Source organism: Cohnella sp. (genome assembly GCF_041641335.1).
Lineage (GTDB): Bacteria > Bacillota > Bacilli > Paenibacillales > Paenibacillaceae > Cohnella.
This window is the reverse complement of record NZ_JBEPYQ010000044.1, coordinates 1-51,334: the sequence shown is the minus strand read 5'-3', so window position 1 is coordinate 51,334 and position 51,334 is coordinate 1. Positions and strand designations below refer to the sequence as shown.

At 59.1% G+C, this 51,334-nt stretch carries 45 protein-coding genes and 1 tRNA gene; 11 read left to right on the top strand and 35 right to left on the bottom strand.

All coding sequences use genetic code 11. From position 1 onward, the window contains the following. The coding region (locus ACESLM_RS15840; protein ID WP_372632548.1) for a valine--tRNA ligase at positions 1-1,290 on the bottom strand (1,290 nt) is incomplete at its 3' end. Between the two features lie 936 nt (positions 1,291-2,226). Here ACESLM_RS15840 and ACESLM_RS15835 point away from each other — a divergent pair. Then, positions 2,227-2,472: a hypothetical protein gene (locus tag ACESLM_RS15835; RefSeq protein ID WP_372632547.1), complete on the top strand. Its 246-nt coding sequence runs from the start codon at positions 2,227-2,229 to the stop codon at positions 2,470-2,472. Positions 2,473-2,686: 214 nt separating this feature from the next. On the opposite strand, the gene ACESLM_RS15830 is transcribed toward ACESLM_RS15835, so the two are convergent. The 20 genes from ACESLM_RS15830 to ACESLM_RS15735 all read right to left on the bottom strand — a co-directional run bounded on the left by ACESLM_RS15830 (position 2,687) and on the right by ACESLM_RS15735 (position 28,781). Further along, positions 2,687-3,970: a LysM peptidoglycan-binding domain-containing protein gene (locus tag ACESLM_RS15830; protein WP_372632546.1), complete on the bottom strand. Its 1,284-nt coding sequence runs from the start codon at positions 3,968-3,970 to the stop codon at positions 2,687-2,689. Positions 3,971-4,128: 158 nt separating this feature from the next. Beyond that, positions 4,129-5,430 (bottom strand): glutamate-1-semialdehyde 2,1-aminomutase, encoded by a 1,302-nt coding sequence (gene hemL / locus ACESLM_RS15825; protein WP_372632545.1) that lies wholly within the window; start codon positions 5,428-5,430, stop codon positions 4,129-4,131. Positions 5,431-5,475: 45 nt separating this feature from the next. Continuing rightward, positions 5,476-6,465 (bottom strand): porphobilinogen synthase, encoded by a 990-nt coding sequence (hemB, locus tag ACESLM_RS15820; RefSeq protein WP_372632544.1) that lies wholly within the window; start codon positions 6,463-6,465, stop codon positions 5,476-5,478. 6 nt (positions 6,466-6,471) lie between these two features. Then, positions 6,472-8,016, bottom strand: coding sequence for a uroporphyrinogen-III C-methyltransferase (gene cobA, locus ACESLM_RS15815; protein ID WP_372632543.1), 1,545 nt, complete (start codon positions 8,014-8,016; stop codon positions 6,472-6,474). A 6-nt stretch (positions 8,017-8,022) separates the two neighbouring features. After that, entirely contained in the window at positions 8,023-8,961 is a 939-nt protein-coding gene (hemC, locus tag ACESLM_RS15810) for a hydroxymethylbilane synthase (RefSeq protein ID WP_372632542.1), read from the bottom strand. Continuing rightward, positions 8,961-9,623 (bottom strand): precorrin-2 dehydrogenase/sirohydrochlorin ferrochelatase family protein, encoded by a 663-nt coding sequence (locus ACESLM_RS15805; RefSeq protein WP_372632541.1) that lies wholly within the window; start codon positions 9,621-9,623, stop codon positions 8,961-8,963. Before ACESLM_RS15805 ends, hemC begins: the two co-directional genes overlap by 1 nt. 42 nt (positions 9,624-9,665) lie before the next feature. Further along, positions 9,666-10,487, bottom strand: a complete 822-nt coding sequence (gene ccsA / locus ACESLM_RS15800; RefSeq protein WP_372632540.1) for a cytochrome c biogenesis protein CcsA — start codon at positions 10,485-10,487, stop codon at positions 9,666-9,668. Between the two features lie 30 nt (positions 10,488-10,517). Continuing rightward, positions 10,518-11,897: a glutamyl-tRNA reductase gene (gene hemA, locus ACESLM_RS15795; protein ID WP_372632551.1), complete on the bottom strand. Its 1,380-nt coding sequence runs from the start codon at positions 11,895-11,897 to the stop codon at positions 10,518-10,520. A gap of 454 nt (positions 11,898-12,351) precedes the next feature. Then, positions 12,352-12,753: an adenosylmethionine decarboxylase gene (gene speD, locus ACESLM_RS15790; RefSeq protein ID WP_372632538.1), complete on the bottom strand. Its 402-nt coding sequence runs from the start codon at positions 12,751-12,753 to the stop codon at positions 12,352-12,354. A 427-nt stretch (positions 12,754-13,180) separates the two neighbouring features. Next, a complete protein-coding gene (locus ACESLM_RS15785) occupies positions 13,181-13,771 on the bottom strand; it encodes a non-ribosomal peptide synthetase module (RefSeq protein ID WP_372632537.1) in 591 nt (196 codons plus the stop codon). 152 nt (positions 13,772-13,923) lie between these two features. Then, positions 13,924-14,568, bottom strand: coding sequence for a ribosome biogenesis GTP-binding protein YihA/YsxC (gene yihA / locus ACESLM_RS15780; RefSeq protein ID WP_372632536.1), 645 nt, complete (start codon positions 14,566-14,568; stop codon positions 13,924-13,926). Positions 14,569-14,600: 32 nt separating this feature from the next. Continuing rightward, positions 14,601-17,048 (bottom strand): endopeptidase La, encoded by a 2,448-nt coding sequence (gene lon, locus ACESLM_RS15775; RefSeq protein WP_372632535.1) that lies wholly within the window; start codon positions 17,046-17,048, stop codon positions 14,601-14,603. Between the two features lie 389 nt (positions 17,049-17,437). Further along, a complete protein-coding gene (gene lonB, locus ACESLM_RS15770) occupies positions 17,438-19,210 on the bottom strand; it encodes an ATP-dependent protease LonB (RefSeq protein ID WP_372632534.1) in 1,773 nt (590 codons plus the stop codon). Positions 19,211-19,328: 118 nt separating this feature from the next. Then, positions 19,329-22,601 carry a DEAD/DEAH box helicase gene (locus tag ACESLM_RS15765; protein WP_372632533.1) on the bottom strand — a complete coding sequence of 1,091 codons (3,273 nt, stop codon included), beginning with the start codon at positions 22,599-22,601 and terminating at the stop codon, positions 19,329-19,331. Positions 22,602-22,639: 38 nt separating this feature from the next. After that, positions 22,640-23,134: a PCYCGC motif-containing (lipo)protein gene (locus ACESLM_RS15760; RefSeq protein WP_372632550.1), complete on the bottom strand. Its 495-nt coding sequence runs from the start codon at positions 23,132-23,134 to the stop codon at positions 22,640-22,642. A 1-nt stretch (position 23,135) separates the two neighbouring features. Then, complete coding sequence (gene ispG, locus ACESLM_RS15755) at positions 23,136-24,236, bottom strand: flavodoxin-dependent (E)-4-hydroxy-3-methylbut-2-enyl-diphosphate synthase (RefSeq protein WP_372632532.1); 1,101 nt, start codon at positions 24,234-24,236, stop codon at positions 23,136-23,138. A gap of 119 nt (positions 24,237-24,355) precedes the next feature. Next, positions 24,356-25,612 (bottom strand): ATP-dependent protease ATP-binding subunit ClpX, encoded by a 1,257-nt coding sequence (clpX, locus tag ACESLM_RS15750; protein WP_372632531.1) that lies wholly within the window; start codon positions 25,610-25,612, stop codon positions 24,356-24,358. Positions 25,613-25,684: 72 nt separating this feature from the next. Beyond that, a complete protein-coding gene (gene clpP, locus ACESLM_RS15745) occupies positions 25,685-26,287 on the bottom strand; it encodes an ATP-dependent Clp endopeptidase proteolytic subunit ClpP (protein ID WP_094045618.1) in 603 nt (200 codons plus the stop codon). Positions 26,288-26,463: 176 nt separating this feature from the next. Further along, a complete protein-coding gene (gene tig / locus ACESLM_RS15740) occupies positions 26,464-27,753 on the bottom strand; it encodes a trigger factor (protein WP_372632530.1) in 1,290 nt (429 codons plus the stop codon). A 98-nt stretch (positions 27,754-27,851) separates the two neighbouring features. Continuing rightward, the gene (locus tag ACESLM_RS15735; RefSeq protein ID WP_372632529.1) at positions 27,852-28,781 is read right to left on the bottom strand and encodes a hypothetical protein; all 930 of its coding nucleotides are present in this window, start codon (positions 28,779-28,781) and stop codon (positions 27,852-27,854) included. A gap of 278 nt (positions 28,782-29,059) precedes the next feature. On the opposite strand from ACESLM_RS15735, the gene ACESLM_RS15730 reads away from it, so the two are divergent. Continuing rightward, a complete protein-coding gene (locus ACESLM_RS15730; protein ID WP_094045614.1) occupies positions 29,060-29,191 on the top strand; it encodes a sporulation protein YjcZ in 132 nt (43 codons plus the stop codon). Positions 29,192-29,283: 92 nt separating this feature from the next. On the opposite strand, the gene ACESLM_RS15725 is transcribed toward ACESLM_RS15730, so the two are convergent. Together ACESLM_RS15725 and ACESLM_RS15720 are read right to left on the bottom strand one after the other, a co-directional pair. Further along, positions 29,284-29,511 carry a hypothetical protein gene (locus ACESLM_RS15725; protein WP_372632528.1) on the bottom strand — a complete coding sequence of 76 codons (228 nt, stop codon included), beginning with the start codon at positions 29,509-29,511 and terminating at the stop codon, positions 29,284-29,286. A gap of 147 nt (positions 29,512-29,658) precedes the next feature. Beyond that, positions 29,659-29,735, bottom strand: a tRNA-Arg gene (locus ACESLM_RS15720). A 192-nt stretch (positions 29,736-29,927) separates the two neighbouring features. Here ACESLM_RS15720 and ACESLM_RS15715 point away from each other — a divergent pair. Continuing rightward, complete coding sequence (locus ACESLM_RS15715) at positions 29,928-30,491, top strand: GNAT family N-acetyltransferase (protein WP_372632527.1); 564 nt, start codon at positions 29,928-29,930, stop codon at positions 30,489-30,491. 16 nt (positions 30,492-30,507) lie between these two features. Here the strand turns inward: ACESLM_RS15715 and ACESLM_RS15710 are convergent, their stop codons facing one another. From ACESLM_RS15710 to ACESLM_RS15700, 3 genes are all read right to left on the bottom strand, one after another. Beyond that, the gene (locus ACESLM_RS15710; RefSeq protein ID WP_372632526.1) at positions 30,508-31,293 is read right to left on the bottom strand and encodes a DeoR/GlpR family DNA-binding transcription regulator; all 786 of its coding nucleotides are present in this window, start codon (positions 31,291-31,293) and stop codon (positions 30,508-30,510) included. Positions 31,294-31,431: 138 nt separating this feature from the next. Further along, positions 31,432-31,572: a hypothetical protein gene (locus ACESLM_RS15705; RefSeq protein ID WP_372632525.1), complete on the bottom strand. Its 141-nt coding sequence runs from the start codon at positions 31,570-31,572 to the stop codon at positions 31,432-31,434. Positions 31,573-31,580: 8 nt separating this feature from the next. Beyond that, positions 31,581-31,919, bottom strand: coding sequence for a hypothetical protein (locus ACESLM_RS15700; protein ID WP_372632524.1), 339 nt, complete (start codon positions 31,917-31,919; stop codon positions 31,581-31,583). Positions 31,920-32,098: 179 nt separating this feature from the next. On the opposite strand from ACESLM_RS15700, the gene asnB reads away from it, so the two are divergent. Then, a complete protein-coding gene (gene asnB, locus ACESLM_RS15695) occupies positions 32,099-33,955 on the top strand; it encodes an asparagine synthase (glutamine-hydrolyzing) (RefSeq protein ID WP_372632523.1) in 1,857 nt (618 codons plus the stop codon). Positions 33,956-33,997: 42 nt separating this feature from the next. On the opposite strand, the gene ACESLM_RS15690 is transcribed toward asnB, so the two are convergent. The 3 genes from ACESLM_RS15690 to ACESLM_RS15680 all read right to left on the bottom strand — a co-directional run bounded on the left by ACESLM_RS15690 (position 33,998) and on the right by ACESLM_RS15680 (position 36,654). Continuing rightward, the gene (locus ACESLM_RS15690; RefSeq protein WP_372632522.1) at positions 33,998-34,645 is read right to left on the bottom strand and encodes an XTP/dITP diphosphatase; all 648 of its coding nucleotides are present in this window, start codon (positions 34,643-34,645) and stop codon (positions 33,998-34,000) included. Beyond that, a complete protein-coding gene (gene rph / locus ACESLM_RS15685; protein WP_372632521.1) occupies positions 34,642-35,388 on the bottom strand; it encodes a ribonuclease PH in 747 nt (248 codons plus the stop codon). The genes ACESLM_RS15690 and rph overlap by 4 nt, the downstream gene beginning before the upstream one ends. Before the next feature lie 177 nt (positions 35,389-35,565). Continuing rightward, positions 35,566-36,654, bottom strand: coding sequence for a GerMN domain-containing protein (locus tag ACESLM_RS15680; RefSeq protein ID WP_372632520.1), 1,089 nt, complete (start codon positions 36,652-36,654; stop codon positions 35,566-35,568). Positions 36,655-36,812: 158 nt separating this feature from the next. On the opposite strand from ACESLM_RS15680, the gene ACESLM_RS15675 reads away from it, so the two are divergent. Further along, positions 36,813-37,352 carry a phosphatidylglycerophosphatase A family protein gene (locus tag ACESLM_RS15675; RefSeq protein WP_372632519.1) on the top strand — a complete coding sequence of 180 codons (540 nt, stop codon included), beginning with the start codon at positions 36,813-36,815 and terminating at the stop codon, positions 37,350-37,352. Positions 37,353-37,425: 73 nt separating this feature from the next. Here the strand turns inward: ACESLM_RS15675 and ACESLM_RS15670 are convergent, their stop codons facing one another. Further along, positions 37,426-38,436 carry an MBL fold metallo-hydrolase gene (locus ACESLM_RS15670; RefSeq protein WP_372632518.1) on the bottom strand — a complete coding sequence of 337 codons (1,011 nt, stop codon included), beginning with the start codon at positions 38,434-38,436 and terminating at the stop codon, positions 37,426-37,428. Positions 38,437-38,466: 30 nt separating this feature from the next. After that, the gene (locus ACESLM_RS15665) at positions 38,467-38,715 is read right to left on the bottom strand and encodes an SAM-dependent methyltransferase (protein WP_372632517.1); all 249 of its coding nucleotides are present in this window, start codon (positions 38,713-38,715) and stop codon (positions 38,467-38,469) included. A 300-nt stretch (positions 38,716-39,015) separates the two neighbouring features. Between ACESLM_RS15665 and ACESLM_RS15660 the strand changes: the two genes are divergently transcribed. The 6 genes from ACESLM_RS15660 (at position 39,016) to ACESLM_RS15635 (ending at position 46,807) form a co-directional block, all read left to right on the top strand. Beyond that, positions 39,016-40,383: a YheC/YheD family endospore coat-associated protein gene (locus ACESLM_RS15660; protein ID WP_372632516.1), complete on the top strand. Its 1,368-nt coding sequence runs from the start codon at positions 39,016-39,018 to the stop codon at positions 40,381-40,383. Then, positions 40,358-41,578 (top strand): YheC/YheD family endospore coat-associated protein, encoded by a 1,221-nt coding sequence (locus tag ACESLM_RS15655; protein ID WP_372632515.1) that lies wholly within the window; start codon positions 40,358-40,360, stop codon positions 41,576-41,578. The genes ACESLM_RS15660 and ACESLM_RS15655 overlap by 26 nt, the downstream gene beginning before the upstream one ends. Further along, positions 41,559-42,935, top strand: coding sequence for a YheC/YheD family protein (locus ACESLM_RS15650; RefSeq protein ID WP_372632514.1), 1,377 nt, complete (start codon positions 41,559-41,561; stop codon positions 42,933-42,935). The genes ACESLM_RS15655 and ACESLM_RS15650 overlap by 20 nt, the downstream gene beginning before the upstream one ends. After that, positions 42,932-44,104, top strand: coding sequence for a YheC/YheD family endospore coat-associated protein (locus tag ACESLM_RS15645; RefSeq protein ID WP_369827064.1), 1,173 nt, complete (start codon positions 42,932-42,934; stop codon positions 44,102-44,104). The genes ACESLM_RS15650 and ACESLM_RS15645 overlap by 4 nt, the downstream gene beginning before the upstream one ends. A gap of 79 nt (positions 44,105-44,183) precedes the next feature. Then, a complete protein-coding gene (locus ACESLM_RS15640) occupies positions 44,184-45,395 on the top strand; it encodes a YheC/YheD family endospore coat-associated protein (protein ID WP_372632513.1) in 1,212 nt (403 codons plus the stop codon). 317 nt (positions 45,396-45,712) lie between these two features. Continuing rightward, positions 45,713-46,807, top strand: a complete 1,095-nt coding sequence (locus ACESLM_RS15635; protein WP_372632512.1) for a glycosyltransferase family 4 protein — start codon at positions 45,713-45,715, stop codon at positions 46,805-46,807. Positions 46,808-46,915: 108 nt separating this feature from the next. Here the strand turns inward: ACESLM_RS15635 and ACESLM_RS15630 are convergent, their stop codons facing one another. The 4 genes from ACESLM_RS15630 to ACESLM_RS15615 form a co-directional block, all read right to left on the bottom strand. After that, positions 46,916-47,659 carry a YheC/YheD family protein gene (locus ACESLM_RS15630; protein WP_372632511.1) on the bottom strand — a complete coding sequence of 248 codons (744 nt, stop codon included), beginning with the start codon at positions 47,657-47,659 and terminating at the stop codon, positions 46,916-46,918. A gap of 149 nt (positions 47,660-47,808) precedes the next feature. Then, positions 47,809-49,398: a sensor domain-containing diguanylate cyclase gene (locus ACESLM_RS15625; RefSeq protein ID WP_372632510.1), complete on the bottom strand. Its 1,590-nt coding sequence runs from the start codon at positions 49,396-49,398 to the stop codon at positions 47,809-47,811. Positions 49,399-49,594: 196 nt separating this feature from the next. Further along, on the bottom strand, positions 49,595-51,022 hold the full coding sequence (locus ACESLM_RS15620) for a flotillin family protein (RefSeq protein WP_372632509.1): 1,428 nt from the start codon (positions 51,020-51,022) through the stop codon (positions 49,595-49,597). 44 nt (positions 51,023-51,066) lie between these two features. Further along, positions 51,067-51,334, bottom strand: a 268-nt coding sequence (locus ACESLM_RS15615; RefSeq protein ID WP_372632508.1) for a hypothetical protein, incomplete at its 5' end; no start/stop codon positions are given.

Below are 51,334 nucleotides of genomic sequence, written 5' to 3'. Positions count from 1 at the left end.
GGTCGTCTCGTGGTACCAAGCCGGAATACGGTGGCCCCACCAAAGCTGGCGAGAAATGCACCAGTCGCGCACGTTCTCGATCCAGTGCAGGTAGATTTTCTCAAACCTGTCAGGCACGAAGTTGACGCCCTCACCCGACTTCTGAGAGGCGATCGCTTTCTCGGCCAGCGGCTTCATGCTGACGAACCATTGCGTCGACAAATACGGCTCGACGACAGCGCCGGAGCGCTCGCTGTGGCCGACTTGGTGCACGTGGTCCTCGATGTTGATGCAGACGCCCTGCTCCTGCAGGTCCTTGACGATCGCCTTGCGGCATTCGGCGCGGTCCATGCCTTCATACGGACCGGCGAACTCGTTCATCTTGCCGCCTTCGTCCATGACCGTAATTTGCGGCAAGTCGTGCCTTGAGCCGACCTCGAAGTCGTTCGGATCGTGCGCCGGCGTAATCTTGACCGCGCCGCTGCCGAACTCCTTGTCGACGTATTCGTCTCCGATAATCGGAATTTCGCGATTCACGATCGGCAGCAAAATCGTGCGGCCGATCAGGTGCTTATAGCGCTCGTCTTCCGGATGAACGGCGACGGCGGTATCCCCGAGCATCGTCTCCGGACGCGTCGTGGCGACCGTGATCGATCCGCTTCCGTCGGAGAGCGGATAACGGAGGTGATACAGATGCCCGTTCACTTCCTTATATTCGACCTCGATGTCGGACAGCGCGGTGCGCGCCGCCGGATCCCAGTTGATGATCCTCTTGCCGCGGTAGATCAAACCTTTGTCGTACAGTCGCACGAACACTTCGCGCACGGCCTTCGACAGGCCTTCGTCCAGCGTGAACCGCTCGCGGGAGTAATCGAGGCTAAGTCCCATTTTCGACCATTGGTCGCGGATCGTTCCCGCGTAGAGTTCTTTCCACTCCCATACCTTCTCGAGGAACGCCTCTCGTCCCAGGTCGTAGCGGCTCTTGCCTTCTTCGCGGAGCTTCTGCTCCACCTTCGTCTGGGTTGCGATGCCGGCATGGTCGGTGCCCGGCAGCCACAAGGCGTCGAAGCCCTGCATCCGCTTAAAGCGAATCAAGATATCCTGCAGCGTAAAATCGAGCGCATGCCCGATATGCAGCATGCCGGTGACGTTCGGCGGCGGGATGACTATCGTGTATTTGGGCGCGTCGGGGCGACGTCCGGCTTGAAAATACCCGCTCTTCAGCCAATGGTCGTACCATTTGCGCTCTGCGCTCGTCGGGTCGTAGGTCGTCGGCAATTCGACGTTCGGGCTTTTCGTGGATTCGGACATGTGTGGCACTACCTCCATAGAAACATCGATTAGCGGTTTGCTTGCGGTCCGGCCTCGGCTTAGCATCTCAACAGCCTCGACGAGCCGCCAAAAAATACAAAAACCTCCCGTCGCAAAGGACGAAAGGTCAACTTCCGTGGTACCACCTTCGTTCCGTACGGACCGGACAAACGGACCGTAACGGCACTCGACGCAAAGTAACGGTTGCGACCGTCCCGTTCTACTCGCCTCCGGCTAACGCGCCGAATTTCGAACCGGGAAACTCCAGGGCGACTCGCAGCAGCTCGTTTCCCGCGGAACCTCTCAGCGCTGCATGGCAGCGGTCCCGCTCTCTGACGGACGATCTGACTACTCTTCCCTATCCTCGTTATTGTAACTTATTTTACCTCCCCCCCGTTAGAGAGTCAATACAGGCGCTTCGGAGGGGCAGGGCTAACGCCGCTGCGATTATTCGCCAGGGATTCAACAAGTCTATTGCGTCAATTCGGCAGGCTCGCTTTCCGCTCCACTTTCCACTCCTTTTATCGATATCCCCTTCCGTCAGTTCTCCCCGGCAATACGCCTCTTTTTCATCCTTTTTGCCGCTATCCCTTCCGTTCAGTTCACGCCATACCTGTCCTACCGCTTTTTCACCCCTTTGCCGGTGATCCGCTCCTTTTCGAACGAAACGCAGCCAATCTCCCACACTCCATGATCCTGTTCTTTTTCAAAATCGGGTCTCAAACTAAGTCAATGGGACACCTTAGAAGCTGCTGAACGCTGATTCACAGCCGTGAGGATGATCAACTGACTAAACGGGATCGCTTATCGCTAAATAACCAGACTCCCAAGCTGTCGGGATAAAGACAAATGGAGGATAGCCATGGCCGATCCGCAGGAAGCGTACGATCAACCTGATTGGACGGGATACCGGCAAAAGGAGGGAAAAGGAACTACGTGCAGATTCAGATTGTGGCGCAGAAAAACGGAGTGGACGGGATACCAGCAAAAGGAGGGAAAAGGAACTACATGCAGATTCAGATTGTGGCGCAGAAAAACGGATTGGACGGAATACCGGTAAAAGGAGGGAAAAGGAACTACGTGCAGATTCAGATTGTGGCGCAGAAAAACGGAGTGGACGGGATATCGGCAAAAAAGAAAGCATCTATCTCCTGGAGACTGCCTCATACGGTCCTGAAATGACCCTGTTACCGGTCTATCCAGTCAAAATTTCAGGATCACGCTCTTGAGGCCCCCGCAAAGTAATCGGAGTAAGCATGGAGGCTTCACGTCACTTTGCGGGGGACCAAGCACTCGGAAGGAGATAGATGCACCTGGCACCCATACATCCAACCATCGATAATCGTTCGATACGGCTGTGTTTACTTATGGAACAGCTTCCGATCGCACGCTCATCTTACGGAATGTACAGCACCTGACCTTCCGATAAGTAAGGCTCCTGCAGGCGGTTGTAGAGCTGAAGCTCGCGCGTCTGAAGGTTGTAACGGCTGGCGATCGCTTCGAGCGTCTCTTCGCGCTGGACGATGCACATTCTGACCTTGCGGAACGATTGCGCCTCCGAGCCGCTGTTGAGGAACAGCCGCGTCCACTCGATTTCGTCGCCCGTGCTGGCGTTCTGCGCGGCCGCGTTCGCCGCCTGCGCCTCCAGCTCCGCCTGTTCCGCCTCCTGGGTGCGAAGCAGCGCTTCCCGCTTCGCGCCCTTCTCTCCGAGCTGGGAGAGCAGGCCGACCCCCGACGACTGGGACGACGACGCCACCGAATCCAAAGGCTTGCCCCCCAAGGCAACGCGGACATCCGGCTTCTCTTCGGCCGCCGGAAGCTGGGGCTCGGCCTCCTGGAACGCCTCGGCTTCGCCCTTAACCTCCGCCGGAGCCTCGGCGTCGGCATCCGCCTGCTGCTCCGTTGCCGGTCTCTCCTTCGACAGATCGCCCCACAGAACGGGCTCTGCGGCTTCCTGCGCTTCCTCGGCTATTTTCTCCTGCGCGGCTTGGGCCTGATCGCTTCTCGATTCCTCCAGATGCTGGAACATCGACAGCCAGCTGCTTTCTTTGGCTTCCTTGGCTTCCTTGGACGCCTCGTAAGCAAGCGCCGCGTCCGTCTCCTGCTGCAAGCCCCACTCGTCGACGCGTTCCTGTTCGACCAGCTCTCCGCCCAGAAGCGGGACTTCTTCGGCGGCTTCGGCCTCTCTGGCGATCCCGGAGTCGAACGAAGCTTCCTCCGCCGCCGTTTCTAGCTGCGAATCGTCCTGAGCGTCCTCCGGCTGCGCCTGATGCACGACCGTGAAGCTGTCGTTCCGCCAGATCGGGCTCTGGACGGATTGAATTTGCAGTCCCCGCAGCGCGAGCACGCCCGTTACGTTGAGGGAGCGGGTCGTCAGCAGATCCACGTCGAAGTTGTCGATCTCCACCGCCAGTTCCTCCACGCTTTGAATCCGGTTAAGCGGCAAGGCGATCTCCACGGGAATCCAGTGCTCAAGCTGGGACAAGCCCGCGCTGCCCTGAGACCGGTAAACCCCCGACAACAGCAAATGCCCCCTTAACAGCACTTGGTCGTCTTGAGGCAAAGCTTGCATATGAGGTACCAATTCGATTTCTTCCAGCTCTTCGATTGCGGCTACATCGTCAGGCAGATGCACGCGCTCGTAAATGTCGAATCGCAACCCGTTCAACTGGTCCGTCACGACGAAGTCCTCCTTTCGGCATTAGCGTCCGGCCGATACGACCGGTACCTATGCAATTCATTAATTATCTATATGCCGGGGATGGGCGGGCATGACTGAAAATGCAAACAACCTCTGCCGTCCGGGCAGAGGTTGCAGCCGCATCTATCGAGTTGCGATCAAAGGTTGGACAGCGCGGCCCGATGCGCTTCGATCGTCAGATCGATGTCGCTTTCGGAATGCGCCGTGGAGACGAACCAGCCTTCGAAAGGAGAAGGAGCGATATTGACTCCGTTGTCCAGAAGCCTGCGGAACACGGTGCGGAACCGCTCCGTATTCGACGTCTTCGCGATGTCGTAATTGATGACGTGCTTGTCCGTAAAAAACGGGCACACCATGGACCCGACGCGGTTGATTGTCATCGGAACCCCGAACTGTTCGGCATTGCGCTCAAGACCGACCTGCAGACGGCCGGACAGCCGCTCCAGAAGCTGGTACGCTTCCTCTGTCATTAACTTCAGCGTCGTGTAGCCGGCCGCCATCGCCAGAGGATTGCCGGACAGCGTCCCCGCCTGGTAGATCGGGCCGACCGGAGCCATGCGCTCCATGATCTCCCGCTTGCCGCCGTACGCGCCGACCGGAAGGCCGCCGCCGATGACTTTGCCCAGGCAGGTCAAATCCGGAGTCACTCCGTACAGCCCTTGCGCGCAGTTGAGATGCACCCGGAAGCCAGTCATCACCTCGTCGAAAATAAGCAGGCTGCCATAGCGTTCGGTCACTTCCCGCAGGCCCGCCAGGAAGCCCGGCAGCGGAGGAACGACGCCCATATTGCCCGCGATCGGCTCCACGATAACCGCCGCGATATCTTCGCCGTATCGTTCGAAGGCGAGCTTTACGGACTCAATATCGTTGTAAGGAACGGTCAATGTATGGGAAGCCACGCTCTCCGGCACGCCCGGGCTGTCGGGAAGTCCCAGAGTCGCTACGCCGGACCCCGCCTTGATCAGAAGGCTGTCCGCGTGTCCGTGATACGAGCCTTCGAACTTCAAGATCTTGCTTCTCTTCGTATAGCCGCGCGCCAGCCGCAGAGCGCTCATCGTCGCCTCCGTACCGGAGTTGACCATGCGCACGACTTCGACGGACGGCACCCGCTCGCAGACGAGCTCGGCCATCAGCGTCTCCAGTTCGGTCGGCGCGCCGAAGCTCGTTCCTTTCTCCGCGGTGCGCTTGATCGCTTCGACGACTTCCGGATGCGCGTGGCCCGCGATCAGCGGCCCCCAGCTCAGCACGTAATCGATATACGTCTGCCCGTCGATGTCGGTAATCCGGCTTCCTGCGCCCTTATCGATGACAAGCGGGGTCAGCCCCACCGATTTGAAGGCGCGCACCGGACTGTTCACCCCGCCCGGAATGAAGCGCTTCGCGCGTTCGAACTCCGCCTTGGAGCGGGAATCGACGCGAATTCGCTCTTTTTCGCTCATATTCGTCACGTCCTACTATCAGAATTGGAAAAGGTCCAAGCCGTCTTAATTTCTCCGCAGCCAGCGCGCGGCATCCTTGGCGTGATACGTAATGATGAGATCCGCGCCCGCGCGCTTCATGCCCATCAACGTCTCCAGCACGATCGCTTTCTCGTCGATCCAGCCTTGCTTTGCCGCTGCCTTGACCATCGAATATTCCGCGCTTACGTTGTAAGCCACGATCGGGAGCGCGAATCTGTCCCTGAGCATCCGGATGATATCCAAATAGGCAAGCGCCGGCTTGACCATCAGGAAATCCGCTCCCTCGTCGACGTCGCTTTGCGCTTCGCGCAGCGCCTCGCGGGAGTTCGCCGGGTCCATCTGATACGTCTTGCGGTCCCCGAACTGCGGCGCGGAGTGCGCGGCTTCGCGGAACGGACCGTAGAAGGCGGACGAGTACTTCACCGAATACGACATGATCGGAACGTTCTCGTATCCGGCTTCGTCCAGCGCCCTGCGGATCGCCCAGACGAAGCCGTCCATCATGTTGGACGGCGCGATAATGTCCGCGCCCGCGCGCGCCTGGGATACCGCCGTACGCGCCAGCAGCTCCAGCGATTCGTCGTTGTCGATCTCCGCGCCGCATTCCGTCTCGTGAACGACGCCGCAATGCCCGTGATCCGTGTATTGGCACAGGCAATTGTCCGCGGCGACGACGAGTTCCGGATACAGTGCCTTCATTTTGCGAATCGCTCTCTGAGTAATGCCGTTATCGTCGTAAGCGGTCGTCCCCTGCGCGTCCTTGTGAGCGGGCACGCCGAACACCATAACCGACCGGACTCCCGAGTCGACGATGTCGGCCAGCTCCCGCTCCATCGTATCGAGCGACCAGTGATAGACGCCCGGCATCGAGGAGATCTCCTCCTGCACGCCTTCTCCTTCCGTGATGAAGATCGGCATAATGAAATCGTTAGCCTCCAGGCTCGTCTCCCTGACGAGACTGCGCAGTCCGGCCGAATTTCTCAATCTGCGATTTCGAACAATCGGATAGGCCATAACAGCTCAATCTCCCTTCCTGCCGCGCTCTACGAGCGCCTGAACCAAACCTTCTATCGTATAGTCGTCCGGCATAATCGACACCTTCAGACCGTGCTCTTCGGCCGTCTTGGCCGTGACCGGACCTATGCAGGCGATCTCGCTCCTCGCGAGCGACTTCCGCGGATCTTCGATGCCCAAGCGGCGAAGCGCCTCGAGCAGATTAACTACGGTCGAAGAGCTCGTGAACGTGACGGTGTGGATCTCGCCGTTCTCCAGCATCTCCGGCAGCCAGATGTCCCGGGGAACGGACAGCTCCGTGTCATAGACGTCGATCTCGACCGTCCGAACGCCCTTCGCCCTAAGCTCCTCCGGCAAAATCTTCCGCGCCAGGTCTCCCCGCGGCAAGAGCGCGATCTGCCCTTCCGCGACCTGATCGGCCAATCTGTCCAGCAATCCCTCGGCGCGAAAGCTCTCGGGGAGCACATCGGCCCGGATGCCACGCAGCGCCAGCGCATCGGCCGTCTTCGGGCCTACCGCCGCGAACTTGGCCCGGTGAAACCGGCGCACGTCGACGCCGAACCGGTCGAGCCAGCGGAAGAAATAATCGACGCCGTTCACGCTCGTCAGCATCACCCAATCGTATTCCTCCGCGCGACCGAGCGCGTTCCCGATTGATTCCTCGGCTTCCTTGCCCTCCGGCAGCTTCGTCTCGATGACGGGAAATTCGTACGCTTCCCCGCCCAATTCGTCGATTCTCGCCACCAGCTCGCTCGCTTGGGAACGCGCCCGCGTGACGAGAACGCGCCGGCCGAACAAAGGCTTGCTCTCCACCCAAGCCAGCGTCTCGCGCTGCTTGACCACCTCGCCGACGACGATGACGGCGGGAGGCTGCAAGTTCGCCGCCTTCGCCTTCTCCTCGATGTCCCCGAGCGTTCCGACGACCGTGCGCTGTTCCGCCCTTGTTCCCCATCGCACGAGCGCTACCGGCGTCTCCCGCGGTCTGCCGTGCCGGATCAATTGTTCGCTGATGTATCCGATCTTGGCGACGCCCATCAGGAAGACGAGCGTTCCCGTCGCGTTCGTCACTTTATCCCAGTAGATCGAATGGTCGAGCTTGTCCGGGCTCTCATGGCCCGTAATGACGGAAAAGGAAGAGGCGAGATCGCGATGGGTAACGGGAATGCCCGCGTACGCCGGAACCGCGATGGCCGAAGTAATGCCCGGTATGATCTCATAGATAATGCCGTTTCGCCTGAGCAGCTCGGCTTCTTCGCCGACGCGCCCGAATACGGTCGGATCCCCGCCCTTCAGCCGGACGACCGTTTTCCCCTGCAGCGCCAAGTCAACCAACAGCCGATTGATCTCCTCCTGCTTCATCGTATGGCGGTCCGGCAGCTTGCCGACGTAAATTCTCTCCGCGTCGGACCTCGCATGATTGATTAGATGAGGACCCGCCAACCGGTCGAAAACGACGACGTCGGCGCGCTTCAGCGCCTCCAGACCTCGGACGGTGATCAACTTCGGATCTCCGGGGCCGGCCCCTACCAAGTACACTTTTCCTTTTTCCATCCGCGTCTATTCCCTCGCTTCCGCCAATAAACTGCCCGCACCCCGGCTCAACAGCGCTTCCGCCGCATGAGAGCCGACTTGAAGCGGATCGGGGCCCGAAGCGGATTCCCGAAGCAGCCGTCTTCCGTCCGGCGAAGCGACCAGCCCTTCCAGCGACAGATCGCCGTCCGCATTGTCCGTCTCCAGGCGGGCGTAAGCCCCGATAGGCACCTGGCAGCCCCCGTTGAGCAATCCGAGCAACCGCCGCTCGGCCTCGACGGCCCGTGCGGTCGCTTGATCGTTCAAGCGGCCCAGCAAATCCAGCAGTTCGCCGTCTCCGCCTCTGCACTCGATCGCCAGCGCTCCTTGCCCGACGGCAGGAAGACAGATTTCGGGGGACAAGTACTCGGTAATCCGATCTTTCCAGCCCATCCGGTGCAGCCCCGCGGCCGCAAGCAAAATGGCGTCGAAGCCCTCCTCTTCCAGCTTGCGAAGCCGGGTATCGATATTGCCGCGAATCGATTCGATCTTAAAGTCCGGCCGATACGCCTGCAGCTGCGCCGAACGGCGGAGACTGCTCGTCCCGATCCGCGCTCCTTGAGGAAGCTCGGCGAGCGACTTGCCCCCTCTGCTTACGATGCAGTCCCGCGGATCTTCGCGGCGGGGGATCGCGCCGATGACCAGACCTTCCGGCAGCTCGAACGGCATGTCCTTCATGCTGTGGATCGCCATGTCGATCTGCCCGTTCAGCAGCGCTTCTTCGATTTCTTTCACGAACAGCCCTTTGCCGCCTACCTTGGACAACGTAACGTCCAAAATCCGGTCGCCTCTCGTGACGATCGGTTTGACTTCGAACGTAACCGGCAGGTTATCCTTTTCGCACAGTTCCTTGAGCAATTGAATCGTTTGGTTCGTCTGCGTCAGCGCTAGAGCGCTCTGCCTGGATCCGACGATGATGTTCCGCATTAAGTATCTGTCCCTTCCGTTCGTTTCGCGAGTTGCCGCAGCCGCGCGATAAGCTTATCCTCATCGTCCAGCCAGGAAGCCGCCCGCCACTCGGCGAGCGCTTCGCCCGTGACGGCCGCGCCGAGCAGAGCCCGGCGTTCCGACGGATCGGCGACATGCGCCTTGACGATGCGGCGAATCGTTCTCAAATCCTCGACGTTCTCATTGTAGTTCTGCCCGTATCTTTCGGCAAGCTCTCCGATAATGCGAACCGGCAGCGCAGGTCCGGCTCCGGAAGCGCTCGCCGTCAGGATGAGATCGCCTCTGCGCAGCACGGCCGGCACGATGAAGTCGCCGCTCTCCCCGTCGTCCGCCACGTTCGCGGGGATTCCCCGCTCGGCCGCCGCCTCGGCCAGCCGGCGATTCAGATCGGGGCGGTCCGTCGCGGCGAAGACGAGAATCGCCCCGTCCATGTCGCGCTCCTCTGCCTCCTTCGCCGTCCAGCGAAGCGTGCCGACTTGTGACCATTCGAGCAGCGCCGGCGTAACCTTCGGACTTACGATATGGACGTCCGCGTTCGCCTCCAGCAGTCCCCCCGCTTTACGCTGCGCGACCGCTCCGCCTCCGAACACGACGCATTTGCGCCCGTCGAGCCTGAGCAGCACAGGATACCAGCCCGCCATCGGCATCCCCTCCCCCATTCTTATGCTCTTCCCAGTTCCGGCTCAGACGATTTGATGGAACGAAGACGCCGAGCCGACGAAAAATCCGACGACAAGCAAGGCGTAACCGAGCAGATTCCAGATGGCCAGCTTGGTCCCGTCGTCCCTGGACCTGATTTTCCGTATCAGATAGAAGATATACGCCAGTCCGGCCATAAAAGACAGCACCACCCGGCCGTCGAACAGCTTGCCCGGATCGTGGTCGATAATGAGCGCGGCCGTTCCCGTGGACAGGGACAGCAGCAGCAGCGGAACGCCGATCGCCCCGAGCCGGAACGCGTAGCGGTCTATCGACTCCAGGCTCGGCATTTTGCTCATGACGTGCGTCCACTTCTTGGCCTTCAGCTTTCGGTGAAGGAACAGGTACATCGCTCCCAGCAGCGCCGCGATCGTGAGCAGCGCGAACGACAGCGTGATCAGGCTGACGTGCATGATCAGCAGCCTTCTCGCCACCTCCCACGGCTCCAGGGCCGCGGTATGCTTAGGGCGCTGGATCAGGTTAAGCGCCAGCACCGCGAAGCCGGCGACGTTCACGAGCAGCACCAGCAATTCCGCCCGCAGCAGACGATTGAGAATAAAGGAGACCGACACGAGCATCCACGATACGAAAAACAAATAATCTTTAGTCGTCAGCTGCGGAACGGAAAATCTCTCGATCAGGAAACCGAGCAGGAACGCCCCTTGCAGAATCCACACAAAAACAAGCAGCCCTGTTCCTACCTTTTTCGCCTTCGGGTTGCCGGATGCGGCATCGGAGACGTAAAAAAGCAGACTCAGGGCGTAAATATAGAGTACGGCATCGGTTAACCAATCCTGCGTGATCATGAGGGCAGCGCCTCCAGCCTCCGCTTGCGTTTATTGCAGCGCTCCCGCCAGCTGCGTCAGCAGCTTGTCGACGTCCAGTACGGGCGCGGAGCTCGTCTTGCGGGATTTCTCCTCGGCCTTCTCTTCCGCTTTCAGCCGGGCTACTTCCTCTTCGAGCGCGAACAGCTGCATGAACAGCTTCATCGCTTCGTCGCTGCGTTTCTCCGCGGCCAGCTCTTTAATGCGCAATATCGGATCGTGAATGACCTGATTGACAATGCTCTTCGTAAGCTTGCGAATGACTTTCAACTGCCGTTCGTCCAGCTCCGGAAGCTTGCGGACCAAGCTGTCCAAGGTGCTGTCGTGAATAGCGGCGGCTTTCTCCTGCAGCGCGCGGATCAGAGGGCTGACTCCAAGCGTTGCGTACCACTGGCGGTACGCCTCGCTCTCCAGCTCGATCATCTCTTCGATGATCTCGGCCTCTTGACGTCTCTTCGCCAAGTTCGTCTCCACGATCCCTTCCAGATCGTCGATATCGTACAGAAATACGTTCGGCAGATCTCCGCTGGCCGGTTCGATATCTCTGGGTACCGCGATGTCGATCAGGAACAGCGGCCTCTTCTTGCGAGAGGCCATAGCCGCCTCCACGTGCTTGCGGGTGAGGACGAACTGGTCGGCGCCCGTGCTGCTGATGACGATATCCATATCGGCAAGCCGTTCGATCGCGCGTTCCAGCTCCATCGCCGCGCCTTGGAATTTGCCCGCCAGCTCGCGGGCTTTCTCCACCGTGCGGTTAACGACGAATACTTCCTTCGCGCCGTTGGCGTGCAGATGCTGAGCGGTCAACTCGCTCATCTTGCCCGCTCCGACGATCATAACCTTCTTATCGTCGAACCGTCCGAAAATGCGCTTGCCCAGCTCTACCGCCGCATAGCTGACGGATACCGCATTTTCCCCGATGGAGGTGCTGGAATGGGCCCGCTTGGCGAGCGTGACCGCTTGTTTGAACAGACGGTTAAACAGCGTCCCTGTAGCGCGCTCCTCTTGCGCCAGCAGGAAAGCGTCGCGAACCTGGCCCAGAATCTGGGTTTCGCCGATAATCATCGAATCGAGTCCGCTCGCGACGCGGAACAGATGCTCGACCGCGCGATCGTCCTCGTACATATACAGATGGCTGTTGAATTGCTGTCTCGGGATGCTGAACCATTGCTCCATGAACGAACGGATATAATGTCCGCACAGCTGCAATCGGTCTACGACCGCATAGATTTCCGTCCGGTTGCAGGTCGCCACGATAACTCCTTCGAGAATGCTGGTCGTCTGCCGAAGAGCTTGCAGGGCAAGCGGCATCTCCCGATCGGACAACGCGAACCTCTCGCGGATTTCCACGGGAGCGGTACGATAATTCAATCCGACGACGATCAGATGCATGGCATTCACCCGGCTTTCTCTGTAGAGGTTGTTCAAAAAGTCCGCTTTTGATCACGAAGCATCACAGGAAGCAGACTCGACATCGAATCTTGAATTCAGCCGGTCTTTCCGGTACTCATGTAGGCTCTCCTACACTCCGTTCCTCATTCCCTAGCTTCATCCAACCTTCTCGGTGCTGAAAACCGAACTTTTTGAACTTTTATTTTAAGATAAAGTGGACTGGCCTGTAATATCAACGATTATTATAGCATAGTTGCAGAGGCGCTCACCCGTCAAATATGAAAACTTTATGAAAACCTCTGAATTCAAGGTTCCATGTCGAAATTCGCTTCCCGAACCGCTCCGCGAACAAAATCGGACTTTTGGTACAACCTTTCCTATTGTCGTCGAAACGGCCCCGTCGTATGCGACGGAAAAGAAAAAGCCACGAGCGGGCCGCCCATGGCTTGAAGGCTTATTTTACGAGTTCCGCCTGCTGGATGGCCGGCTCCTCGACCTGAAGTTCGCCGAGTCCCCGAATCAGCTTCTTGGCGTACGTCTTCGCCGGCTTCAGAACGCTGACGAGATAATCGATTGCGAGCTGCGGATCCACGGTTTCGCCGCATGTATAACAATCGATCGCGGCAAAGCCTTTCTCAGGATACGTGTGAATGGAAATGTGGCTCTCCGAGAGCATGACCAATACAGTTGCGCCTTGAGGCTCGAACTGCTTCGCTTGAACCGAGAGTACGGTCGCGCCGCAAGCTTCCGCCGCTTCCACCATGTGCGATTGGAGAAGTTCCGCGCTGTTCAGTAAATCGAGGTTGCCTCCCCATGTGTCAACCGCAACGTGCCGTCCGAAAGTCGAATATTCCATCTTTCGGTTCCCCCTTCCTAGGAATAAAATTGTGAAACTGATTTCATCCGCTAGGACCTACGTCATTCACTTGGAGGGAATTTGCTCTCACCGCATTCCTTGAGTGAATCCTGGTTCCTAATGTATTGAGTTGTCAACGAATCTAAAAATAACATCTAATCTGGGTAAATGCAATAGTTTTTTTTCGCAGGGAGGAAGGATGACTTTCACTATAGCCCGTAAGGGATTTCAAGCTTTTCGCAGGGGAGCTCGCAAGGCATTTTTTCCCGTCCGTTACCGCGGCTCCCGTTAGGCTGCAACTCCAGTGTATGCGCCGCTCCGGTTAACGTGCATTCGCCTCTCTCGCGGCGGCGATCGCCCCTGGTCCGCCTATGCAAAAAGAGAGCCGGGAGGCTCTCTTCGACGTACCGTGCGGTTCTGGCGCCCGTCAAGCTTCGAGCGCGAACAGCATGCGGCTATGGGATGTCAGGCTGTTATCGATCTCGCGAATCCACTCGGCGTCTTGCGTCTGGTTGCGCAGATCCAGCAGGTCGTTGACCGAGCCGCGCAGACGTTTGATCTCCTCTTCGACGGACGCCAGATGGAACAGCGATTCCAGACGTCCGACCGTGTCGCGATGCTCGAACACGGTGCGCAGGGTCGTTCCCTTGCACTCCGCGATGCGGGCGACTTTGCCTTGAATATAGTGATAAATCATCGTAAAACCTTCATAAATCCGATTAACGACCGCATCTCCCTTGAAGGTCGACACGAGCTTGCGCAGCGCATTGGTCAGCTTCGGATGAACGACCCGGCACGTCAGCTCGCAGCGGAACTGTCCGTCCGCGCGTTCGAACGTGAGGCGAATCGACTCTCCGACGCTCTCGTCCTCCAGCACGACTTCGTGATTGCCGTTGTCCAGGACGAACACTTGCAGACGAAGCTGTTGCTGCTCGCACATCGAAATCAATTGCCGCATTTCGGCTTCCGTCAACTGCAGGTTGGCATTGACATACTCCGTGGCTACGCGTTGAGCCATAAAATCTCCTCAATTCCCTTGTCTTGCGATTGGATTACGCGCTATCTATGTTTAATTATACGCGAAATCGCAAGCCGTTTCCTCCCGTCCGAACGCGATAATCACGGAAAAATCGGTTAAAAATCGATTCCTCGCGCGATCCAGACGATTTATTACTCGTTATTCTCCGTTTCCTGCGCTATGTTCGCGGGTTCAGAGGGGGAATTAGGCGCTATTCCTGCCGCTTGCGCGATCATGCTCCATAATTCATCCCTTCCTTGCCCCGTCTCGGACGAGAAAAGAACGAGCGGAACATGCCCGGGCATTCCGAGGCTTTGCCTGATTATCTTCAAATGCTTCGGCCATTGCGAGCGCGATACTTTATCCGCCTTGGTCGCCACCACGGTCATCGGAATGCCGTAATGGGACAGCCATTCGTACATGCGCACGTCGTCAGCCGAAGGCGGGTGCCTCACGTCGACGAGCTGCAGCACGAGCTTCAGCGGTTCCCTCTCGCGCAAATAGCGCTCGATCATTTTGCCCCAGGCTTCGCGCTCCGACTTGGACACGCGGGCATAGCCGTAACCGGGAAAATCAACGAAGAACAGCTCTTCGTTGATCAGGTAATAGTTCAGAGTCTGCGTCTTCCCCGGCTGCTGGCTCGTGCGGGCGAGATTGCGCCGCAGCAGCATCTTGTTGATCAGCGAGGACTTGCCCACGTTGGAGCGGCCGGCCAGAGCCACTTCCGGAAGATCGCCTTCCGGATATTGACTCGGACCTACCGCGCTGATCACGAATTCGGTCGTCTTGATTTTCATGGAAATAAAGTTCTCCTATCCTGTCCGTCCTGTCAGTGCGTGCTCAGAGGCGGCGTTTCTTCCGGCTTGTCGTCCACTGGCGGCTGCAGCCCCGCCGCCGGCTCCATCCCTTCGCCGCGCTCTTCTCCCGTCCCCGGTTCCCCGACGACCGCCCAAGGCTCCGTCAGAGCCTCCCTCAGTACTTCGTCGATGTGGGAGACGGGAACGAACGTCATGCTCTCCCGCACGCTGTCCGGGATATCGCGCAAATCCCGCTCGTTGTCCTTGGGCATCAGCACCTTCGTAATGCCCGCGCGGTGAGCGGCCAGCGACTTCTCCTTCAGGCCGCCGATCGGAAGCACGCGACCGCGCAGCGTGATCTCCCCGGTCATCGCCACTTCGCGGGACACTTTGCGCCCGGTCAGCGCCGAGACGAGCGCGGTCGCCAGCGTAATGCCCGCGGAAGGGCCGTCCTTCGGAATGGCGCCCTCCGGAATATGAATGTGAATATCGTTCTTCTCGTGGAACTGGGGATCGATGCCGAACTCCTTGGCCCGGCTGCGGGTGTAGCTGAACGCCGCCTGCGCCGACTCCTTCATGACGTCGCCCAGCTGCCCGGTCAACGTCAGTTTGCCCGAGCCGGGCATGATCGTCACCTCGATGACGAGCGTATCGCCGCCGACTTCGGTCCATGCGAGCCCGGTAACGGCGCCGATCTGATCCTCCTGCTCCGCCATGCCGAATCTGAACTTCGGCGGGCCGAGCAGCTCCTTGAGCTTCTTCCCGTCGATGACGATCGGCGCGGACGACGGATCGTAGACGAGCGTCTTGGCCGCCTTGCGGCACAAGGAAGCGAGCTGCTGCTCCATGTTCCGCACGCCCGACTCCCGGGTATAGTGCCGAATCAGCGACAGCAGAGCTTCCTTCTCCACGACGAGCTGATCCTCTTCCAGACCGTGGTCCCGCTTCTGCTTGGGCAGCAGATGGCGCTCGGCGATCTGCTCCTTCTCCAGCTCGGTGTAGCCCGGAACTTGCAGCAGCTCCATCCGATCCAGCAGCGGGCGGGGAATATTGTGCACGACGTTGGCCGTCGTCACGAACATGACGTTCGACAAATCGAACGGCACTTCGACGTAGTGGTCGCTGAACGTCGTGTTCTGCTCCGGATCGAGCACCTCGAGCAGCGCGGAAGCCGGATCGCCGCGAAAGTCCATCGCCATCTTGTCGATCTCGTCCAGCAGGAATACCGGATTGGCCGAGCCCGCATTGCGCATCCCTTGCAGAATGCGACCCGGCATCGCGCCGACATAGGTCCGGCGATGGCCGCGGATTTCCGCCTCGTCGCGAACGCCGCCCAGCGAGATGCGAACGAATTCGCGACCGAGCGATTTGGCGATCGACTTGGCGAGCGACGTCTTGCCGACGCCCGGAGGACCTACGAGACAGAGAATCGGTCCCTTCAGCTTCTTGACCAGCTTCTGCACGGCCAAGTACTCCAGCACGCGCTCCTTCGGCTTGTCGAGGCCGTAATGCTCGTCGTTCAAAATCTGCTCGGCTTTGGCAATATCCAGGTCGTCTTCCGTCATCTGCGACCACGGCAGCGCGAGCAGCCATTCCACGTAAGTGCGGATGACCGCCCCTTCCGCGGAGGACGCAGGCATTTTCTCCAGACGGTCGATCTCCTTCGCCGCCTTGGCCGCGGCTTTCTCGGGCAGGTCCGCCTCGGCGAGCTGGGCTCTCAGCTCCTCGATTTCGCCGGCCCGGCCTTCCTTGTCGCCCAGCTCCTTCTGAATCGCCTTCATCTGCTCGCGAAGGTAATACTCCTTCTGCGTCTTCTCCATCTGCTTCTTGACGCGCTGGCTGATTTTGCGTTCCAGCTCGAGCACTTCCCGCTCGTTGCCGAGAAAATCAAGCAGCTTCTCCAGACGGGGACGAATCTCGACGGTTTCGAGAATGTCCTGTTTGTCTTTTATCTTGAGCGACAAGTGACTCGTGATGACGTCGGCCAGGCGGCCCGGCTGATCGATGTCGGACACGGAGGCGAGCGTCTCGGGAGTCACTTTCTTGGACAGGTTGATGTAGTGCTCGAACTGGCTGAGCACGGCGCGCATGAGCGCGTCCAACTCCGAGTCGTTGGTCTGGGATTCGTGAAGCTCGTGGGCCAGCACCTCGTAGAACTCGTCGTTCGGCAAGTACTGTTCGATCTCCGCCCGGCTAACGCCTTCTACCAGCACGCGGATCGTTCCGTTGGGCAGCTTCAGCATCTGACGGACTTTGGCAATGGTTCCGACCCGGTAAATATCCTCTTGCGTGGGCTCCTCGATGTTGACTTCCGATTGGGAACACAGCAGGATCATATGATCGTCGATCATGCATTGCTCCAGCGCCTTGACGGATTTCTCCCGTCCGACGTCCAGATGGAGCACCATGCTCGGATATACGAGTAGCCCTCTTAAGGGCAGCAGGGGTATGGAACGGCTCTTCTGTTTGCTCGAACCCATAATTGACGCACCTCGCTGTTCAGGAACGATTTCAAAACCTTTCGTCATTGTATCAAATGTAGTCGCTCGCCGCAAAAAAACGGACCTTTAAGCCTAAACAAATGCCCCCCTGCGTCATAAAAGACGACTGGGGGGCGTCCCTTCATATTATTAGCGCGAAGAGGCTGTTCCATAAGCAAGTTGCTTGAGATGATCGAAAGACAAAGAAGGGGGATGTACCTCCTGGAGACTGCCTCATACGCTCCTGAAATCACCTTGTCACGGGTTTACCCATTCAGATTTTGGGACCGTATAGCATCGGAAGGAGGTACATACCCCTTGCGCCTTTATCGTAGATCATCTTTCAGGGCAACTTAAAGCGCTTATGGAACAGCCTCTCCAACTGTACACTAACGCTCGATCGTACGCTTCGCGCCCTCGGCGGGCCGCTGGGCTTCGGACGGCAGCGGCAGCTTCCCGGCGTGCAGCACCGAACCCGCCGGAGCCGCCGCGAAAGACTCGGCGGCCACGGGCAGCTCGACGTTCTGCTGCTTCTCCGCCATCCAGTCCGTCGCCTCGCCGAACACATGCCGGAACACGTCCTCCATGCGATCGACGGGAATGACTTTGACGCCTTCGAGCCCCTCGAAGATGGCTTGCCAGTTTTCCTTCGGAATGAGCACCGTGTCGGCTCCGGACTGGAACGCGGCTTCGACTTTGGCGACGACGCCGCCCACCGGTTTGACCGCGCCGTGAATGCTGATCTCCCCCGTCATCGCAAGCTTGTTGTCGACCGGCTGTCGGGTCATCGCGGAGGCGATCGCCACCGCCATCGCTACGCCGGCGGAAGGACCGTCCACCGGAGTTCCTCCGGGGAAGTTGACGTGCAGATCGTAATTTTCCGGCTGGAACCCGTGACTTCTGAGCACGGTCAGCACGTTGTCGAGCGAACCCTTTGCCATGCTTTTGCGCCGAAGCGTCCGCTGGCCGCCGCCCAGCTCTTCTTCTTCCACGACGCCGGTAATGTTGAACTGCCCTTTGCCCCGCTGCGCGGGAATGGCGGACACTTCGATCTCCAGCAGGGCTCCCATGCTCGGCCCGTAGACGGCCAGGCCGTTGACGAGGCCGATTTGCGGCTTGGAAGGCACTTTGCGGTCGGGCCGCGGAGGAAGCTGGCTGCTGTTGACGACCCACTCGATGTCCGCCCCGGTCAATTGCTCGCGGTTCTCGGACAAGGCGAGGCCGGCGGCCAGTTGAACGATGTTGACCGCTTCCCGGCCGTTCGTCGCGTATCTCTTGACGACTTCAAGCGCATCGGGAAGCGGCGCGAATCCGATCTTCTGAATGGCGTTCTCGGCGATCTCTGCGATCTCGTCCGGCAGCAGCGGGCGAAAATACACCTCCATGCACCGGCTGCGCAGCGCCGGAGGAAGCTCGCTCGGCGATCTTGTCGTCGCCCCGACGAGCCGGAAGTCCGCGGGAAGGCCGTTCTGGAAAATATCGTGGATGTACAGAGGAATGTTCGTATCCTCCGCATGGTAGTACGCGCTCTCCAAATACACTTTGCGGTCCTCCAGCACCTTAAGCAGCTTGTTCAGCTGGATCGGATGAAGCTCGCCGATCTCGTCGATGAACAGAATGCCGCCGTGGGCTTTCGTCACCGCGCCCGGCTTCGGCTGCGGGATACCCGCCACGCCCATCGCTCCGGCGCCCTGATAGATCGGATCGTGAACCGATCCGATGAGCGGATCCGCAATGCCGCGTTCGTCGAAGCGGGCCGTCGTCGCGTCGATCTCGGTGAACTTCGCGTCCAGCCGGAACGGTGACAGCTTGTTTTTCTTCGCTTCCTCGAGAATGACGCGAGCCGCCGCCGTCTTGCCGACCCCCGGAGGCCCATAGACGAGCACGTGCTGCGGATTGCCGCTGCACAGCGCGGCCTTAAGCGCGCGCAGCCCTTCCTTCTGTCCGACGATGTCGTCGATCGACACCGGCCTCGTTCTCTCCGCCAGCGGCTTCGTCAGAGAGATGGAGCGAAGCTTCCTCAGCTTGTCCATCTCCTTCCGCGATTCGCGGTCCACTGCGCTGCGGTTGCTCTTCTGATTGCGCAGCAAGTTCCAAAAATAAATGCCGATCACAACGGCAAAAAAAACTTGAATCAGCATCAGAATCATGCTTAAGTTCATCTGCGATCATCCTCCCCGATCCTTGCTTCCGGACGTGCCGGCCGGCAGGCGGCCATACACAAAAAAACCGACGCCCGGGCTATACTTGGTAGTATTGCCCGAATGTCGGTCCCTATAGTCATGTGATCTCCAGCAGTTCGCGGATATCGTCTTCCGTAAGCGCGGACAGCGTCGTCTCGCCCGGCCGGACGATCTCTTCGATCAGATCCTTCTTGCGCTGCTGGAGCTGAAGCATTTTCTCCTCGATCGTGCCTTGCGCCACCAGCTTGAACACTTGGACGACCTTCTTCTGCCCGATGCGGTGCGCCCGGTCCGCCGCCTGCTGCTCCACCGCCGGATTCCACCACAGGTCGAACAGCACGACCGTATCCGCTCCGGTCAGATTCAATCCCGTTCCGCCCGCCTTCAGCGAGATCAGGAAAAGCTCCCTCTCCCCACCGTTAAAGGCGTCGCACATCTCGACCCTTCTGGCGGAAGGCGTGGAACCGTCCAGATAGAAATAGGATACGTCCCGGGAGTCCAGCTCTTGCCGGATAATGTCCAGCATCGAAGTGAATTGCGAGAAGACGAGCATCCGCTTGCCGCCGGAACGGCACTCTTCGATCAGCTCGAGGAGCTGCTCCAGCTTGCCCGAGCTTCCCTCGTAGCCTTCGAGGAACATCGAAGGATGGCAGCAGAGCTGCCGGAGCCGGGTCAGCCCGGCCAAAATCTTCATCCGGTTGCGCTGGAAGCCCCCGTCCTCGGATAAATCCCGGACGACGTCCGATTGCAGCCGCTCCAGATAAGCGAGGTAAAGCCGCTTCTGAGCGGCGGACAGCTCCGACGGCTGCACGCTTTCGATTTTGTCCGGCAGCTCCTTCAGCACATCGCTCTTGAGCCTGCGGAGAATAAACGGACGTACGATCCTGGCGATTTTGTCCCGCGGGAGATCCGCGAACGACTTGCGGCTTCCGAACAAGCCGGGGAACACCGCTTCGAAGATCGACCACAGCTCGTCGAGCGAATTCTCGATTGGCGTGCCCGTCAGCGCGAACCGCTGCCCGGCTTGTAGCCGTCTCACCGCGTGGGAAGTCAGTGAAGCGTGGTTTTTGATCGCCTGCGCCTCGTCCAGGAACAGGGCGCGGAACGTCCGCTTCTCGTACCAGTCGATATCCCGCCGCAGCAGCGGATAAGACGTAATCCAGACGTTCGCTCCCTGCAGGCCGTCATCCATCAGCCCTTCGCGTTCCTGAGGGTCGCCGGCCGCGACGACCGTCCGGAGCCCCGGCGCGAACCGCTTGACTTCCCTCTCCCAGTTGTAGATGAGCGAGGCCGGACAGACGATCAACACCGGGGATGCGGCAGCAGAGCCTTCTCCCCGAGGAGCCGCCGTCTCGGAGACGATGTACGCGATGCTCTGGATCGTCTTGCCCAGCCCCATGTCGTCCGCGAGTATGCCGCCGAGGCGGTAATGGGACAGCGTCTTCAGCCAATGAAAGCCGAACTTCTGATAGTCTCGCAGCACCGGCTCCAGCCCGGACGGAACTTCGAAATCGAGGTTGTCGGGATGACGAAGATTGTCCCACAGCCGGCGCAGCGACTTCCCGACCTGAACGCCGCGGGAGGCGTTGCCGAACCGGTCCATGAGCTGGAAGCCGCGAACGGCCGGCATGCGCATCCGCGTTCCGTTCATCTCCGACTTGCGGAAGTCGAGATCCTCGAACAGCCGGGTAATGTCGCGAAAGCTTTCCCGCTCCAGAGACAGGAATCTCCCGTCGGGGAGCCGGTAAAATTTCTTCTTCTCCAGCAGGTTTCGCATCAGTCCGCGAATATCCGCTTCGTCCAGCCCTTCCATGTCGAAGGAGAATTCGAGCCAATTCGTTCCCGCATCGACGTCCAGCCTGGCCCGGGGCTCGTATTCGGCTTCCCGCATAACCGTGCGCACCGCTTCGGTCGCGTAGACTTCCACGTCGTCTCCAAGCTGGGGAAGAATGCCGTACAGAAAATCGTACATCTCGTCTTCGTGGTCCAAATAAACGTCTTTCCCGTTGAACTTGAAGGCCGCGCGTTCGATCAGCGCCATGATGCGGTTCTCCCGGTCGAGATCCCTCATGAGCAGAACGTCTTCCCTGGCGTTCTTGGTCTCCTTCTGCGGCAGCGGCGTAATGACGATGTCGTCGTACGCGTATTCCAGACGCGCCAGCAGCCGGTCGTCCTCCAAGTCCAAATACAGGCGGGCGTTAAGCGGCGGGCTGACGATCCTGTCGGCGATGTGCGGCGAGATTTCCACCCGAATCATCGCCTTCAGCTCGCGCACGACGCGATCGATGAACGATTCGATCTGCTCGGACGATATGAGCAGCCTTGTGCCCGATTCGTATTGGAACAGGTTCTTCAGTTCCGCCAATCTTCTAAGCCGGTCCGGGTCGGCGCGGAAGAGAAGACCTCCGGAGACGGCAACGCCGTAGCTGTCCAGAAACACGGTGTCGTTCAAGCCGTCGAAGACGAGCTGATAGCCGCCGCTTCCGGCTCTGTCCAGACGAGCCGTAATCGGAAGCTCCCCTTCGACCAGTTCCATCGCGTGAACGCCCATCTTGTCCTCGAAGCTGACGCTGGCCCGCTCCAGATAGGGCAGCATTCTCTCCCAGACGGCGGGAGGAACGGCCAATATTCTTTCCTCGCGGTAAGAATACGAAGACAACGAATGAAGCAAATCCTTATAAGTCTCTTCGGCATGCATCGCTTCCGTCAGCAAGCCGATCAGCGCTTCGTCATGCTCCTTGAACGCATGCTCGGAAGGGTCGTACGAGAAATGTTTGGCGAACGCCATCTGCGTGCCGCTCTCGTAGTTTTTCAGGAAATCTTTGATTTTCTGCACGACGTACATGCGGGACAGCCCGACTTTCATCGAGACGGCGAACATCGTGCGGCCGCCGAAGCTCTTCACCAGCTTGAAGGCGTATTCCGCCTCCAGCGTCCGCTTCTCCCACGCCTCGTCTTCCAGCGTCTGCAGAGAGGCTTCCGTGCGACTGCTGAGAGCCCGATCGAACAAAAAGATAACCTGCTTCGTCAGATGGACATCCTTCCCGGACATCTCTTCCTCCTCTGCAGGCAATCTCTCCTCCTCCGCCAGCTTCAGCAATACGGCGACGATATGCTTGCAATACGACAAGGGAGCGTACGCCTCGCATCCGCAGGACGCCCTTAGCTCCCCGTCCCTGCCGGTCTCCACTTCGACCTCGTATTTCTCGCGGTTAGCCCCTTTTACGGTCGCTTTGTAGCTAGCCTCGCTGCCCGACTCCATCCTGACGGCCAGTACCTGACCCGAACGAAAATAAGCTTCGCCGCGCAAATACGTCGCTTTGTCGCTCATTTCCCTGATCGATTGCTTATCGAAGACGAATTCGTTCACGCCCTTTGAACCGGCCGGCCCAGCCGCGGACGCCCGCCTTACGCCGCAGGCATCGGCGTATCCGTAGGCTTGGCGTATCCGGTTTGATATTTGCTGTCGATATGCTTGCGAATGTCCAAGTTCGACTTGCCTTGCTGCTTCAGCTGTGCCGACTCGACGGCGATCTGGACGCAGACGCCGCACCTTGTTCCATGATCGTCCCACTCGACGGTCCCGTCCTCGCGAACCTCGTGGATGAAGCAGTTCAGATTGCTCTTATGTCCCGCGCTGCCGCCGCAGCCGCAATAACACGGAATCCATTGCAAGGTGTCGTCCAGCGCCCCGGCGATCTGGTAAGCCAATCTAACCGCGTCCGGCTGCTCTTCCAGGAAGAAGGGCAGCGTATCCGACGAAGCGGTAATCTCCCTGAGATCGCCGTTAGACGCATGGGAAGCGTGCGGATGTCCCTCGCCGGAAGAGGCCTGTTCGGCTTTCCCGCAGGCGCTCATGACCAGCAGCCCGAGGCCCAGCGCCGCAACCGCCAGCTTCTTCATCTTAGCCATGTCTCCTCCCCGGTATAACTCCCGTCTCGGCATACGCCGCTGCGATCTGGTCGATTTCTTTCTTCAACTCGCTGACGAGCTTCGCCTCAGGCACTTTGCGGATCATCTCGCCGTAACGGAACAGCATGCCTTCGCCGCGCGCGCCGGCAATGCCGATGTCGGCTTCGCGAGCTTCGCCCGGCCCGTTGACCGCGCAGCCGAGAACGGACACCTTGATCGGAACCTTGAGCTTGGACAAATATTCCTCGACCTCGTTCGCCACCGCGAACAAGTCGATATCGAGCCGTCCGCAGGTCGGGCAAGAAATAAGCGTCGGCGCGTCGGTAATCAGACCGAACACCTTCAGCAGTTCCCTGGCCGCCTTGATCTCTTCCACCGGATCCGCGCTGAGCGAGATTCTCATCGTGTTGCCGATGCCGTGGTTCAGCAGGACGCCAAGCCCGGCGGAGCTCTTGATCGTGCCGGAGAACAGCGTACCGGCCTCGGTAATGCCCAGGTGGAGCGGATAACGAATCACTTCGGCCGCTTTCGTATACGCCTCGATCGCCATCGGTACGTCGGACGCTTTAAGGGAAACGATAATGTCGTGGAAATCGAGCTCTTCAAGAATGCCGATATGGAACAAGGCGCTCTCAACCATCGCATCCGCCGTCGGATAGCCGTACTTCTCGAGCAGATGATTTTCCAGCGATCCCGCGTTCACGCCGATTCGGATCGGGATGCCCCGTTCCTTGCACGCCTTGACGACCGCCTCGACTTTCTCGCGGCGGCCGATATTCCCGGGATTGATCCGCACTTTGTCGATGCCGTTCTCGATCGCCAGCAAAGCCAATCTGTAGTCGAAATGAATATCGGCGACAAGCGGGATGCCGATGCGCTTCTTGATCTCCTTGATCGCTTCGGCCGCTTCCTTATTGTTGACGGTGACGCGGACGATCTGGCAGCCCGCTTCCTCCAGCCGCTTGATCTCGGCGACGGTGGCTTCCACGTCCGCGGTTTTCGTCGTGCACATACTCTGCAAGATGACCTTGTTGTTGCCGCCGATCGTTAGGTTGCCGACTTGGACGGCGACGGTATCCGTACGTTTGTACATAAATGTTTCTCCCCTGTATACGCCAAAGTCCACCCCGCATGAGCGCGGGGTGGAACCGGCAATCTAGGCGAATTCCGCGGCGGCCGAAAGGCCTTGCGGCGGCTTCCGTCCTGCTCCCGTTACGCGCTTTCTTCTTTTTTCTTGCCTTTTTTGGTCGTGAGCTCCGGCGCCATCTTCTCCTTGATCGCCTTGGCGGTGACCAGGCAGTTGACGACATCGTCTCGCGAAGGCACCTCGTACATCACGTCGAGCATGATGCTCTCGATGATCGCCCGAAGTCCGCGGGCGCCCGTATTCCGCTTGATCGCTTCGCGGGCGATCTCCTCCAGCGCGCCGCTCTCGAATTCGAGCTTGACGTTGTCCATCTCCAGCAGCTTCTGGTACTGCTTGACGAGGGCGTTCTTCGGCTCGGACAGAATGCGGACCAAGGCCGGTTCGTCGAGCGGCTCCAGCGTGGAAATGACCGGCAGACGCCCTACGAACTCGGGGATCAAGCCGAATTTCAGCAAATCTTCCGGCTGGGCCAGAGACAAATATTCGCCCGGCTTCATATCCTTCTGTCCTTCGAGGACGGAGCTGAAGCCGATCACTTTTTTGCCGATCCGGCGTTTGATGATTTGCTCCAGACCGTCGAACGCCCCGCCGCAGATGAACAGGATGTTCGTCGTGTCGATCTGGATGAACTCTTGGTGCGGATGCTTGCGTCCGCCTTGCGGAGGAACGGAAGCGACCGTGCCTTCGAGAATTTTCAGCAGCGCCTGCTGCACGCCTTCGCCGGATACGTCGCGCGTAATCGAAGGGTTCTCGGATTTGCGGGCCACCTTGTCGATCTCGTCGATGTAGATGATGCCGCGCTCCGCCTTCTCCACGTCGTAATCCGCAGCCTGGATCAGCTTAAGCAAAATGTTCTCGACGTCTTCGCCGACATAACCCGCTTCCGTGAGCGAAGTCGCGTCCGCGATCGCGAACGGAACGTTCAGGATTTTGGCCATCGTCTGCGCGAGCAGCGTCTTGCCCGAGCCCGTCGGACCTACGAGCATGATGTTGCTCTTCTGCAGCTCGACGTCCTCGATCTTGGCTTGGGAGTTAATGCGCTTATAATGGTTGTATACGGCAACCGACAGGGATTTCTTCGCTTGCTCCTGGCCGATGACGTACTGGTCCAAAATGTTGCGGATATCTTTCGGTTTCGGAATATCCTTCAGATCGAGCTCTTCCTCGTGGCCGAGCTCCTCCTCCACGATCTCCGTGCAAAGCTCGATGCACTCGTCGCATATATATACGCCGGGACCGGCAACCAGCTTTCTGACTTGATCCTGCGATTTGCCGCAGAACGAGCATTTCAGCTGGCCTTTCTCGTCGCTGAACTTAAACATGTAAACCCTCCTTATTCAACCGCTCGGTGCTGAAAAGCGGACTTTTAAACTCGCGGGACGTTGCTGCCTATATTAGGCTTGCGGATTGTCGACGGCCGTCGGCTGCGTAATGACGCGATCGACGAGACCGTATGCCACGGCCTCTTCGGCACTCATGAAATTATCGCGATCGGTATCCCGCTCGATCTTCTCGTAAGGCTGGCCTGTGCGATCGACGTAGATCTGATTCAGCTTCTGCTTCGTCTTGACGATCCAGTCCGCGTGAATCTTAATATCCGATGCCTGACCTCTTACCCCGCCCAGCGGCTGGTGAATCATAATCTCGCTGTTCGGAAGCGCGAAGCGCTTGCCGGGCGCGCCCGCCGTCAGGAGCAAAGATCCCATGCTGGCGGCCATTCCCACGCAGATCGTGGACACGTCGGGCTTGATGAACTGCATCGTATCGAAAATTCCCATGCCGGCCGTTACCGAGCCGCCCGGGGAGTTGATGTACAAATGAATATCTTTCTCCGGGTCTTCCGCTGCTAAGAACAGCAGCTGAGCGATAATGAGATTGGCGACATCGTCGTCAATCGCGCTTCCGAGAAATATAATGCGGTCCTTCAAGAGCCTCGAATAGATGTCGTACGACCGCTCTCCGCGATTCGTTTGTTCGACGACCATAGGTACTAGCATGTTACCAACCCCTTTTCTCATTAGACGTTCGAATCTCGGTAATAGTTTAACACGTTCAAAACGGAATGTCATGTTGACGAGTCGTTTTCGGGCGAACATCGCTTCGGCGTTTCGTATGTATTCGGGGTGAAAAATAAGGCACGCGGGTTGCACGTGCCTTGTCTATGTTGCGGGAATTACTCGGATTTGCTGTTTTCTACGAGGAACTTCACGGCTTTGCGGACTTTCAGATCCGCGTTCAGGTTATCCAGGTAGCCGTTCGCCGCGAAAATGGTGCGAAGCTCATCCGCAGGGCGGTTGTACAGCTTCGACAGGTTCTCGAGCTCCTCGTTTACGTCCTCGTCGGACACTTCCAGATTTTCCGCTTTGGCGATCTCTTCGAGCACGAGGTTGCTGCGAACGCGCTTCTCGGCGTCTCCGCGCATTTGCGCCTTCAGAGCCGCTTCATCCTGGCCGCTGAATTGATAGTACAGATCCAGCGTCATGCCCTGCTGGCGCAGACGGTTCTCGAAATCCTTCAGCATGGCGCCGATCTCGGTCTCGATCATCACTTCCGGAATTTCCAGCTCGGCCGCTTCCGCTGCCTTGTCGACGATCGCCGTCTCGCGAGCCGCTTCCGCGTCCTTCGTCTTACGCTCGCCCAGCTTCTTCGTCAGGTCCGCTTTGAACTGGTCCAATGTATCGAACTCGCTGACGTCTTTGGCGAATTCGTCGTCGAGAGTCGGCAGGCTCTTGCGCTTGATCTCGTGCAGCTTCACTTTGAACACGACCGCTTTGCCGGCCAGGTTCTCCGCTTGATAGTTTTCAGGGAACGTAACGTCGATGTCTTTCTCTTCCGCGATGTTCAGGCCGACGACTTGGTCTTCGAAGCCCGGAATGAACGAACCGGAGCCCAGCTCCAAAGAATGCTTCTCGCCTTTGCCGCCTTCGAACGGAACGCCGTCCAGGAAGCCTTCGAAGTCGATCGAAGTGAAGTCTCCCAGTTGAGCCGGGCCTTCGTCAACGACGACCAGCTCCGCATGGCGCTGCTGCAGGCGCTCGAGTTCCGCGCTCACTTCTTCTTCCGTCACTTCCGCGCTCTCCGCGGGAACGACCAGGCCTTTGTACTCGCCGAGCTTCACTTCCGGCTTGACCGGAACTTTCGCTTTGAACTTGAAAGATTGGCCTTTGGAGAATTGCTCTACGTCGACTTCCGGACGATCGATCGGCTCGATGCCGACTTCGTCGATCGCTTTCGTGTAAGCTTCCGGAAGCAGGATGTCGATGGCGTCCTGATACAGGCTTTCGATTCCGAAACGGGCTTCGAAAATCGCGCGCGGCACTTTGCCTTTGCGGAAACCCGGAACGTTGACTTTCTGAACGACCTTGCGGAATGCCTTGTCCAATGCGAGAGCGACTTGCTCCGCGTCCACTTCAACTTCAAGAACGCCGAGGTTCTTCTCTATTTTTTCCCAGTTTGCTGTCATATTATGCTTTCCCCTCCGTAACATCTTGCCGCGGCATGGCGGCAATTCACATAAACCATTCCATTATAGAACAACATGGCGCTCGGTTCAAGGCGAAATCACGAATCCGTGATTTGCGGCTCCATCGCGTAGTTTCTCAACCACCGCAGCGCCTGCTCGTAACGAAAGCGCAATTCGTCCGTAATGCCGTACTGCTCCCGGATTCCTTCGTCGCCGTGCTTCGCGTGCAGCTTCTCCATCAACAGCTGGTGCAGCGCCGCGGCCCAGATGTCCGACGAGCCGTCGTCGTCCTCGGCCATGCTCTTGAAAGTCGGGGTTCCGTAGGCGAGCTCGGCGCAATCCTTCCACGTCTCTTCCGCGAAATAGGACAGCGTGGGATCCGACACCTCCGCCGACTGCTTCACCCGCTCGAGCACCTGATGCATGCCCTGGGGAAATTCCGCGAAGCTCAGAGGCGTGTCCGCCGCTTCCACGGTCAGGCTTTCCCCGTCTCTCCAGAACGCAACCGGCCCGCTTCCTCCCTGCTTCCGGATCGCTTGCAGGGCGCGGTATTGCAGAGGAGGAATATATTCCTCTCTGGCCAGCCACTGCCTGAGGGAACCGTCGATGTCGGGATGAAACACATGCTGCAGCTGCCCCAGGATGAGCATCTGCTGACCCGGATCGTCGCCGTTGTACAGGGCGGCCAACAGTTCCGGTATGTAGTTCGCGTCGGCTTGGCTTCGCTCCGACAATCTGCGCTGGAAAATCTCCTCTTCCCCTTCGTCCTCTTCGTTACCGTCGGTCTGCGGGAAAGCGTCGTAGCCCGAATCCCCTTCGAACGAAGGGAACGCGGCTTCGAGCCACCCGAGCAGCGCCTGCCACTCCGTGTGGTGCCGTTCCGCCTCCCCCTTGCACTGGAGCAGGAAGGCCAGCAAAGCTTTGGCGTCGCCGTAACGTTCCGTCTCCAGCATTTTCGTCAATTGTATTTGATAATAATCCAGCGTCTTCGGAAACAGCACCAGATTATCCTTCGGTCGATCCGTCATGTGGGCAGTTCCCCTCCGCCTGTACCGGCATTTGAATCGCGTCGTCTGAAAATTATAGCATGAACGGGGGCCAAATAAAAAACGGCCGCGCCTCTTCCTCGCTTTCTTGCGCGAAAGCGGTCGATGGGAAGCCATAATCGATCGGCTATATGACAAGACGCCCGGTTTGGCGTGGGCTGGAGTGGATTGTTCGCAATCTGTGCGAATGCACTGGCCATATATTCGCCTCCACATAAGCTATCACGTGACTTCAATCTTTGCAGTTGGGAGGTGATTGCATGAGTTACCCGGTTGGAGGCGCAGGAACCGGCCCTTGCTACGGCGGCGGCGGGATGGGCGCGGCTGCATTCGCGCTGGTGCTGTTCATTCTGCTCGTCATTATCTTGCGTGCCGGTGCTGGCATCTGGTAAGGGCTACACCTCCCTATCTGCGCAGGAGACATCTCGAATCCCAAGCTGGATGGCGAATGTTGCTTAACCATGCAAAAGCGCCTTCAGCGTCCTTAGGACGGTGAATGCGTTTTGTCGGAGACGCGTTCTGAATCGTGAGAAATCCCCGCCGCGGCGATCGTCCGCAGCGGGGATTTGCTCGCTGCGGAGGTTTGCTCGTTAACGAAACTATCCGCTCCGCAACTGAACTCGAGAGGGGCGACTTTCTTCGGCTTGGATTGGGCGAACCGCAACGCGACGATCCTCGTCTGCCAAAGATGCACGCACATCTCTTGGTTCATGTCGGAACCCGCTTCGGAGAAGCGATAGATCCTTGTGCCGCGACTTGCGTCCGCGAGCCTCGGCAAGACGGCAAAAAGCCCATAATCCCGAGCGTTCGGGTTATGGGCTTTTTCATCTATCGTTGCATGAAGGATGTGTCTACGATATGGCGTCCCAGGAGGGATTCGAACCCCCGACCGACGCCTTAGAAGGGCGTTGCTCTATCCAGCTGAGCTACTGAGACACGCAAAAGTATATTAGCACACATCCCCGCGTTGCGCAACCTCTTTTTCCCTTTCGGATTGTGCCGTTTGAAAACGGTCCTGCGACGAGCTAAGATCAATTAAGACCGCACTAATCGCCGCATCCCCCTGCTCGACAGTGAAGACGGCCGATTCAAGCGGGACTACTTTAATTAAGATTGCAGGTGATCATCATGACAATTCGACAAGCCGAGAGCGGCGACGCGCCGGCTCTTGCCCGCCTTATTCTGCTGGCCGTACAGGACATCGCGTACCAGTTGACCGGGGAAGACGACGAGGGAGATGTTCTGCGCCGGCTGGAAGCGTTCATCGACTCCGAGGGCAACCGGTTCAGCCGCTCGTGCATTCTGGCGCTGGAAGAGGACGGACGTCCCGCCGGGATGATTTTGTGTTATCACGGCAGCGACGCCCGCCGATTGTATGAGCCCGTTCTGGAGCATCTGCGCCGCAAGGGCGGAGATCCCTCCGTGACGATCGACGACGAGGCGGACGAGGACGAATACTACATAGACGCCATCGCCGTGGATCCGTCGCATCAAGGCAAAGGGTATGCCAAACGGCTCATCGCGGCGGCCGAGGGCCGGGCCAAGGAGCTCGGCTGCGACAAAATCGCGCTGAACGTCGATCAGACGAACGAAGGCGCGCACGCGCTGTATGTCAAGCTTGACTATCGCGCGGACAAGGAAATCCAGATACACGGCAAACCGTACTGGCACATGGTGAAAAGTTTGGCTTAAGCTTCACCGGAGCTCTTCACTCGGCCTCGATCCAGGTGACCTGCTTGGCCTTCAGCGCGGCCTTCCATTCCGGAGGCGCGGGGACGTCGCTGACGACGAGGTCGATATCCTGCAAGTCGGCGATCTTGAACAGCTGGGCTTGTCCGAACTTCGTCTTGTCGGCGACGACGACCGTCTGCTTGGCATGCTCGATGATTTTGCGGGCGAGCATTCCTCTCGGGGTGTCGAAGCCGGTCAGCCCGCGTTCGACCGTCAAGCCGTCGACCGAAATGAACGCTTTGTCGACATAGAAAAGCTCGGCCATCTGCACCGCCACCGTTCCCGTCGAACGGGACTGTGACGCGTCGATCTCCCCGCCGATGAAGTAGATTTTGCCGCCGAACAACCCTCGGTTCGCATAGTCGATCAGCTTGCACATGCCGGCGACGCAGATCGTCAGCACCGTCATGTTTTTTCGCCCCACAATGCTGTCGATCATCGGCAGCGTCGTCGTGCCGTCGTCGATGAAGATGGCATCCCCGTCTTCGACAAGCGTCGCCGCCGCCAGTCCGATTCGGCGCTTCTCCTCGGAATTGATCGCTTCCCTTTTCAGATAGGCCGGCTCTTCCCGCGCTTCGTCCGGCTTCATTGCCCCGCCGTAGACGCGCTTCAGCTTGTTGTCCGCCTCGAGCTCCTCCAAATATTTGCGGATCGTCTCCGACGACACCTTCAGCTCGTTGACGAGATCGTAGGTTCTGACTTTGCCTTCCAAGTTCAATTGCTGCAAAATATAGGCTTTGCGCTCTTCCCCGATCAACGACATCGGTTAACCTCCATCCCTGCATAAAGCCGCGAATGCGCGGTTAGGTACAGCGTACACTACCCGGCAAGCGCTGTAAATCGCCGAAAACACAAAAGAAACCGCCCCGCAGAGAGCAGGGCGGGGCGGCTTCGGAGCCCATCAGCCTTTGATGATTCGATCGGGAACGACCGGATTGTTCTGGCCGGAATGCGCATGGTTGATTTTAAGCGTCTCCTCGACGAAATCTTCGCCTTTTTTGGCAATCTGGTTGCCTTTGTTTTTCTTGAATTGTTCCGCCACTTCGGTTCTCACCTCCCCTGCCGCAAAACGTTCATCGATTCGATATGTCGTTTCGTCTCCGCGGTTCCGAGCTCGTGCAGCATGCGGTAAATCTCCATGAACAACGCGTCGTAGGTCTCGTTCTCGGGCGAATCGGACACGAGCGGAGAATCGCTGTAGTCGAAAATCTCGTCCTCTTCCGCATCCTGGGCTTCCTGGAACAGCTCCTCAAGCTTGTCGATCTCCGCCTCGGTAGCCCGGATCGAGAACTCGAAAGATGCCGCTCCGCGATCCGTCAAAATTTGTCCGGGTCCCACCGCGACGTAATAAGTCCTTCTGCCGCCATCCCGCGTATCGGCGTCGTTCATGCGCCATCGGACTCCTTTCCCCCGTTAACGGGTCGTAGTCTCCACGTATTTTCTCCTCATGGACATACATCTTATGCCTTTTTTCGCATATCCATCTTAGTGTGTGTTCAAGAAGACCGGTTTTCGGCGCCGCAGAGGCGAACCGGCTGAATTCAAGATTCGAAAAGAGGGGAAGACCGATGTGCGGAATTACCGGATGGGTGGACTGGACCGCGGATTTGACGAAGCAGGCCGATACAATCGAGAAAATGACGGAGACGCTCGAACAACGCGGACCGGATGCAAGCGGCACGTGGCTTTCCCGCTATTGCGCTTTTGGACATCGGCGATTGTGCGTAATGGACCCCGCGGGCGGAGCCCAGCCGATGGTTCGTCCAGCCAGAGGCTCGGACAGCCACGACTGCGTGCTTGTGTATAACGGAGAGCTGTACAACGCGCCGGAGCTTCGCAAGGAGTTGGAATCGCTCGGCTACCGATTCCGCACGACGTGCGACACGGAGGTGCTGCTGCAAGCGTACGTGGAATGGGGACCGGACAGCGTCGACAGGCTCAACGGCATTTTCGCGTTCGCGGTATGGCATACGGCGGAGCAAAAATTGTTTATGGCCAGAGACCGGCTCGGCGTCAAGCCGCTGTTCTATCGCCGCGAGGAAGGGCGGCTGCTGTTCGGCTCGGAGCCGAAGGCGATTCTGGCCCATCCCGGCGTGGAGGCCGCGATCGACGCGGAAGGCTTGGCGGAGCTGTTCGTCATCGGTCCGGCGCGCACGCCCGGCCACGGCGTATGGAAAGACATTTACGAGCTGAAGCCCGGGCACTGTCTGCTGTACGACCGCAACGGCATGAAGCAGTATGCTTACTGGCAGCTGCACAGCGCGGAGCATGAACAGAACGTCGAGCAGACGGCCGAAGCGGTTCGCGAGCTGCTCGCGGACACGGTCGAACGGCAGCTCGTCTCCGACGTGCCGATCTGTACGCTGCTGTCCGGCGGACTCGACTCCAGCGCGCTGACGGCGCTTGCGGTCGACTACTACAAGAGAACTGGGCAGGGCCAGGTTCATACGTTCTCGGTCGATTACGTCGACAACGACAAGCATTTTCAAGCGCACGATTTTCAGCCGAACGCGGACGCGCCCTGGATCAAGCGGATGAACGACTATTTGTCGACGGCTCACCATCCGAAGCAGTTCGATACGCCGGAGCTCGCGGGAGCGCTCGACGTCGCGGTGCTGGCCAAGGATTTGCCCGGCATGGCGGACATCGATGCTTCCTTGTATTTATTTTGCCGGGAGATTAAAAAAGAAGCGACGGTGGCGATATCGGGCGAGGCGGCCGACGAAATCTTCGGAGGTTATCCGTGGTTTCATCGGGAAGAGGCGCTTAAGGCGGAGACGTTCCCTTGGTCTCTGGCGACCGACCTGCGGGCCGGCCTGTTATCCCCGGAGCTCAGAACGAAGCTCAGGCCGCGGGAATATTTGGCCGACCGCTACGCGCAAGCCGTCGCCGAAGTACCGCACCTTCCGGGCGAGGATGAGGACCGCCGGCGGATGCGGCGCATGTCGTATTTGAATATTACCCGGTTTATGCCCACCTTGCTCGACCGCAAGGACAGAATGAGCATGGCCGTCGGCCTCGAAGTCCGGGTGCCCTATTGCGATCACCGGCTCGTGCAGTACGTGTTCAACATCCCTTGGGAGATCAAGACGGCGGGCATGCGCGAAAAAGGCATCCTCCGCAAGTCGCTCGAGGGCGTGCTGCCGAACGACGTGCTCTACCGCAAGAAGAGCCCTTACCCGAAGACGCACAACCCGAACTACTTGGCTGCCGTGCGCGGCCGGCTGCTGGAGCGGCTGGACGATCCGTCCTCTCCGCTGCTTCCGCTGATTGACGCAAGCCGCATCCGCGAGCTCGCCGCGGCGAGCGACGCCAGTTCCCACATCCCGTGGTTCGGCCAGCTCATGTCCGGCCCTCAGCTGTTCGCCTACTTGCTGCAGGTCGATTTCTGGCTGCGGCATTATAAAGTGAAGCTGGTGCTGTAGGAAAGGAGCTAATCCCCTTAACCGGAGATTAGCTCCTTTCGTTTACGTCTTGCCTTCAAGCAGCGCTAGCAGCTTCTTCAGAGCCTGCCCGCGGTGGCTGATCGCGTTCTTCTCCTTCAGCGTCAACTCGGCCATGCCGCGCTTCTGCGAAGGCACCCAGAACAGCGGATCGTAGCCGAATCCGCCGTCGCCGCGCGGGAGATTCAGGATCCGCCCCTCGACGTAACCTTCCGCTGCCGCCTTGCTCTCATCCGACGGATCGTACAGAACGAGCGAGCAGGCGAACCTGGCCGAGCTCAGCGTGGCGAACCGTTCCCCCGCTTCCGGCAGCGGAACGACCGGCGCTCCGATCCGCTCCAGCTCGCGAAGCAGCTTCGCATTGTTCGCGGCATCGTTCCCCGGCTCGCCGGCGTAACGCGCGGAGTATACGCCGGGCGCTCCGTCCAACGCATCCACGCACAGGCCGGAGTCGTCGGCGAGCACCGGCATTCCGACCAAAGCGGCGACTTCCTTCGCCTTGATCGTCGCGTTCTCTTCGAATGTCGTTCCCGTCTCCTCGATATCCGGAATGCCTTCGACCTCGTTCAAATCTTTGACTTCGACCCCGATCCGGAGAAATGCCTCGCGAAACTCCTTCGTCTTCCCCCGGTTCCTCGTCGCGATCAGCAGCGTATCTCCTTGGCGAATCACCGCTTGCCACCGCCGATCCGCGCTCCGGCTTCTCCCAGCGTCTCCTTCTGCAGCTCGATCAACCGGCGAATGCCTGCTTCCGCCAATCCGAGCATCTGATCCAGCTCCTGCCTGGTGAACGGTGCTTCCTCTCCCGTGCCCTGGACTTCGACGAAAGCGCCCGCTCCCGTCATAACCACGTTCATGTCGACCTTCGCCTTCGAGTCCTCCTCGTAGTTCAGATCGACGACCGGCAGATCCTGAATGACCCCGACGCTGACGGAAGCCAAATAATCCGTCAACGGATATTTATCGAACGAAACCGTGCCCGACAGCTTATGTATCGCCAACGCCAGCGCGATATAGGCGCCCGTAATGGAAGTCGTTCTAGTCCCGCCGTCCGCCTGAAGCACGTCGCAGTCGAGCGTAATCGTCCGTTCTCCAAGCGCGTGCAAATCGACTACGGAGCGCAGAGCCCGTCCGATCAAGCGCTGGATTTCCATCGTCCTTCCGGTCAGCTTGCCCTTGGCCGCTTCCCGCTGGTTACGGGTATGCGTCGCCCGGGGAAGCATGGCGTATTCCGCCGTTACCCAGCCTTTGCCCTGCCCTTTCAGGAACGGGGGCACTCTCTCTTCGACGGATGCCGTGCATAATACTTTCGTGTTCCCGACTTCGATGAGCACGGATCCCTCCGCGTATTTATTCGGGTGAAGCGCAACTGCGAACGGCCGCAGGTCGCGATCTTGTCTGCCATCGGATCTCATTGGTTAACCTCCCAAGTACTCAATCTCACCCATTTTACCAGACGTTGCACGCAAAAGCATCCGCACGGTTGCCGGGCGGGTTGAAAAAGTCGTAAGCGACAGTCCATGATGTCCCGGCAGCGCAAAAAGCCGCGTCTCGCTCGGATTCCGAGAAGACGCGGCCGTTGACATAATCGGTCAGCGGTTAAGCGGATTGACGTACATAGGACGGGTGACCGGCCGGTCGTAAGCCCGCTGCTCCGAGTCCAGGAACGAATCGTCGCCGTTCATGACGACGCTCACCTGCGGCACATCGGCCGCCTCGGTCAGCGTAAGCACGAGCGCCTCCATCATGCTCGACGGCATTTCGGACTTGGGCATTCCCGACGCATCCTTCAAGGACACGTTGACCGTATCGGCCATGCGGACGAGCTTCTCGACCGACATGTCCGGCGTCATTACCGCCTGAAGCGATTTCGTATCCTGCGGCCCCGCGATCAACTGCTCAAGCGCCGCCTTGGCGACGTCTTCCTGACGGTTGACGAGCCGCGTGACGGGGACGAAGTAACCTTCTCCTTCGGCGGTTTGGGAAGCGAAATACAGCGTTACGCCCATCGCGTACGTCGGTTGGACGTCCTTGACCTTCTCCAGGTTGATGCCGAGTCCGCGGGTCAAGACGGGATCGACCGGCAAGCCCGAGGAGGGCAGCGAACGGATCGGCTTGCCGCCGACCGACAGCTTCACTTTGTCGATGCCGGGCAGCTCGGTTAACGTCCAGACGAGCGCTTCGATCACCTTCCGTTCCCGCGAGGCCGGAATTCCGGGGAGCGGCGCGGCGAAGTCGACGGATATCGTCTGTTCGGCGGCGTCTTCCGTTACCGAGTTGACCTTGGTCCCTTCCGGCAGCACGGCCGCGAAGCCGGGAGGCAGTTGATCCGCCAGCTGCCTGCTCACGGTCATCCAGGCGATCGCCTTCTTTGCGCCGGAGATCGGGGCGGACCGCTCCCGATCCTGCTCCTGGTCGGCCCGCAGGGACATCGGAGCCAAATATTCGTTGCGGTCAAGCAAATAGACGGTAATCATCTCGCCGGCTTCCGCGATCGCGGACTGTTCGACGCCCTGAATCCACGCCTCCTCCAAATCTTTGGGCGGCGGATCGATGCTCGCCTTATTGGCAACGTCCCCCTTGCCCCCTCCAACTATGCTGCAGGCGGAGAGCAGAGGAACGAGCAGCAGGAGCAGCGCCCATTTTCTCAGCTTGGCCGTGCGGTTCGGTTTCGTTCTCATTGATTAATCCTCCCTCATAATTGGGTCAGACGAATAGGCCGCCGTTCCACCGGAACTCTATTTGTAGTACTATGTATACGAGCCCTCGGTGCAAATATGTTAGTTTGTCCAAACGAGTTCAAACGGAGGCCGGCAGGCTTCGGAAAGAGGTGTTGTTGATGTCCCAACCGAACGTATATCGACTTAACAGCAAGGAAGTCGCACGAGCGACGGAAGAGTGGCTGACCAAACGAGGCGTAACCAAGGAGCAGATCGGACAGCTCGTCATGCTCCTTCAGAAAGATTATTTCCCGGATCTAACGCTTGCCGAATGCGTGGTGAACGTCGAGGCGGTGCTGTCCAAGCGCGAGGTGCAAAATGCGGTATTGACCGGCATCCAGCTCGATATGCTCGCGGAGGAAGGCAAGCTTATGCAGCCCCTGCAGGATATGATCGCCCATGACGAAGGACTGTACGGATGCGATGAAATATTGGCGCTCAGCATTGTGAATGTCTACGGCAGCATTGGCCTGACCAATTTCGGCTATGTCGACAAGCTCAAGCCCGGCGTCCTGAAAAAGCTGAACGACAAGAGCGGCGGAGTTACCCATACTTTCCTCGACGATATCGTCGGCGCCATCGCCGCGTCCGCTTCGAGCCGTATCGCTCACCGCAAGCAGGAAGACCGCGAAGAGTCCGCCTCTGGCGACGGGCAATAAACGAACGGGCCATCCCCTAAGTCGACGAATGACTTAGAGGATGGCCCTTGTTCGTTCTTTGACCCGAAACGAATCAGCTTCGTCCCAGTCGCCAATATTCCGTTTCTTCTCCGGTTGCGTCCGCTCTCCCGGCGCGGACGACCATCCCTTCGGCCTCCATCCGGACGAGGTGGGCGATCGTTTCCGCGAGAGCGAAGCGCAAGTTGTGCGCGTTGTCCCTCAGCCTCGCCCCGAACATCAGTTCGCAAACCTCGAACGCCGTCAGCTCCCGCTCGCCGATCAGCTCCGCCATCTTGTTCATGCGGCGCCCGTGATGGTCGAGCAGTTCGTCGATCCGCTCGCGGAAGCGGGTGAAAGGCGCCCGATGCCCCGGGATTACTTCGCTTACCTCCAGCGCTCTCAGACGCCGCAGGCTGCCCAGGAACGACAGCAGCGGATCGGGATCCCCGCCCGGCATCCAGCCGATATTCGGCGAGATGTCGGTCAGCACCTGATCCCCGCCGATCAGCCGTCCGCTCGTCCGGTCATGGAAGAGCAAGTGCCCCGGAGCATGGCCTTCCCCCCCGTGCACGTCCCATTCGACGCCGCCCATCGAGAACGTCTCGCCCGGAGAGAGGAGCCGCACCTCGCTCGGATGCGGCGACACTTTGGCCCGAAATCCGGTCAGATGCGCCCGCATGGCGTCCTCCAGCTCTCCCGCCAGCCCGTGACGCAGAAAGGCCGCGGTCAGTTGTTCCGAGAACGTCTCTCCGTCCCCCCACAGCCTGTTCGCGTTGCTATGCGCGACCGGAGACATCCAGACCGGAGCTCCGGTGCGCTCCTGAAACCATCCGGCCATGCCGTAATGATCCGGGTGGTGATGGGTAACGACAATGCGCGCGATATCGCCCCATGCCAGACCCCGGCTCCTCATGACCTCTCCCCAGAACGCTTCCGTTTCCTCCAGCCGCAGTCCCGGATCGATCACCGTCCAGCCCGAGTCGCCCTCGGGCAGCAAATAGGCGTTGACCCATTTTAACGAATAAGGAAGCGGCACCTTGACTTGCAGCCAGCCTCCGTCTAATTCCACAATCCGCTCGTTCATCGTCCGCATCTCCCCAGCATAATTAAACGTCTAGTACTCGTCTCCCGGTAAGGGCCGCCTTCGTAATTCCCTTAAACCCGTTCCAGAACGAGGTCTGCCTCGTCCAGCATTCCCTCTCCTCTCTGCATCGGCGCGCTTGACCTCGCGCAGCAGCACCTCGGACAGGTCCAATCCGGTGACGTTATAGCCCAATTTTCCGAGCGCCATCGCATGCCTGCCCATGCCGCAGCCGACGTCCAAGACCGCCGAGCCGGGACGAAGCCCCATCCGACGCGCCATCGCCCCGATTTCCCGCGCCGCGTCGGCTCGGCTTCGATGCCGATAGACGATTTATCATCTTCTCCGAAGCTTTCCCTAAACCAGTCTCGCATGAAACGAAATCCCTTTCGACACTTCTATGCCTTCGGCGGACAGCCTTCGCGCTCGATTTTACGCCCATTCTGCGCCAGTCCCAATCGAAGCGGGGCAATCACCGATGGATAGATGTCCTCATATGATGGAGTATTCTCGCTAGCCCCTGGGAAGGAAGCCTAGAAAGCCTTCTCCGCGACATTCGCAAAGGTGGAAGGAGTACGAAACATGTCCACCCCGAAAATCGACGTCCATGTCGTCAGTTCCGGCATTCTGTCCGACGACGTCCTGATGCTGGGGGAATCCCTGATGAAACAGTGGAGAATACCCGCCCAGCAGCATCTAGCCCTGCAGTTCGGTTCTTTCCGCCATTCCGTCACCGTCGTTCCGGTTCCCCGGTACGAGGGGCTGCGCATCAGCCAGACGCTGGCCCGCCGGATGGGCATCTACTCGGGTATTCCGCTGCGGCTGCTGTATCAGGCCTCGACCCGGACGCTCGCCCTTGGCCCGCTGATCGGCGTGTTGGTCAGCCGGGATCATTCCAATCAGCCGGATAAACCGTTCGGGGATATCACGATGTTCTGCCGCGAGCTGACGGACGCTTGCCGAAGCCAAGGCGCATACGTGTATTTTTTCACTCCGAACGCCATCGGGTCAAGTCTCTCCTCCGTGGAAGGCTGGGTGTACACCAAAAGCTGGCACAGGATATCGCTCCCGGCGCCCGACGTCGTCAACAACCGTCTCACCTCCCGCAAGCTGGAGAACAGACCGATCGTCCAGCAGTTCATGGGAGAGATCAAACGCCGCTTCGGCGCGCACGTGTTCAACGAGAAGTTCCTCGACAAGTCGGAAGTGTTCGACGCGCTCAAGAAAGACATCGGCTTGCAGAAGTACTTGCCGGAATCCCATTCCCTGCATAACTATACGATGCTCAAAAGCATGTGTTCCAGATACAGCACCGTATTTCTTAAGCCGGTAAGGGGCAGTCTCGGCAAAGGCATCATTCGCGTATCCCGTCTCGGCCCGGACAGCTGGCAAGCGTCTTACGCCACCGCCATGGGCACGAAGCGGCAGACGTTCGGCAGTCTGGTGAAGCTGTTCTCCACGCTGGCCGGCAAGATGAAAACCGTCCGTTATCTCATTCAACAAGGGTTGCATTTGATCGAAATCGGGGGACGGCCGGTCGATTACAGGGCGCTCGCGCAGAAAAACGCCAGCGGCAAATGGGCGATCACTTCGATCGTCGCCCGAACGGCGGGGAGCCACCACTTCGTCTCCAACCTGGCCAGGGGCGGCACGCTGTCGACCGTCCGGGAATCCGTCGCCAAGTCCAATCTTCCCGTCCAGTTTCGGGGAGACGCTTCCTTGCGCCTGTCGAGGGCCGCTCTGGACATCGCCAGAGGCATCGATATGTACATTCCCGCGCACTTCGCGGAGCTCGGCATCGATCTCGCGCTGGATACGTCCGGCCGGGTATGGCTGCTCGAGGTGAATTCCAAGCCTTCGAAAAACGACAACACACCGCTTAAGGAAGGAAAAATCCGTCCCTCGGTACGGATGCTGATTCAATATGCCCGGTACATTTCAGGTTTCTGAGGCGGTGCTCGCGCACGCTTCGCCGGCAGAGCTCGGCGTGCTCGTCTGCGAGCGTCAAGGCCGTCCGCCGTTCGCCGAAAGCTGTTACGTCAAGCGTTTGTCCGTCATCGGCAAGAAGCTGGGCATTCGGCTGTTCGCCTTCGCCCCCTGGACGTGGAACCCGCGGGACGATTCCGTCAAGGGATGGACCTGGAACGACAAGCTGCGGGACTGGAAGCCGGCAAGGCGTAAGCTGCCTTCCGTCGTCTACGACCGCGCTTGGCCGGAATCGGAGGAGGAGAAGCTGCGGTATCGGCGTGCCCTGAGGACGATTCAAGCCGCCAAAAGGCTCGTATTCCTCAACGGAATGCTGCCGCATAAAGGAAAAGTCTACGAGATGCTTGCGCGGGATCGCGCTCTGTCGGCTTACTTGCCGCCTACGGCGATCTACGAGGGCGTTCCCTCTCTGGCCTCCTGGCTGCGCAAGCATAACCGATCCGCCTTCCTCAAGCCTGTCGCCGGAAGCCAAGGCAAGCGGGTGCTGGCCTTGGCGCTCCGGCAGGACGGAACGGTCTCGCTGACCGGAAGGGACGACCGCAACCGGCCGATCGCGCGAAGCTGCGCGGACGAGGCGGACGCGCTGCGCAGGATCGATCGCTGGATCGGCGGCAGGATGTATCTGATGCAGCCGATGCTGGATTTGCGAAGCTTCTCCGGAGAGCCTTACGACGTGCGCGCCTTAATGCAGAAAAACCGCAGAGGCAGATGGTCCTTGACCGGTGTCGCCGCCCGAATCGGTTCCCCCACGTCCGTTACGGCCAACCTGCACGGGGGCGGAACGGCCGCTTCGGCCGCCGCCGCGCTCGCCGCGCAGTTCGGAGAACGCCGGGGAAGCGAGCTGCTGGAGGAGATATCCGGACTGTCGTCGTCGATCGCCTCGCGTCTGGAACAAACTTTTGGGAGATTCGCCGAAATCGGTTTGGACTTCGGAATAGAACGGAGCGGCAAGCTTTGGTTTCTCGAAGCCAACTCCAAGCCCGGTCGCGCCGCCATGGGCTCCGCCGGCGAAGAAGCAGCGGCGGCAGCGGCGGAGCAGCCTCTGTCCTATGCCAAATCCATCTTGCTTCGACTTGCGACAACCGACGCGCGGCGACCGCCGCAGGGTAGCGGTTGCGCTTCACCTGGGAGGGTAATTCATGAGTTTGACCATCTGTAACGTCCATTTCACACAGCAGCCGGAACGTATCGTATGGTTCTCCAGTCCGCTTGCGAAGCTGCTCAAGCTGGGCGGACGTAAATCGGTCAATGTCAAGCTCGGCAAAGACGTCGTGCCCGCCACGGTTCGAACCATCAAACGCAAAGGTAATCACATCTACATGTCGGCGGGGCTCCGCCGTTCCGTCCGCATTCCGAAATCGGGCAGCGTTTATCTCGCTGGGGAAGAAGGGGATGACATTCAGCTGGGCCCTCTGATCGGAGTTCTGACCGACAGCGGAACCCGCTCCTCCGCGGCCCCGTTCGGAGAGCGGACCGGCTTCGTCAGGCAGCTGCTGGGCCTCGGCCAGAAACGCGCTTACATGTTCGCCTTTACGCCTCGGGACATCAACTGGCAGCAAGAAACGATTCACGGCTGGTTTCTCGACGGAGGAGGAGGCTGGACGCGGCGCGTCGTGCCGCTTCCCGACGTCATCTACAACCGACTGCCGAGCAGGCGGGCGGAGACGGGCGCAACGATTACGTCGCTTCGCGAACGTTTTATCCGCAAGAAGATTCCGTTCTTCAACTGGAGCTTCTTCAACAAAGCCGACGTCTACAAGCTGCTCGACAACGATCCGGAGGCGCTCCGCCATTTGCCCGAATCCGTCAACAATCCGTCCCCCGAGAAAATCAAGGAGCTGCTGGAGAAGCATCAATTCCTGTATTACAAGCCGAGCGCGGGAAGTCTGGGGGCCGGCATCTACAGGCTGACCTACCACCCCCGCAAGGGCTACTTCATCCGCTACCGCAGAAGCGGCGGCAACGTGCTGCTTCGCTTCAGCACCTTCGGCAGCTTGATGAAGATGCTGAAGACAAGACACGGAAGCAGCTTGAACAATTATGTCGCCCAGCAAGGCATCCGCCTCGTCGAAATCGACAATTGTCCGATCGACTTCCGGTTTCACATGCATAAGGACGGCCGCAACGAATGGGTCGTCGCCGGCATCGGCGCCAAGAAAGCCGGACGAGGCAGCGTCACGACGCATATCAAAAACGGAGGCTCGCTCATGACGCCCGAGCAGGCGCTCGGCCGAACGTTCGGAGCGCGTTCGGAAGAAGTGCTGAAGGAAGCCAAGACGGTCGCCGTCCGGCTGTCCGAAGCGATCGAACGCAACTATTCGCACCAGCTCGGCGAGCTCGGCCTCGATATCGGCATCGACCGCGAAGGCGACGTATGGATGTTCGAAGCGAACGCCAAGCCGGGCAGATCGATCTTCAAGCATCCCGCCTTGAAGGATCAGGGCAAAGCTTCGCTGGAATACATTCTCGAGCACTGCCTCTATCTAAGTAAATTCCGCAGGAGGGATGAATCTTGACGATTCCTAAATCTCTCTCGACCAAATCAGGCGTAATGGAAGCGACGGCCGACAAGCCGGTCGTCGCGATCCTTACGATCGAAGACGATATTCAACTGTTTCGGGGCAATCGGGGCAACTTCGCGGATTTGATCCAGACCGGGCAGCAGATGGGCATTCTCACTTATGTCGTGACCGTAAAAAATTTGAAGCTTCAAGCGCACAAGGTGCTCGGCTTCACTTACCGCGAATCGGACGAAACGTGGGTGCAAGCGTGGTTCCCTCGCCCTCACATCGTGTACAACCGGATTCCTCAGCGGGAAGACGAGCGATTGCCAAGGGTGAAGAAGAAGCTGTCCGCCCTGGCGAAGCAGCCCGACATCCGGCTGTTCAACCGGCGTTTCTTCAACAAGTGGTCGCTGTTCCAGTGGCTGAACGAGAGCAAGGCGACAAAGCCCTATATTCCGGAAACGAAAAAGCTGACCGACTCTCTCGTCCTGAGCGGCCTGCTCAAAAAGCACCGTCTTCTCTACCTCAAGCCAGTACGCGGAAAAGCCGGCGTCGGCATTATGACCGTAACCGTACAGCCGGAAAAGAAGCTGCCCTATCGCCTGCAAATCCAGGAAGAGAAAGGCAGCCGGACTTTCCGCGCGGGGACGATGAGAAGACTGTGGGACCGCGTCTCCCGGCAATCGGAACGATTGGGAGAACCGTACATCGTCCAGCAGGGCATTTCGCTGGCGAGCGTAAACAACCGGCCGTTCGACCTGAGGGCGCTCGTGCAGAAAAACGGCGTCGGCCAATGGGAACTGTCCGGCATCGGCGCCCGAGTCGCCGGCGATTCCAGCATTACGACCCACGTGCCGCGGGGAGGCTACATCGACGAGCCGGAAAAGCTGCTCGTATCGGTGTTCGGTCAGGAGAAAGCCGGCAAGGTGCTCGGGAAGGTCAAGGGCACGACGATTACGCTGGCCAAGCAAATCGAACGCTCCGCGCACAGCCGGCTGTGCGAAATGTCGATGGACCTCGGCGTGGATACGACCGGCCATGTCTGGTTTTTCGAAGCGAACTCCAAGCCGATGAAATTCGACGAACCGCATATTCGCAACAAGTCGCTGGAGCGCATTTTCCAATACAGTCTCTACTTGCACCGGCTGAAGCACGAATCTAGGGGAGGCGTGGCCACGTGACATCGAACAAAGCACCTGCTTTTGCTCAGGGCTTCAGCACGCCGCCGGCCGCCGCTTCCCCCGGCGGAGGTGAACGGCCGTGCGACAGCCCGCGCTTGGCATACTGACTCTCTATTTGAACGAATCGAAGGCGTTGGAAGAACGGCCAGTTTACGAGAAGATGATCGCGGCGGGCAAGCGGATCGGCCTGTCCGTCTTCGTATTTACGCCGCAGGACGTTGACGATGCCAAAGGGCTTATCCGCGCCCAACTGTACAACGCGGAGACGAAGAAATGGAGCCGGCGCTGGGTTCGCTTCCCTAGCGTCATCTACGACCGCTGCCGGATTCAGAAGAGCTACCGCTTCGAGCAATTGCTCGCCTTCCGCAAGCGCTACTCCCATCTTCATTTTCTCAACCGGCCTCTTCGCAACAAATGGACCGTCTACCGCACGCTGAGCAAAGTTCCGGCCTTCCGCGCGCACTTGCCGACTACGAAGCTGTACCAGTCTCCGGAGGACGTCTCTCTCCTGCTGAAGAGATATCCGACCGTCTACCTGAAGCCGATCAACGGAACCGGGGGAAGGGGCATTCTGCGCATCGAACGCGCGCGGGACGGCACTTTGCTGCTGCAAGGGCGCAATCATTCGCGGTCGATCGTCCAGCCCAGGCATATTTCGCGCGGCCGCCTGGCGTCCGCTCTGGAAAGCTGGGATAAGAAGGGGAATCGCTACATCGTGCAGCAGGGGTTGAACATCAAGCTGCCAAGCGGCAGGGTGCACGACTATCGGATGCTCGTGCAGAAAAACGGTTCCGGCGTATGGGAGGTGACCGGCTGCGCGGGACGGATCGGCCCTCTTCGCAGCATCACCTCCAACCTGCACGGCGGGGGCGAAGCGGCGTCGATGAACGATCTGCTGCGGCAATGGATCGGCAGCGAGAATGATATCCGACAAATCCGCCAGACGGCGGAAACGTTCGGAGTCGACGTGGCGCGCCACCTGGAAGCGACTTACGGGGCGCTGTGCGAGCTGGCGCTCGATCTGGCCATCGACAGAAACGGAAGAATCTGGCTGATCGAGGTTAATCCGAAGCCTTCGCGGGAAGTGTTCCAGCAAGCGGGGGAACGGGACGTGTACCGCAAGGCGATCGTGCGCCCGATCGAATACGCGCTGTGGGCTTACCGGGAGAAGCGCGGCTTGCGCGCCCCGAAAGCGCCGCCGGGCGTCTCCGCCGGCCCCGGAGCGATTGCGGAGCATCGCTCGTCCTCGGAAGCCGAAGAAGCCGACGCCCCTTACGGTTTGTCTACGTAAGGAGGCGCCGGCTCCATTCGACGCTCAGTGCCTCCCGGCTCCCGCGGCCGCTACTGAGCGTCGAATGGAACCAGCAGCTTCTGGTTTTCTTTCATGTACATATTCTCCTTCGTAATCAGCTCCGACCTGGTATCGATAAGCGGCTCCGCCTTCCTGCCGCGGGCGCGTACCTCTCCCGCGTGAAGCTCCAATCGGCATGATTTAAGGCGCGCCATTTTACGATGACGGGCGGTATTTGTCCTACGCGAACGATGCCGGTCGATCATACATTGTGGGGATCCAGCAAATAAATTACGCGAGCAGGTGTTCATAAAAAGATGCGCATTCTGATCGTCGCCCCGGAACAAATTCCCGTCCCTCCGCCGCTTGGCGGATCAGTCGAAATTACGATTTTGGCTCTGGCCAAGCAGCTCGCGAGGAACCATCGCGTCACGATCGTCAGCCGGACTTATTCCCTTTATCCCCGTCATTCCGTCGTCGGCGGCGTCCATATTTACAGATTGCCTTCCGGCAGTCCGGCGACCTACCTGTCCCATGTCAGGAAACTCATCCGGGGAAAAAGCTTCGATCTCGTGCAGATCGACAACCGCCCCCGCTTCGTCGGGCCGATCAAGCGCATGCTCCCCGGCGTTCCGGTCTCGCTCTTCCTGCATTCCTTGACATTCGTCTCCGCCCCCTACGCGACTCGTTCTGCCGCGGCCGCCGGACTCTCCCGGGCCAACGTCGTCATCGCCAACAGCTCTTCGTTGAAGCGCCAGCTTGCCTCCCGGTTTCCGCGCTCGTCGGGCAAAATTCGCAAAGTGTGGCTCGGCGTGGATACGCGCAGGTTCAAGCCTTCAAGATCGCGGGGCGCAGGACGCCCGTTCGCCGTGCTGTTCGCCGGCCGGGTCATTCCGCGCAAAGGCGTGCCCGTTCTTCTGAAGGCGATCAAGCTCGCGCGGAAGTCCGCGGGGCGGCCCATTCGCGCGATCATCGCGGGCAGTTCCCCACGGCCGCGCTATATGAGGCGCATGCGCTCGCTTGCCCGCAAACTCCGCGTGAACGCCCGGTTTCTCGGAACCGTTCCGCATCGCCGCATCCATCGCGTGTTTCGCCAAGCGGACGTATTCGTCTGCCCTTCGCAGAAACATGAGGCGTTCGGGCTGGTGAACGTGGAAGCGATGGCTTCCGGCGTGCCGGTCATCGCTTCGGCGAACGGCGGCATCAAGGAGATTGTGCGGCACAACCGCAACGGAATTCTCGTTCGTCGTTACCGCAAGCCGAAGGCGTTCGCTGCCGCGATCGCAAAGCTGGCAGGCAATAACGCCGTGCGAATGCGCATGGCAAGAACGGCCCGCAGGGACTGCGTGCGTAAGTTCGGCTGGCGGGCTTCCGCCGCCAAACTGGGCCGGATCTACGCCTCGAAAACGTAGACGGCTCCCGCAGACAAGCAAAAACGCCTTCGGCGTCCTCTCGTCAAGCAAAATCCCGGCCCCCTTCGCATACGCGATGGAGACCGGGATTTTTAGGGTAACGCCGCTTTATTTTCGCCCATAGGCTTTCGCATACCGCCGGATTCTCTGGAAGATCGACGGATCGGGCAGCTTTCTGAAAATATAAGGATCCGGGCTCGTATTGACTTCGATGATCCACGGCTTCAGCGTTCGGTCCAGGCCGATGTCGACGCCGACCTCGCAGACGCCGGGATACCGCCGCCGCAGCGCCTTTCCCGCTTTGATGCCGATTCGCTCAAGCGTCCGGATCGTTCTGTCCGCTGAGCTCTTGCCCGTATGGCCGGCTAGCAGACGATTGACCGGAACCAGCTTGCCTCCGCTGTGATAATTGGTCACGATTTTGCCGGGAGCCGCCACCCTGCCGATCATTCCGGTCGTCCGCCACGTCTTGCGCGGCGTCCATTGGGCCATCACGCGCAGGTCGAACGCGCGTCCATTGTGTTTAAGCAGGCGGATGCCCCGCTGAATCAAGTACTTCCTACCTCTGATCTTGCGGCGAAGCGCCTCGGCCATCCGAGCGCAGGAGGAATACGCCCGTTGCCGCCTTCCCGTCCTCAGAAGGCAGCGTCCGCCAGCGGTTCGCTCCGCCCGCATGACGCCTTTGCCATGGGTGCCGGATTCCGGCTTGACGTAGACCATCCCGTAGCGCTTAAGCTTTCTGCCCAGCTCCCGTCCTCCGAATCGGACCGTCTCGGGAACGAGTCGTCTGAGCGAAGCGCTGTCCATTATCGCCGCGGTTTTCTTCCATTTGCTGCTCACATGACGGGGCACGCGGCACCTCCTCGGAATCAGAATGCGAACATCCGATTCCAGTGTATGAGCAGCCGGCGCCGCAGGGGACAAAAACAGGCGATAATCGATATGGCTCGTGCATCCCGGTAAGAGGAGCGTCCCCGGTTAGCCCGGTCGATCGACCGAATTTAATTCGCCGTCGCTTGCGAGACGACCGCATGCGCGATCTCCACGCGGTTGCGGCCTTGATGCTTCGCCCGATACAGAGCTTCGTCCGCCACGCGGAACAACTGCTCGGCACTGCTCGCGAACCCCGGATAATGGGCCGCCCCGATCGACAGCGTCACTTTGCCGCCCGTCGGTCCGTCCGTCTCCGCCATATGCCGGCGAATGCGTTCGGCGGCTTCCAGAGCGGATTCGAACCGGTCGTCGGGCAAGAGGACGATGAACTCTTCCCCGCCGAACCTGCAGATCACGTTGTCTTCCTTAAGCAGCTTGCGCAAGCTGCTCGCCAGAAACTTGAGCACCTCGTCCCCTACGTCGTGGCCGTAAGTATCGTTCACGTTTTTGAAATGATCCAGGTCCATCACGAGAAGGGAGAACGGATTCCCCTTGGCAATCCAGCTGCCGATAAATTTGTCCATCGTCCTGCGGTTGAACAATCCCGTGAGCGGATCGGTCTGGGCTTCCTGCGACAGGCTGTCGAACTGGTAGCGGAAGTGGCGAACCGCTCTGCCGAACGCCTTGTGAAGCTCGTTCGCCTCGTAGCTCAGCCCGTGAATTCGCGGCAGTTCGTCCGCTCCGCTGTTCGTCGGGGAGAGCATCGATGCGAATTTCGTCAGCTTGACGAAAGGCTCGGACAGCTTGCGTACGACCAAGGTGATCACAATGACGAAAAGAACCAGAGCCGGCAGCATATATACGATAATCGTCGTAATTAGCTTCCGCGCCGATTGCAGTACGGATTCCGCAGGCGTCTGAGCGACGATGCCCCAGCCGGCGTTGCCTATCGGCGCGTAGCTGGCAAGCACGTCGACGCCTCTCGTGTTGACGATTCTCTTCGATCCGCTTAATCCGGAAATCACGCTCGAGACGACCGAATTGCCGGTCACCTTCTCCCCGATTCGCTCCGAATCCGGATGATACAGCAGCACGCCGTTCGAACTGACCACGTAGGCGTACGAGCCGTCCGATGCGTTCGGTACGCTGCCCAGCACCGTCTGGAAAATATTCGTCTCGTGCAGCCGGATCGATCCTCCGATAAACCCGATATAGTTGCCGGAAGCGTCGTGCAGAGGGGCGCTGACCATCACGATCAGCTTGTTCGTCACCGAGCTTATGTACGGCTCGGAGACAAGCGGCTTCTGCTCCCGGATCGCCTGCGTCGGACCTTCCGAGAGCAGCTTGCTGCCCAGCGCCGAAGGCAGATTCGAAGCGGCGAGCAAAATGCCTTCCTTGTCGACGATAAACACGGAATTGAAGAAAGAGCTGCCCTCTTGAAACAGCATAAGCTGGTCTTCCAAATCCGCGCGCGACAGATCGGAGGATAGAAATTCTCCCGTTGTCGCCAGGCTGTTCATCATATGCTGAAAAATAAAGTTCGTCGTTTCGGCGATTTTGTCCGCATACGTCTCGTTTAATTGGAACGTCAAACGAAACAGCGATCTCTTCTCGTTCTGGTAAGCCACCAACGATATAATGACGACCGTCGCCAACACCGTCGCCATGACGATTGCGTTTACTGTCAACCTTAACTTAAAGCCTCTGTTTTTATGCATATCCTTGGACCCCTATAGTTCTCTTTGCTCATTTATTCGACACAAAGCTACATCTTTCCTTGTGCCGCGCGCAAATCTTCATTTTCCTTTTGTTGTCGGAAACGCCCCGGATCGGCAATAGGCCCGGAACGGGCAACGGCGGCGCAGGGAATCGTCCCTTCGCGCCGCCGATGTCAGCCTCTATCCGGTTATGACGTTATGAGTCGTTCCCTGAGTCCTTGTCGATGGAATTATCGCCTTGGGCCAGCTTGCGCAGCCATTGATTGACGTCTACTCCTGTAAGCGCGCCGACCGTCTCCGGCATCTTCGCCAGCAGATCGGTCACGTAGCCCGTCACCTTGCCCGCTCCGCCGTTCGGTCCCCCGCTTCCTCCGTCGACGATGACGATCTTCTCCGTCTTCGAGAGCGGCTCCGCGATCGCACGGGCGATCTCTGGGAACTTCTGGACGATCAGCTCGATGACCGCCGCCTCTCCGTACTTGCGCAGCGCGTCCGCGATCTTGTCCTTCGCTTCCGCTTCGGCAAGACCCTTGAGCCGAATGACGTCGGCTTCGGCCGTACCTTCCGCGCGTTCCTTGTCCGCATTGGCGTTACCCGCCAATCTCACGGCTTCCGCCTCCGCTCTCGCCTTCGCTTCGATCTGGTAACGGTCCGCTTCAGCCCGCTGCTCCTGCGCGAAACGCTCGGCTTCGGCCTGCTTCTTCACCGTCGCCACCAGTTCCCGTTCGCGGCGTTCGATCTCCTTGGCTTCCAGCTCGATCTGCTTCTCGCGCTCGATGACCTGGATTTGCATTTCTTCGGCTTTGACCGATTGAAGCGTCTTCGCTTCCTGAAGCTTATAGGACTGATCGGCTTCCGCCTTTCTCATGTCCTGCTCCCGCTTGAACTCGGCCTTCTTCACTTCCATTTGCTTATGCGCTTCGGCGATGTTCGTCTCGGCCGTAAATTCCGCCTTCTTGCCTTCCTCCAGCGCTTTCGACTTGGCGATCTGCTCGTCCCGGTAGGCGTTCGCCTTGGCGATCTCGGCGTCCCGCTTGACAGACGCGATCTGCGGTTGGCCTAGCGCGTCCAGGTAACCGTTCTTGTCCCGGACGTCGCGAATGGTGAACGAGACGATCTGCAAGCCCATTTTGTTTAGATCGCTGGCCGCGACTTCCTGCACGTTTCTGGCGAATTCTTCGCGGTTTTTGTAGACATCCTCCACCGTCATCGTGCCGAGAATGGCGCGAAGATGTCCTTCCATCGTCTGTGTCGCGATGCCCTTGAGCTCTGCCTCCGGTTTGCCGAGAAATTGTTCCGCGGCGGTCGCCATCGATTCCAGATCGCCTTTGATTTTGATCTGGGCGACGCCCTCCACCATAACCGGAACCCCATGCATCGTATAGACTTCAGGGGTATGTACGTCGACCGTCTGCACTTGCAGCGACAGGAACGACGCTTCCTGCACGACCGGCCAGACGAACGTTCCTCCCGCCTTCACGATCTTCATCCCGTCGCGCGTCAGCGCACCGGTGACGATCATCGCCTGGTCCGCTTTCACCGTGCGGTATCTCGATGCGAATACGACGATCAGCAAAATAATGACGAGCACAATGCCTACCGGAATGTACAAGGTTGCGTCCATCTATCTATCCATCCCTCTCTTTTTATTGATTTGCGCAGCCGCGCTTATGCCTCTTCCACGACGAAGGTACCGGCAATCTCGTCCAGGATTCTGACCTGGGCCCCTTGCCGGATCGAAATCCCTCCAGAAGCTTTGGCTGGAGCGCTGTGCCTAGTTCCTCCCTGCTCGTAGACGATTTCTCCCAGCCTCGAGCCTTCGATGGACGTGGCGACTTCCGCAAGCGATCCGATCATCTGCTTCGCGGACCTTGCGCTCCCTTTTTGCGCCGCCTGCAAGGGGATTACGACCAGAAACAGCACGACCGAGGAAACG

Coding starts and splice junctions, on each gene's coding strand:
- hemL (WP_372632545.1), bottom strand. CDS start 5,430: ATGAGCGAAAAAGAGCGAATTCGCGTCGATTCCCGCTCCAAGGCGGAG.
- ACESLM_RS15680 (WP_372632520.1), bottom strand. CDS start 36,654: ATGAGAACGAAACCGAACCGCACGGCCAAGCTGAGAAAATGGGCGCTG.
- ACESLM_RS15625 (WP_372632510.1), bottom strand. CDS start 49,398: ATGCATAAAAACAGAGGCTTTAAGTTAAGGTTGACAGTAAACGCAATC.
- hemA (WP_372632551.1), bottom strand. CDS start 11,897: ATGCATCTGATCGTCGTCGGATTGAATTATCGTACCGCTCCCGTGGAA.
- ACESLM_RS15760 (WP_372632550.1), bottom strand. CDS start 23,134: ATGAAGAAGCTGGCGGTTGCGGCGCTGGGCCTCGGGCTGCTGGTCATG.
- lonB (WP_372632534.1), bottom strand. CDS start 19,210: ATGAACTTAAGCATGATTCTGATGCTGATTCAAGTTTTTTTTGCCGTT.
- ACESLM_RS15700 (WP_372632524.1), bottom strand. CDS start 31,919: ATGAACGACGCCGATACGCGGGATGGCGGCAGAAGGACTTATTACGTC.
- hemB (WP_372632544.1), bottom strand. CDS start 6,465: ATGGCCTATCCGATTGTTCGAAATCGCAGATTGAGAAATTCGGCCGGA.
- ACESLM_RS15715 (WP_372632527.1), top strand. CDS start 29,928: ATGACAATTCGACAAGCCGAGAGCGGCGACGCGCCGGCTCTTGCCCGC.
- ACESLM_RS15710 (WP_372632526.1), bottom strand. CDS start 31,293: ATGTCGTTGATCGGGGAAGAGCGCAAAGCCTATATTTTGCAGCAATTG.
- ACESLM_RS15650 (WP_372632514.1), top strand. CDS start 41,559: ATGAGTTTGACCATCTGTAACGTCCATTTCACACAGCAGCCGGAACGT.
- ACESLM_RS15660 (WP_372632516.1), top strand. CDS start 39,016: ATGTCCACCCCGAAAATCGACGTCCATGTCGTCAGTTCCGGCATTCTG.
- yihA (WP_372632536.1), bottom strand. CDS start 14,568: ATGAAAATCAAGACGACCGAATTCGTGATCAGCGCGGTAGGTCCGAGT.
- ACESLM_RS15785 (WP_372632537.1), bottom strand. CDS start 13,771: ATGGCTCAACGCGTAGCCACGGAGTATGTCAATGCCAACCTGCAGTTG.
- ACESLM_RS15655 (WP_372632515.1), top strand. CDS start 40,358: ATGCCCGGTACATTTCAGGTTTCTGAGGCGGTGCTCGCGCACGCTTCG.
- ACESLM_RS15635 (WP_372632512.1), top strand. CDS start 45,713: ATGCGCATTCTGATCGTCGCCCCGGAACAAATTCCCGTCCCTCCGCCG.
- speD (WP_372632538.1), bottom strand. CDS start 12,753: ATGGAATATTCGACTTTCGGACGGCACGTTGCGGTTGACACATGGGGA.
- ACESLM_RS15735 (WP_372632529.1), bottom strand. CDS start 28,781: ATGACGGATCGACCGAAGGATAATCTGGTGCTGTTTCCGAAGACGCTG.
- ACESLM_RS15805 (WP_372632541.1), bottom strand. CDS start 9,623: ATGGCGGGCTGGTATCCTGTGCTGCTCAGGCTCGACGGGCGCAAATGC.
- hemC (WP_372632542.1), bottom strand. CDS start 8,961: ATGCGGAACATCATCGTCGGATCCAGGCAGAGCGCTCTAGCGCTGACG.
- clpP (WP_094045618.1), bottom strand. CDS start 26,287: ATGCTAGTACCTATGGTCGTCGAACAAACGAATCGCGGAGAGCGGTCG.
- tig (WP_372632530.1), bottom strand. CDS start 27,753: ATGACAGCAAACTGGGAAAAAATAGAGAAGAACCTCGGCGTTCTTGAA.
- ispG (WP_372632532.1), bottom strand. CDS start 24,236: ATGTACAAACGTACGGATACCGTCGCCGTCCAAGTCGGCAACCTAACG.
- clpX (WP_372632531.1), bottom strand. CDS start 25,612: ATGTTTAAGTTCAGCGACGAGAAAGGCCAGCTGAAATGCTCGTTCTGC.
- rph (WP_372632521.1), bottom strand. CDS start 35,388: ATGAGATCCGATGGCAGACAAGATCGCGACCTGCGGCCGTTCGCAGTT.
- ACESLM_RS15670 (WP_372632518.1), bottom strand. CDS start 38,436: ATGAACGAGCGGATTGTGGAATTAGACGGAGGCTGGCTGCAAGTCAAG.
- ACESLM_RS15730 (WP_094045614.1), top strand. CDS start 29,060: ATGAGTTACCCGGTTGGAGGCGCAGGAACCGGCCCTTGCTACGGCGGC.
- ACESLM_RS15665 (WP_372632517.1), bottom strand. CDS start 38,715: ATGGCGCGTCGGATGGGGCTTCGTCCCGGCTCGGCGGTCTTGGACGTC.
- ACESLM_RS15725 (WP_372632528.1), bottom strand. CDS start 29,511: ATGAACCAAGAGATGTGCGTGCATCTTTGGCAGACGAGGATCGTCGCG.
- cobA (WP_372632543.1), bottom strand. CDS start 8,016: ATGGAAAAAGGAAAAGTGTACTTGGTAGGGGCCGGCCCCGGAGATCCG.
- ccsA (WP_372632540.1), bottom strand. CDS start 10,487: ATGATCACGCAGGATTGGTTAACCGATGCCGTACTCTATATTTACGCC.
- ACESLM_RS15620 (WP_372632509.1), bottom strand. CDS start 51,022: ATGGACGCAACCTTGTACATTCCGGTAGGCATTGTGCTCGTCATTATT.
- lon (WP_372632535.1), bottom strand. CDS start 17,048: ATGGGTTCGAGCAAACAGAAGAGCCGTTCCATACCCCTGCTGCCCTTA.
- ACESLM_RS15675 (WP_372632519.1), top strand. CDS start 36,813: ATGTCCCAACCGAACGTATATCGACTTAACAGCAAGGAAGTCGCACGA.
- asnB (WP_372632523.1), top strand. CDS start 32,099: ATGTGCGGAATTACCGGATGGGTGGACTGGACCGCGGATTTGACGAAG.